This window comes from Lactobacillus sp. B4007 (genome assembly GCF_026535895.1).
In the GTDB taxonomy this organism is placed as follows: Bacteria; Bacillota; Bacilli; order Lactobacillales; family Lactobacillaceae; genus Lactobacillus; species Lactobacillus panisapium.
Genome location: NZ_JAFNPA010000001.1, coordinates 544,407 through 602,077, shown reverse-complemented (window position 1 = coordinate 602,077; position 57,671 = coordinate 544,407). Strand labels below are relative to the sequence as shown.

Here is a 57,671-nt window from a genome sequence, read left to right as displayed (position 1 = left end):
GATAGCTGCCCTCAAGCAAACGTGAATAGAACAGAATATTACCAATTTCAAAGAGTACTTGATTTTCACCCGGACAAACTTTAATTTCCGGATCAGTTTCCCCGATAATACGTGCTAATTCAAGCAGGCTTTTACCAGGAATAATTAAGTCAGTTTTAGCTTGTGGTCCATTTTCTAACGTTAATGCGCGACTCGAAAGCCGATGTGAGTCAGTCGCTACAGCGTGAATCCGCTCAGGACCAAAGTCAAAGTGAACACCTGTTAAAACCAGACGGCTTTCCTGGGTTGCAACTGCAAATTGGGTTTCATTAATGATTTCACGGAAAGTTTTTCCTGAGATGATAAAAGAGGACTCGTCAGGAATTTCCGGTAATCTTGGATAGTTATTGGCATCAAGACCATTGATTGTGAATTCACTATTTTCAGAGATGATTTGTGTTTGGAAACTTTCTTTTACTTCAAGTGAAAATTCCTTACCCGGCAAACGTCTAATAATTTCACTGAAAAACCGGGCTGGTAACACAATTGCACCAGTTGATTCAACAGTTAAATCTTCACTTACCGGAATTCTAATTTCGATTGAAATGTCAGAATCACTACCAGTTAAAAGAAGTTCATCTTCAGTTAAGTTGAGTTTGATTCCGCTTAATATCGGTATCGTAGCGCGAGAAGAAATAGCATGCATTACATTGTTTAGATTATCAACGAACAGATTTCTGTTTACGGTAAATTTCATTTGTTACCTCCTAGATTGGCATTTGTTTTATTTATTAATTATATATTTAATTAAGTAGTATTAGTAGGTCCTGTGATTTCTGTTGAAAAACTTAATTCGCCCTAAAATAACGTAATTATGACGGTTAAGAAAATGTGTACAAGACAAAAAGTTTTCCACACTTAAGCACTTTTTAGCGATCAAGCATCTGTTTCAAATCAAAAACTGCTGTTTTGATATCTGAGTCCGTTTTTATTTCGCGACTAATTTTATCGCAAGCATGCATCACCGTTGTGTGGTCCTTGCCGCCAAATTCTTGACCGATTTTGGGTAAGCTGGAATCAGTTAATTCACGAGACAGGTACATTGCAATTTGGCGCGGTACGACAATCTGCCTTACCCGCTTTTTTCCTTTCAATTCATAAGTTGAAGTTTGGAAATAATTAGCAACGACTTCTTGGATTTTAGAAATTTGTAAGCCTTGATTTTTTTGCACCAGTTTTAGATCTGCTAGGGCTTCGCGAGCTAAATTGACGTTAATGTCTTCATGCTCAATTGTTGCATGTGCCTGGACTTTAACCAAGGCACCCTCAAGCTCCCGAATATTGGTATCAACTTGTGAAGCAATGTAATCGAGTGTGCTGTCATCAATAATGAGATTTTCAGCTTCGGCTTTTTTCCGCAAGATTGCAATTCGCGTTTCCAGATCGGGTGGCGTAATCTCAACTTGCAGCCCCCAGGTAAACCGCGATACCAGTCTTTCGGATAAGTCAGGAATTTCGGTTGGCAGCCGGTCACTCGTCATAACAATCTGTTTTTGATCATTATAGAGCGTTTCAAAAGTATGGAAGAATTCTTCTTGAATACCCTCTTTTTTGGCAAAAAATTGGATATCATCGACTAACAATAAGTCGCAGGTACGATATTTTTCCCGGAATTGATCCTGCGTTTTATTTTTGATGGAATTGATGAAGTCGTTAACGAAGGTTTCACTTTGGATATAAACGACTTTCGCATTCGGTCGTTCTGCCAGCATTTGGTGACCAATCGCTTGCATCAAGTGTGTCTTACCTAGACCCACGCCACCAAAGATAAAAAGCGGATTATAAAAACTACCAGGACTATCGGCAACAGCTAAAGCAGCACCTGCTGCAAGTTTATTTCCTTCACCTTGAACAAAGTTATCGAAAGTATATTTATCATTCAGCTTAAGATTGCGGACAAATGCATTGGTTTCTTGTCTTTGCGTCTTTTCACGTAATGGCTGTGTCTGCGGCTTAGGGGTTACAAGCCGTTCAGTACTGCTATCGCCTTCGATCTGAAAAACAGGAATCACTTCAATATTGGCATATCCGTATGCTGACTGAATGAGCTGCGTAGACAAATTCTTTTCCCAATATCCTTTAGTAACCGGATTTTGGACGGCAATTTTTAGTTCATGAGTTTCCTTATTATAGGAAACGGGTTTAGTATTTTTAAACCAAGCATTGTAGGCAACTTCATTAAAACGTTCACGCATTTCATCGTTAAAATGCTGCCAAAATTTATTGATGTCAAACAAAATAAGTCCCTCCGATAACGTTAAGCAAAACTTATTGTACCATCTAAATAAAATGTTTTCCACAAGTGAATAACATTAATCCAAAATCAACAAGTTGTGGATAGATATTTTAGAAAGATACACAAATTTTGCGATAAATAAATCTTGAAATGAGAAATTTGCATGTAATCCTGTGGATTGTTTTTATTAATTTACCAGTAAAAGAGATGAATAAGGCTGCGAGATATCCACATGCTGTGAATATCTTTTTTAACAGGTTGTGTCTTGTGGATAAACTTGTGTAAACTGCTGTGTTTAATAAATTGTGGATAAAAAATGCCGGTCTTTTGTAAACAAGAGCAATCAAAAATAGGTGTTCAACTTTTTAGCCAAAAATTTTGTTTCTCTTTGTTCTTCCTAAATAAAGGGTAACTAAATACTATAGGTATAAGAGGTGATAATCTTGGACACACACAAATGTATAGACAGTAAAGAAAGAAAATATTACATTTTGGCTCGTCTGATTAATGGTGAGCATCTTAGTTATCAGCATTTAGCAGATGATTATTATGTTTCTCGAAGTAGTATCGCCAATGATATTGCTGTTTTAAAAAAGCGTTTGGCCAAAGACAATGTTGCCCTGAGTTTTAATAATTCTGGATCATACCTTGGAGGAAGTGAACTTGATAAGCAAAAAATAATTAAACGGGTTGTAATTGATTTATTTGAATTAAATAGTTTAGAACTAAAAAATCTAATCAATTTGTTTGTTGATAGTAATTTGATTTTACAGATACTTCAGTTATTCCGTGGAAAATTGCAAGCATGGAAACTTGAACTGCCCGAAAATTGTCTTAATGACATAACAATATCGACCGCTATTTTGGTATTTAGGGGAAAGAAAGGGCATCAAATTAGCTGGGACAAGTCGATGAATATCTTGTTTCAGCAGATTGAACAGTATCCTTTGGTTTATCAGCTGCTTAGAACGATTGAAGAAGCAGAAATTTATCAACTTAATAATACAGAATCTGAGTATCTTTCATATATTGTGATTGGCAATGGTGTAAATTTTTTTATGAAAAATGACCAGGTACCACTTGGCTTTGTAAACGAAGTTAAAAAGCTCATTGTCAATGTCTGTGATGCTTTAGGTATTGATGTAAATAAGGACACTATTTTAGTTAACTCTTTAATTGTACATTTGTATCAAATGAAATTTCGCCTGCAGTCAAAAACAACGGTTATCAATCCATTATTAGGAGAAATAAAAAATAATTATCCTGATTTATATGGTGTAGTTTGGTATGCATTAAGTGAATTTGCTAAAATTAATGATTTACCTATTTCTGATGATGAAGTAGGCTTCGTTACATTGCATTTTCAAGCAGCGGTTGAGCGTAATAAGGCAATAAATCGAATTCTATTCGTATGTCCTAATGGTATTGGCATGAGTTCGCTAATTTGTGCCAAAATTAAAAGAATTTTGCCAGCTGCAGCTTTAACTGAAGTTGTTTCCAAACATAATCTAATGAAAAAAGACTTGACTAATGTTTCATTAATTATCTCTACTGTTCAGTTGACTGAGCAATCTGTACCAGTAGTTTACATTTCACCATTAATGACAGTTTGTGATATGAAAAAGGTTGCTAATACTTATATTGATGTTGTAATGAAGCACAAAGAAACAATTAAGGATGAAACGGAAATAGATAAAAAAGTAATACCCTTACTAAAAGGAAAAATTATTTTTACCGACAGAAAAGGGCCTAAGCAAATTATTGATTTATTGCTAGAAAATGGTAGTTGGCCTAGTGAACAGATTAAAAATAGCTATGAACAAACAATTATAGAGCGCGAAAAATTGCAGTCTACTTATTTAAGTAATGGTTTTGTAATTCCTCATGGCAACCCTGCACTTGTAGAAAAAAGTAGTATTTCGGTGGCAATTCTCGCTAAGCCCATTAACTGGGGAAATAATCGTGTTGATGTTATTGCTTTACTAATGGTTAATCGTAATGACCAGAGAATAGTTGAACCATTTATGAATTTAATTATGCAGGGAATTAACGATAAGAACTGGTTTATTGCAAAAATGATGGAGGCTAAATAACAGTGTCAGAAACTTTATTTAATGAAAAAAATGTTCAAATAATTGATGGTGCGCATGATTGGCGGGATGCATTATGGCAAGCCAGTTTACCCTTGATTAAAGAGGATGCGATTACAACAGACTATGTTTTAAATATGATTGCAAGCGTTGAAAAAAATGGTCCTTATATGGTTTTAACTGATTATTTTGCATTAATGCATGCAAGACCGGGTCAAGGTGTTAATAAATTGGGGATGAGTTTACTTATTTCTCGTAAGGCTATTGACTTAGAAGGTAAACCAGTAAAAATTTTTTTAGTAATGGCAGCAGTAGATAATACTAGTCATTTGCAAAGCTTACAAAAAGTGGTTTCGATTTTGATGGATCCTAAATCTTATCAAATAATTTTAAATGCTAATAAAAAAGCGATTGTTGCAATGTTTGCGAAAGTGAAGGTATAGAAATGAAAATCTTAGCAGTTTGTGGATTTGGAGTTGGTAGTTCAATGGTTTTAAAAATGACACTAGAAAAAGTTGTTATGGAACTAGGACTAAATGCTGATGTGAAAAATACTGATATTGCTTCTGCAAAAGCCGAAGAAGCTGATGTCTATTTTACTAGTGCTGAATTAAAACCTGATATTGAATCTTCAACATCTAAACCAGTGTATGCGATTAAGCGATATATGGATAAAAATGAAGTTTTACAGGCAATGAACGATTTTTTGGCACATAGGGGAGAAAAGTAATTATGGAAATATTAAAATTCATATCAAATGATATTTTACAAGACCCACCTGTTTTGCTTGGCTTAATTGCTATGCTTGGGCTTATTGTTCAGAAAAAACCGATAGCTGAGGTTGTGAAAGGAAGTATGTCAGCAGCATTTGGCATGATCATTCTGACCGAAGGCGTAAACATGCTAACAGGAGTAGTTGCAGCAATTAATACTGCTATTCAGACTAAAATGGGTATTCAAGTAGCTAAAGGAATGACAGATATTACTTTTACTGCAGAATATGGTGGAGCTGTGGGAATGGCAATGTTTTTGGCTTTGGTTATTCATATTTTAATTGCTCGCTTTACACCGATTAAAACAATTTTTTTAACTGGGCATATGCTATGGTGGGTACCTTTTGTCATTGTCGCTGGAGGTGTAGAAGGTGGATTACGTGGCATTAATTTAATTATAATGAGTGCAATTCTTTCAGCCCTATACTTTTCAATTGCACCTTGGATTATGCGGAAATATGTATGGGCCGCAACGGGTGATGACTCATTCTTGATAGGTCATCCGACTACGATTCTTTCGTTAATATCTGGTTTTGTGGCTAAACACGTTGGTAATAAAAAGCACTCAACTGAAGACCTAAAAGTTCCCAAAGGTTTATCTTTTTTCCGTGATATTTCAATAACCGGTGGTATTGTAATGTTCTGTGTTGATATTGTGGTTGGGCTGATTGCCCCAACTTTAGTGCCTAAAGGAGGCAACATATTTACAGTGGCGTTGAATGCAGGTCTTACTTTTGGAGGAGGTTTATTAATACTACTTTATGGGGTTCGTTTACTAGTTAATCAAATCATTCCTGCGTTTCAAGGTATTTCTGAAAAATTAGTTCCTGGTGCAAAACCAGCTTTTGATGTTCCTATTCTGTTTAATTATAAACCAAATGCTGTTATTATTGGCTTTCTTTCGGCGTTCATTACTTCAACAATTTTAGTGTTGATTGCTAATGTGACTAATATATTTGGAATTTTAATTGTTCCATTGATGATAACTAGCTTCTTTGAGTGTGGTGGTGCGGCAGTAATCGGCGAAGGTCAGGGAGGCATTCGTGGAGCAATTATTGGAACTGCTGTAGCTGCAGTTGTAATGGTAGCTTTGGTAGGAATTTCAGCGGTAATGATGGATAGTACTATTAAAAATTGGATTTTAATTTTTGGTGGTAATGATTTGTCGCTTTGGAGCATTATCAGCAAACTGATTGCTAGCTTGCTAGGGGGAATATAATATGTATCGTTATTTTAATAAAATTGAGAATATTATTGATACTGTCGAAAAAGTCGAAAGGGATAATATTGAAAAAGCAATTACACTAATTTTTAACGCTAATATCAGTAAAAACTCAATTTATATATTCGGTGCTAGTCATGCGGGAATTTTGGCTGATGAAATGTACTATCGCGCTGGTGGCATGATTACAATAAATGCTATTTTTGGACGTGAGGTAATGCTCGATAGGAAGCCAATAACTTTTACAAGTAAAATGGAGCGTTTAGAGGGTTATGGTACTGCATTAGCAAGTACTGTTAATTTTAAAAAGGATGATATTCTAATTCTACATTCAGTTTCTGGAAGAAATCCAGTAATTATTGATTTGGGACTTGCAGCTAAAGCAAAAGGAGTAAAAATTATTGGTTTAACCAATCTTGCTTATTCTAGATCTGTTAAAAGTCGTCATTCGTCTGGAAAGCATTTATTTGAAATTGCTGATATTGTAATTGATAACCATGGGGATATTGGGGATGCAGCTTGTCCAATTAAAGGTACAAACCAAAAAGCTGGTCCAACTTCAACCGTCATTGGTGCAGCTATTTTAGATAATATTATTGTTGAAACATGTCAAAGATTAGTAAATCATGGAATTCCAGAGGCACCAATCTTTTATTCAGCCAACCTTGATGACGGAGATAAGAAAAACCAAGAATTAATTGATGAATATAGGGATATGATTCATTATGATTTTTAGAGAAAATGATAAATCACGGGATGTTTCATGTGAAAAATAGTAAAATAGAACTAAATATTTTTAAACAATTTACTGAAAAATAGAGGAGATTTTAGCCAATGAACGATGATTATATCAAAATGGCGTTAAAAGACGATGGTAACCTTAAAGTGATTCTTAAGGTATGCGTTGAAAATGTTGCTCAGGAAAAAGTTGGTGTTGTCAGTGTAGTCTATCTTACTAAGGATCCCAAAAAGGCTGAGCAGAAGTTCACTGAATATAATGCTAATAAAGAAGAAGGGGATTACTACATGGTTTATAGTTGCCCATTAGATACCTTTTTGCCGTCATTAGGTCATTATCCATCAATTGAAATTCATCAAGAAGATTTGAATGGAAAGTAAAAAGATAGCAAGAATTTTTACTAGAGCATAATAAAAGCAACAGTGCTGCTGTATAGTTGCTTTTAAACTCTTATTGCTATTTATTTTGCCCGTTATTTATTTAGATGATCTTTATAAATATAAAACAATCCTACTAATAAAAACAACATTAAAATAATAGTTAAACTTGGAAATATTTGCTTAAATTTAAAATTATTTGCTACTAAAGTTCCCAATAATACTATCACTGAAAATGCCACTAACAGTATTCCACGCTTTTTTCTAATAAATATAAAAAAAGAAGTATCTTTAAATATTTTAGAAAGACAGAAAACAATAACTATTATGGCGCTATACACTATGGTTTCAAACATAACTTACCTATCCCTTTATTTATATCTTTAATAATTTAAAAATATTAGATTTTTAGTTTGTATTGAGAGTAATCTTTATGGCTGCTATTATAATTGATAATTTAGGAGAAGAAGGCAATAGATGCATATTTGAACTTTTAAATCATATATGAAAGTAATGTTTCAAATAGGTAAAAAAATTATCTATTTGTTTTGATTGACAAACTCAGTAAGATTCTTACTATATTCCGTCATACCAATAAATGAAAAAAAATCGATTCCTTTTTGACAGGCTTCAAGATATTCTTTTTGATTTGTGTAATGAAAATTAATCAAATTTTTGAATATTAAAAAAACACTCTTGCAAAAACATAGTTCGGGTTTGATTTTAATAGAATCTGCAACCTTTACAAAAGTCATAACGGCATCATAGCGCTTGTCTTCTATGCATAAAACCATCAAATTAGTAATAATTGCTAAAATTGAATTTTGAATGTCAATATCAGTACTGTTTTGTAATTGCTTTATAATTTTATGTGTAAGCAAAATATTACTATCAATATCATAAAGCCGCATGGACGAACAATAAATTCTTAAAGAATATTTGTCAAATGAGTGAACACTAAATATCCTGTTTTTTATAATCGAGATAGTTTCTTGATCTAAATTTTTACTATTGTTAGTTGCTAATGCAATAACACCAGTAATTATAAGTAATAGATTATTTTTATTAGGTAAATTTCCCTGTTCGATTACCTGTTTTAAGCGCTCAAGCTCTTTAGTAGAATTTTGATAATAGGCATTGCTCATTAATTTGCGTAATTCCTGTTCAAATTCATATTCAAGCTGTCTCTTGGGTCTCAATTCATTAAAAAACTGTTCGGGCAAGATATTGTTATAGTCAAGTAGATCAAGCAAATCATTAGTAACGATGTGATTCGCTCCTTGTTCTACTTTTGAGTAAAATGATGGGCTAATTATGGTTCCAACCCATTCTTTTTGGGTCTTGTTCGCTCTTGTGCGATACTGTTTTAATAATTCACCAATATCCATTTTTACCTCCGATTAAACTTTAGGAGTTTCTTAGTTTTCTACTATAGCATAGTAAAATATAATGTTAAGAACAATTGAGATCTATGCCAATTTATGGGAATTTACTTTGCTTGTTGTTTATTGAGACTAACATCCTAGTTGGATACTTGAGGTTACAAAAAATTGGAGTAATAGAAGTAGCTAAGTTAGTGAGTTACAAAATAATTTATCCAATTATGAAACAAAAGTCTGCTCTAGAGTAGAATTGCTAAAAATAAAGAATATAAAGCTGATCAAGCATTCTAAAGACATGTGTTAGAATCTTTTGGGGCTAAGAACATATATTTAGGTAGTAAATTCGCATTTTTTTCGTTTTCGCTTGGTTTTTTATTTTAATCATGGTATCCTAGATATTAAATTGTGCAGTTAGCATATTAAAAATGGAGGTGTAGTTTAATGACAACTAAAAGAACTTACCAACCTAAAAAGCGTCACCGTTCACGCGTTCATGGCTTTATGAAGCGTATGAGCACATCAAATGGCCGTAAGGTTTTGGCTAGACGCCGTGCAAAGGGTAGAAAAGTCTTATCTGCTTAAACCACTGAATCCCAGTGGTTTTTTTAATATCAAAGAGTGGAATGAAACGTTTTGAGAAAGTCTTATCGAGTTAAAACTGAAAATGATTTTCAGCGAGTTTTTAAATCTGGTAATTCAGTAGCAAATCGGGCGTTTGTCATCTATAAAATAGCTAAACCCGAGAATACTCATTTTCGGGTTGGAATTTCAGTTGGCAAAAAGGTCGGACATACCGCGGTTGTACGTAATCGCCTCAAACGTTATATTCGAGCAGTTCTTACTGAAAATAAGCCTGCAATTGATACACAGATTGATTTTTTGGTAATTGCTAGACCGTATGTACGAAATTTTAGGATGGCAGAAGTCCGGAAGAATTTGCTTCATGCGCTCTTTTTGGCTAATATTATAGAAGAAATACCTGAAAAAGTTGAGGAAGATTAGAGTGAAAGACATTTTAACTAAAAAGAATGTCAAACGTGTACTTGTGCTATTAGCAGTGATGGCGGTTGCCGTTGTACTAACTGGATGTGCTGCTTCAAATGCTAAGCCAGCTCCTGTTTCACATACTAGTGGTAACTGGTGGGATCGTTGGGTAATTTATTACATGTCAACGTTCCTGTTATGGCTTGCGAAGATAATGAACAACAGTTACGGTTGGGCAATTATTGTCTTTACCGTTATTGTACGGTTAATCTTGTATCCACTTAGTGCATTGCAGATTAAGAGTACAACTAAAATGCAAGGGATTCAGCCTGAAATTGATGCATTGCGCAAAAAATATCCAGGTAATGATACAGAATCGCGAACGCTACTTTCACAAGAAACTAATAAGCTCTATAAAGAAGCTGGCATTAATCCGTACGCAGGTTGTTTGCCACTGATTATTCAGCTGCCTGTTATGTATGCTTTGTATGGTGCGATTTGGCAGACGCCACAATTACAGACTGGCCATTTTTTGTGGATGGACTTAGGTGAGCCGGATCCATACTTTATTATGCCGATTTTGTCGATGATCTTAACGTTCTTATCGACTTACATTAGTCAATTATCAACGCCGAAAGAATCACAAAACTTTTCGACTAAGATTATGACTTACGGAATGTCCGTAATGGTCGGTATAATGGGTATCTACTTCCAATCAGCAATTGTTTTGTACTGGGTAATTTCTAACCTCTTCCAAGTGGTTCAAACCTTTATCTTGCAGAATCCGATTAAATATCGGCATGAACAAGAAGCTAAGGCTGAAGCTGAACGTGAACGTAAGCGGCAACTACGGAAGACTTATAAACGATTAAAACGTAAACATTAATCTAAAGTAATTTTTAGATAAAGTAGTCAAAGTGCTTTATCCATCATGATTATTATTCATGGTGGTATAATGCGCTTTTTTTATTGAAAAGGAGAAATCATGGCACAAACTTTGACTGAATTTGATACGATAGCAGCAATTTCAACGCCGATCGGTGAAGGTGGTATTTCAATTGTCAGATTGTCTGGTGAAGATGCAGTTAAAATCGCCAACCGGGTTTTTAAAGGAAAAGACTTAACTAAAGCTCCTAGTCATACTATTCATTATGGGCACATTGTTGACCCCGAAAATAAGCAAATAATTGACGAAGTAATGGTCTCCGTTATGCTGGCGCCAAAGACTTTTACGCGCGAAGACATTGTGGAAATTAATTGTCACGGCGGAATTGTTGTCACCAATCGCATTTTACAGCTTTTGCTAAGAACCGGTGCGCGCATGGCTGAGCCAGGAGAGTTTACTAAACGGGCATTTGTTAATGGGCGAATTGATTTAACCCAAGCTGAAAGCGTAATGGATATTGTTCGCGCTAAAACCGATCGTGCAAGGCAGGTTGCCGAAAATCAGCTTGAAGGTGGATTATTAGCAAAAATTCAGGCAATGCGCCAAGAGATTTTAGATACTCTTGCAAATGTTGAAGTTAATATTGATTATCCTGAATATGATGCTGATAAAGTGACATCTGAGCAAATGACTAGGGTTTCGCAATCAGTTATTGGTAAAATTGATGGTCTGCTTAAGACTGCTGCCGAGGGAACGGCGTTACGTAACGGTCTAGCGACTGCAATTATTGGTCAACCCAACGTTGGTAAGTCATCGCTGCTCAATTATTTAACTAAAAGCGATACAGCAATTGTAACGGATATCGCGGGTACAACGCGAGACACGCTTGAAGAATACGTTTCGGTTGAAGGGGTACCGCTAAAATTGATTGATACAGCTGGTATTCGGCACACTGAAAATAAAGTAGAAAAAATTGGCGTGGAACGATCAAAAAAGGCTTTGGATCAGGCTGATTTGGTTTTACTCTTGTTTGATTCAAGTAAGGAGCTAGATCCAGAAGATCGCGAATTAATTGCGGCAACGGCAAACAAAAAGAGAATTGTTATCTTAAATAAAACCGATTTGGGTCAAAAAGTATCAGCTGCTGAAATGAAAGAGTTAACTAACAGCGAAGTAATTCCGACTTCTATTTTGCAAAAAAAGAATTTGAACCAGTTAAAAGAAGCAATTAAAGATTTATTCTTTAACGGTATTGAAAATTCAAACGATCAAGTAATGGTAACTAATCAAAGACAAGTAGGACTACTTGAAAAGGCCAAAAAGCAGTTGCAGGATGTCATTGCTGCGTTAGAAACTGAGGTGCCAATTGACATTGCACAAATTGATTTCAATGGTGCTTGGGATACTCTAGGCGAAATTACTGGTGAAAGTAGTCCAGATGAACTTGTTAATCAACTATTTAGTCAATTCTGTTTAGGAAAATAGGTGTAAAAGAATGATTAAAAATTATGACTCAAACGATTATGACGTAATCGTCGTTGGTGCAGGTCATGCAGGTAGTGAAGCTGCCTTAGCTAGCGCCAGAATGGGCCAAAAGACGCTGCTATTAACAATTAGTTTAGATATGGTTGCGTTTATGCCTTGTAACCCTTCGGTTGGTGGTCCAGCGAAAGGGACAGTAGTACGTGAAATTGATGCCCTTGGTGGTCAAATGGGTAAAAACATTGATGCAACTTATATTCAAATGAGAATGCTCAATACGGGTAAAGGTCCCGCTGTTCAAGCTCTCCGTGCGCAAGCTGATAAGTGGCAATATCATGAGCAGATGAAGAGCGTAATCGAAGAAACACCTAATTTGACATTGCGTCAGGCAACCGTTGATGAACTAATAGTTGAAGACGGTGTATGTAAAGGGCTAATTACTAATACGGGTGCCAGGTATCATGCCAAAAGTGTTGTGTTAACTACAGGAACTTCGGCTCGTGGTCGCATTTATATTGGTGAATTAAATTATTCTTCAGGCCCTAACAATACTATTCCGGCAATTAAACTTTCTGAGAATCTGGAAAAACTGGGTTTTAAATTACGTCGTTTTAAAACCGGGACGCCGCCACGCGTCAATAGTAATACGATTGACTACTCTAAAACGGAAGAGGAGCCAGGCGATCAGATACCGCGTCATTTTTCCTTTGAAAGTAAAGATGAGGACTATCTAAAAGAGCAAGTTTCTTGCTGGATGACGTACACTAATAAAAGAACACACAAAATTATTAACGAAAATCTAACCCGCTCACCAATGTTTTCAGGTGAGATTAAAGGTGTGGGTCCGCGTTACTGTCCATCAATTGAGACAAAGGTAGTGCGCTTTGCTGATAAGCCGCGCCACCAAATTTTTCTTGAACCGGAAGGTAAAAATACCAAGGAAGTTTATGTTGGCGATTTTTCAACTTCAATGCCCGAAGAAATTCAATTAAAAATGCTACATACGGTTGCAGGATTAGAAGATGCCGAATTGATGCGTCCGGGTTATGCAATTGAGTATGACGTAATTGATCCTTGGCAGTTAAAGCATACCTTGGAGACTAAAAACATTAAGAACCTGTTTACTGCTGGGCAAATGAACGGTACTTCTGGTTACGAAGAAGCTGCGGGACAAGGCCTAATTGCTGGTATTAATGCAGCTTTACGTGCTTCCAATCGACCTGGCTTTACTTTAGGTCGCGATGAGGCATATATTGGCGTTTTAATTGATGATTTAGTAACTAAGGGAACAGAAGAGCCTTATAGATTGCTGACTTCACGGGCGGAATACCGGCTGATTTTACGTCATGACAATGCTGACTTACGTTTAACGGATTATGGTTATCAACTTGGTCTGATTTCGGAAGAGCGCTACTCGAAGTTTTTGGCTAAAAAAGAGCAAATCAAGCAAGCCGAAAATGCTGTAAAGACAATTACTATTCATCCCGATGAAAAAGTGCAGGCATATCTTGCAAGTATTGGTGAAGATAAGCTTAAAGCTGGTGTAAAAGCAGATGTATTCTTACGTCGGCCGCGAGTTAAAGTTGATGATATTGAAAAACTGACGGGCGAAACAATTTCAACTGAGCGCTACGTTAAGGAGCAGATTGAAATTAATGTTAAGTATGCTGGCTATATTAAGAAGGAACAGCAACAAATTAATCGTTTGCACCGCCAAGAAGCCAAAAAAATACCAGCTGATATTGATTACCAAGCAATTGAAGGCTTAGCAACGGAAGCACGGGAAAAATTTGAGAAGATTAGACCAGAGACGATCGCACAAGCTGAACGAATCTCTGGAGTAAATCCAGCCGATATGGCGATTTTGAGTGTTTATGTTCAAAATGGTCGTTATGCTAAAATCAAAAAGTAACTTTTAGAAAAAATTTAAAATTCTTTTTCTGAAAATAAATAATTCAAAAAAGACACAAAATAAACGTTAATGATCAGATAATCACAAATATAATTATTGCTCTTATCTTAAAGTGTTTATTTATTGATATAAGTTTGTGAAAATAATATTTTTACAAAGCGCTTACATATCTGTCCAACCAATAATTTTACTCACTTGAAATTGTGAAATTATATGTTTTAATACAGTATGTAAGTAAATGTATTTAAGGAGATGCACTTTAAAAATGGCAAAAATTAATGGCGCAAATGCTATGCTCCAAGTTTTATTGGACTGGCATATTGATCATATTTATGGTTTCCCAGGTGGTTCATTCGACTCAACAATGAATGCTATCCACGACTTCAAGGGCAAGTTAAAGTATATCGAAGTACGGCACGAAGAGGCCGGTGCTTTGGCTGCTTCAGCTGAATACAAGTTCACTGGTAAAGCTGGTGTATGTTTTGGTTCTGCTGGTCCTGGTGCTGTTCACTTGATGAACGGTTTATACGATGCTAAGTACGACAAGGTTCCAATGGTAGCAATTATTGCTAACGTTCCAACTAGTCGTCAAGATATCGACTTCTTCCAAGCTTTCGATGAAAAGCCTTGGTTTGATGCTGTAGCTGTTTGGAACCACCAAATCAAGCGTGCAGATCAAATTCCTGCAATGATGGATGAAGCTCTTCGTCAAGCTTATGCTAAGAAGGGCCCAGCTGTATTAATTCTTCCTAAAGACTTTGGTTGGGAAAAGATTAACGACAACTTCAGAGTAACTTACAATTCAATGCAAGCTATTCCTAACTATGCAGCTCCTAAGAAAGAAGAAATCGATGCAGCTGTTAAGATTCTTGAGGAAGCTAAGAATCCAGTTGTTTACTTTGGTTTAGGTATGAAGGGTCACGGCGATGTCTTAGAAAAATTCGCTGAAAAATTCAAGACTCCATTGATGTCATCAGTTATGGCTAAGGGTGTTGTTGAAGACAAGTGCCCAGCATACATGGGTTCAATTGGCCGTGTTGCTCCAAAGCCTAGTGATGATATTCAAATGCACGCAGATGCTGTTATCTGGGTTGGTAACGACTCACCATTCTCAGTATTCTTCTTTGACCCTAAGGCCAAGGTTGTTCAAATTGATGTTGATTCAGAAAAATTGGGTAAGCGTCACGCAGTTGATGTTCCAATTTTGGCAGACGGTGCTAAGACTTTGCAAGCAATCATCGATGCCGGTGAAGTTCGTGAAGAATCTCCACTTTACAAGGCTGCTATTGCAGACCGTAAGAACTGGGAAGACTGGGAGAACAGCTTTGTTGACTCAGACGAAATGCCAGTTCGCCGTGAACCAATCTTTGACATCATTAACAAATACGCTGATGACAATGCACAATATGCTATTGATGTTGGTAACATCAACATTGACTTCCAACGTTTAATCAACTTGCACGATGAACAAACTTGGGCAACTTCAGGTTTGTACGCAACTATGGGCTTTGGTTCACCAGCTGCTATCGCTGCTGCTACAGTTCACCCAGACCGTGAAGTTTGGAACTTAGGTGGTGACGGTGGTTTCGCAATGATGAGTCAAGAATTATTGACTGAAGCTCGTTACAACATGCACATTTTGAACGTTGTCTTCACTAATGATACTTTAGGCTACATTGAAGCTGAACAAGTTGATGAATCACACCAACCATTATCAGGTGTTATTTTGCCAAACAACGAATGGGCACAAGTTGCTGAAGGTATGAACGTTAAGGGTGTAACTGTACGTACTAAGAAGGAATTCGAAGACGCAGTTAAGGAATTCAAGCAAATGGATGGACCAATGTTAATCGACATCAAGTTCACTCATGACATGCCTTACTCAACTGAATTGAACTCACTTGATGATCCTGAATTCGTTAAGAAGTATCAAGCTGAAGATTTGAAGCCATTCAGCTACTTTGCTGATAAATATGGTTTAGTTGAAGATGCTGCTTCAGGTGCTTCAGAAGCTGAAGAAGAAGAACCTGAACCAGAAGAAGAAGAGCCTGACACAACTTCGGGTGCTTCAGCACACTAATAAATATTATTAGAAATGGAAAAGCGAAACTTTTTGAAAGTTTCGCTTTTTTGCTACCGTACAAGTATAATAATAGAGTATGAAATTGTACGATGGAGGATTAAATATGCAACAATTCGGAATCATTGGCTTATCCGTAATGGGCAAGAACCTTGCTTTAAATGTTAGAAATAGTGGCTTCTCCGTTTCAGGCTTTAGTATTGATAAAAAAGAAGTCGATGCTTTTGCCAAATATCAGGATGATAAATTAAAACCAACTTATACTTGGGAAGAATTTGTCAATTCTCTAGAGAAACCACGTAAGATTTTGATTCAAATTATGGCCGGCAAGCCAGTTGATGAAACTTTACATAAGCTATTACCATTACTTGATAAAGGCGATATTTTACTTGATGGTGGAAATTCAAACTTCCATGATACTAATCGGCGTTTTCACGAAATGAAAGAGCATGGCATTCATTTTATTGGCATGGGTGTTTCAGGCGGTGAAGAGGGAGCTTTAAATGGTCCAGCATTGATGCCGGGCGGTGATGAAGAAGCTTACAAGGAAGTTGCCCCTATTTTAGAAGCAATTGCTGCTAAAAATGATGATGGCCAGCCATGTGTCAGCTTCATTGGTCCTGAAGGCAGTGGTCATTACGTTAAAATGGTACATAACGGAATTGAGTATGGTATCATGCAAGAGTTTTCCGAAGTTTACGATATCTTACGTAAAGTAGCAGGAAAATCTAATGATGAAATGTCCGCAATTTTTGCTGACTGGAATCAAGGCATAGTTAAGGCCTATCTTAGTGAGATAACCTCCGAAGTATTGAAGCAAAAAGATGATTTGACCCCAGATCATGTAATTGATCATATTTTAAACGTTGCTTCATATAAGGGTACGGGTAACTGGATGCTAGAAGATGGAGTTCATTTAGGTGTTCCAATTAGTGTAATAGCTGAAGCAGTTATCAGTCGGTTTATGTCAACGGCTACTACGCGTGAAGGTAAAGAAATTAATTGGACTGGTGAAGTTCCGGATGATTTAATCGAAAACCTTGGAAAAGCATTGCAGTTAAGCCAGGCTGTTGCATATGCGCAGGGCTTCCAGCAATTAAAAATGGCTGCTGATGCTTACCATTGGGAATTGCGTTATCCTGCAATTGCTCAATCTTGGGAAGCTGGCTGCATTATTCGCTCATCGATGTTAAAAGATATTGAAAAAGCTTTTGCTGATGGCAAGAAGCTTGACAATATGTTCCAAGATCCTTACTTTAAGGACTTGATGGAGAAGAATACCCCAGCATTGCGTAAAGTGCTTGAGCTTGCAACCAAGGCCGGGATTCCTACACCAACTTTAAGTGCCTCACTTAACTATTTGGAGTCAATTTTTAATCCAAGTCTGCCAGCTAATTTAATTCAAGGTCAACGTGATTACTTTGGCGCACATACTTACTTCAGAAATGATCGAGATGGTGTTTACCATACTGAGTGGTACGAAGAAAAATAATTCTGTTACACGTGTAACAAAACAAAAACCAGTTAAAATTAGTTTTTGACTGGTTTTTTGCTGTGATGAAACTAGTTCAAAGTGGGTGCGAAATGAAAAATAATAGAATTCAGATTAAGCTGCTGCTAGAGGCAATGCTAGTCGGCCTCTGCAGTGGAATAGTTGTTGGCTTTTTCCGGTTTGGAATAGAGCAAATGTCTAGCTTATGGCTAATGTTGTTTCATCTGGCTCATCAAAGTTGGTTATGGTTCATACCAATTGTTATTGGCTTAGCTGCAGTTGGCTTAATTGCGGGCTATTTTGTTAAGCAATATCCCCATGTTGGGGGATCTGGGATTCCTGAAGTAAAATTACAGCTTGCAGGTAAATTGCAACTTAGTTGGTGGCCGATTTTGTGGCGGAAAGTGATTGGCGGCATTCTAGTCATTAGTACGGGCCTATTTTTGGGGCCTGAGGGGCCTTCACTTCAGATCGGGTCAACTATCGGTCAAGGGATGGCAAAAGCCTCTAAAGAGGCTAAAACAAACGAGCGCGTATTGCTATCAACGGGTGCCGCAAGTGGACTGGCAGCCGCATTTGGTGCACCACTTAGTGGAGCCTTATTTGTATTAGAAGAAGTTTTTCATAACTTTTCACCTCGTGTAGGACTTAATGCACTAGCTGGGGCCTTGGTTTCGGATTATGTTGTATCGAATTTCTTTGGTCAAAAACCGGCATTATCTTTAGTTTATCGGCATACCTTTCCGGTTCAATTATACGGACACCTATTGGTATTGGGACTGCTCTTAGGTCTCTTAGGGCATCTGTACAAAGCCGGTTTATTTAAGGGAAAAGAATTTTATGCCAAAATCAAAATTCTGCCTAACTGGTTATACGGTCTTATTCCGCTAGTAATTTTAATTCCAATTGCCTATTTTTGGCCACTGATAACTGGACCAGGCAATCGCTTAATTTTGGCGTTACCAAAGATGATTAAAATTAATAATTGGCAGATGGTAAAACTACTTGTGCTTTATTTTGTCATTAGAATAGTATTTTCGATCATTTCATATGACTCTGGCTTGCCAAGTGGAATCTTTTTACCCGTCTTAACCATGGGTGCTTTAATTGGTGCCTGTTATGGTCTAATGATGGTTCAGCTTCATCTTTTGCCCGCCAAGTTAGTAATTAACTTAATAATTTTTGCGATGGCTGGCTATTTTGCTGCGGTAATTCGGGCACCATTTACAGCGATAATGCTGATTACGGAAATGGTAGGATCGCTTCTGCACTTAATGCCGCTTGCAGTCGTTGCGTTTATTGCTTTACTTACAGATGAACTGTTAGGTGGTAAGCCAATATACGGAATATTAGCCCAAAAAATTGCCGAACAAGGCGCATCTGTTACTATTCAAAAATCGGGTAAGGAGGATCAACTAACTGTTCCTGTCTATGAGGACAGTCAACTTGCTGAAAAAACAATTGCCCAAGTTAAGTGGCCAGAAGATACCTTGGTTAAAGCAATCTATCATGATGGTAATTATATCGTTCCTAATGGCCAATCCGTGATCAAGCCGGGAGACTCATTGATCCTGGCACTAGATTCAAACCAACGGGGCCGAGTTTATAGTCAAATGCGGCAACTCCAAGGAATTAAGTATGATGGCTAAAAAAGCACGCTGTTAATTGCGTTGATTTCAATTTCAAAACGATATCAATCAAAGCAAGTGCAGCATGCTTTTTTTATTTGTTCTTTTTTAAATATTTTGGTGCAGTTTCTGGTGCCCAAATTAAGCAGACAAGAAAGGCGGCGAATAATACGCAGGCGCAAACAAGCATTGCCAAATTGACGCCGCCAACATCGGTCAAAACTGGAAGTAAGAAGGTTCCAGCTGCAGCACCAATGCGGCTAATAGTAATGCACGTGCCCACACCACTAGCCTGGACACTATCGTCAAACAACTCGGTTGGATATGGATAATCTAAAACCAAACCCGATGATAAAATAATTGAGAAAATTGAAAATAGTAGAAGCTTAAATGAAGATGGCGCATTTGGCAGCAGTGCTAGCAGGCCGATTAAAAATGTTGATAGCAAAAAGTTACTAATTAAAAATGCGCGTCGACTGAGATGATCGAAAAGAAAGATTCCCAGAAAAATTCCTAGCAGCATACTGATATTGTATAAATTTCCTGAAACACGTGGGTTGCTTATGTTCATGCCATTTAGCAAAATTGGTAAAAATATACTGATACCAAAGAAAGCGAAAGTCTGACAGGCATAAAAGATTCCGCCAACCATAGTTCTTCGTAGATATTTTTTACTGAATAAAATAGTCCAGGAACTTGAACCATTTTCCTTCGGACGCTTAAAATGCCTGGAAATACCCCATTTGTGTCCTAATATTTTACCAATTACTCGATTAGCAATTTTTATTTTACCTTTACTAGCAAGCCAACCTGGTGATGGTGGTAAGGGAAAAATTGTCCGAAATAGTGCAGTAATAGTAGCGGGAACAGCTCCAGCTGCTAAAATGATCTGCCAAGTACGAGCTCCAAAACCGTTTACGAGGGTTCCAGTAAGATATGAAGCAATAAAGCCAAGAACCCAATAAATCAAGAGATGACTCTGCCTTTTACTGTCTTCTCCTTTAGGTAACCATTCGGTCAGTAGGGCATTACCGGCTGTATAGTCGATTGCCATCATTAAACCAATGCCAATTCGAATAAGAAAGGTCCAGGTAAGATTAGTAGTTGTGAGGTGAAGTAATGATAAAATTGCCAACACATACATGTTGCTCATTAACAGTTCACAGCGCCCAATCTTATCGGACAAACGGCCAATAAAAGCACTACTTGATAAGCCAATTAAACCACCTGCACCAATTAGTCCAGTCCATAAATCACTGATTGCGATATAATTACTGGCATTATTCATTGCCATTCCAGTTATTCCAAGTGAAAAGCCACAGGTAAATTGTCCTAAAGCAATTGCCAACATGACGCGCAAATGTACTTTAGAATGCGGTGCTTTTTTATAATCTTGTTTAATTCTATGTTTTTTATTTAACATAATCATAGTCCGAAAGGCTTAAATCGTGGGCTATTTGTTGCATCTCCTTTGTTTACGCCAAAGCTATTATATAATAACATAACAAAGATTTCGGTTTCTTGCAAAACGTCTTAAAATCCTAGGTCCAATTTTTGTATACCCACAGGTTTGCTAGCAAATTATCAAAATAAAAAAATACCACTTGGCTGGAAGTGGTATTTTTTGCTTATAAAAGATTACATATTTGTCACTAAAAAGAAGATGACAAAGACGATAAATAATGCGTACATCATCGGTGAGACTTTTTTGGCTTGTTTAGAAGCGAGCATTGTAATTGGGTAAGCAATCATTCCTAGTGCCAAACCATCAGAAATGCTGTATGTCAGAGGCATACCAATTACAGTGAGAAATGCCGGAAAGGCAATTTCAAATTTGTCCCAGTTAATTTTCTTTAAATTGCCCGCCATTAACACACCAACAATAATTAAAGCGGGAGCGGTAACTGTAGTTGGAATCACTGCAAGTAAAGGACTAAAAATCATACTGATTAAAAAGAAAATACCTACAAACACTGCGGTTAAACCAGTCCGTCCGCCCATAGCAATCCCAGCACTTGATTCCACTGAGGTTCCAAGGGGAGCAGTACCTAAAACCGCTCCTTCAACCATGGCTAGGGAGTCAGAAACAAAGGCTTTACCAATACGAGGTATTTTACCATTTTTATCGACCATTCCAGCTTGTTCGGTCATACCAATCAGTGTGCCAGCGGTATCAAAGAAAGTTACTAATAAAAAGGTTAGAACTACCATAAATAATTGCGGCGTATTAATATCTTTCAAGTGAAAGACGGCTTGACCAAATGTAGGTGCGATACTTGGCGCTGCTGAAACAATAGCTTTTGGTACCGCCACTTGGCCAATAACAATACCAAAAATAGCCGTAACAACCATCCCGATAAAAATTGAGCCGGGAACATTCATTGCCATTAAAATAACTGTTAATGTTAAACCAAAAAGAGTGATCCAAACGGCAGGAGAGTTAAATTTGCCTAAAGTAACGAGGTTTGAGTCGCTATTGACAATTAATTTACCGTTTTGCAAACCAATAAAGGCGATGAAGAGACCGATACCGGCTGAAATAGCATATTTTAAATCTTGCGGAATAGCATCGACCACTTTTTCACGTAGCTTTAAAATCGTAATTAAAATAAATAGGACTGAAGCTACCAAAACAGCAGCTAGTGCAGTTTGCCAATTGATATGCATGCCACCACAAACATTATATGCAAAAAATGCTGCACTTCCGAGTGTGGGAGCTAGTGCAATAGGATAATTAGCAACTAGGCCCATGATAAAACAACCAATTGCAATGGAAACTGCCGTGACAGTAAAGGCAGCCCCCTTGTCAATGCCAGCTGCATGTAAAATATTAGGGTTAACAAAAAGGATGTAGGAGAGACTGACAAAAGTGGTTAATGCAGCAATTAACTCACGTTTGACAGTGGTATGAGCATCGTTTAAATGAAAGACTTTATCTAGTGTCGTCATTTTTCCTCCAAAAAATTAATTATAAATGAACTATCTAAACTAGTGTAGCACACACAGTCCAGTTTGAATTACTATTTCCCGGGAAATAAAAAAGCAAGCCCTTTCAGACTTGCTTTTTTACTTACCACATTCCGATTACTTTCATCCAGCCTAGGCCAATAATGCCATAGACCAAAATATAAAAGATACCGAAAATAAAACTCATTTTCCACCATTCACTTTGTTTAACATAGCCGGTAGAAGCTAAAACAGAGGAAGCAGCACTAGAGTAATGTGTAGTTGATCCCATAATTGCTGAGAATAATGCTAAGAATTGTGCAGCCATTACTTTTGGAGCACCAGCAGCAATTGCAACAGTTAATAATGGCAAGAACATTGCTGAGTTGTGAGCTGTTGCACTAGCAAATAAATAGTGCGTGTAAAACAGTACTAATGCCAAAATAATTAAAGTTGTTAACCAACTAACGCCCTTCATGCTGCTAGAAATACTAGTCGAAATCCAACCGATAAAGCCGAATTGAGTTAGTTTCTCTGCCATAAATACTAAGATAGACAGCCAAATTAAAATATTCCATGCTCCTGTTTCACTTAGAATATCTTTTGGTGTCAATACGCCAGTTAACAATAAGAGAACAACAGAAATAAAGGCAATTAAAGTTGCGTCAATTCCTAAAGTACTTGAAAGCATCCATAGCGCTAACGTGACTACGAAGATAATAGCCATCATTTTCTCAGGCAAGGTTAACTTACCCATCTCAGCAAGTTTACTAGTAGCCCATTCCTTTGCATTAGGTGTTTCCTTAATCTCAGGAGGATAAATTTTGTAAACAAAATAAGGAACTACGAGTAAACAAATCGCTGCGGGAACGATACTTGCAGTAAGCCAAGGCATCCAGCTTAGTGTTACGCCAGCCTTACCCGCTAAAGCAACTGCAATTAAGTTCGGTGCGCAGGCAGTCATAAACAGGGACGAAGTGATGACGTTTACTTGAAATTCAGTAAAAATCAAATACGCGCCCATTTTTCTTCTTGATGGATCGTTAGGTTTAGAGCCATAAGTTTCTGCTAATGACTCAATTAATGGATAAACCACACCACCGGCTCTGGCACCATTAGAAGGAGTTGCCGGCGAAACGATTAAATCAATTGCTCCGATAGCATAGCCTAAGCCTAATGACTTGTGGCCAAACCACTTTACGAAGTAAAAAGCGATTCTTTGACCCAAACCGGTTTTGACGATTCCCCTTGAAATCATAAATGCCATTACAATTAACCAGGCAGAGGTATTGGAGAAGGCGTTAATAGCCCCTTTTTCAACCAATTTGCCGTTAACTACTTTATCTGCAAGTGGTACTAAGCCAAGGCAGATGGTTAATGTGAAGCCGATTAAGGTAACCCCACTGATTGCAATTGGCAATGTAATACAGCCAACAATTGTTGCAATGAAAATTGCTAGCATATGCCAAGCTTGCACTGTCACACCAGCTGGTCGTATTGGTGTTGTGAACCAGAAAACCAGTCCGAACAAAAGCGGAAAGATAAATTTCCGGTAATCTATTTTTTCTAATGTCTTCATGACGCTTCTTTCAATCTATTGCAAAATATAATAAATTAACATATTTATTTTATCATATTTCAAATTTAGAAGTTTAAGACCGCCAGAAAAATAATGAAGACTACGAATAGTACCCACATCATTGGGGTAATTTCCTTACCTCTTTTAGCTGCAAGCATACAAATTGGATAGGTAATTAAGCCTAAGGCTAGCCCATCTGAAATAGAGTAAGTTAATGGCATACCGATTAAGATTAAGAAAGCAGGGACGGCAATTTCCATCTTGTCCCAGTGAATGTGGGCAGTATTTTGTGCCATTAAAACGCCAACGATAATTAGTGCTGGAGCTGTAACATGCGTATTAAACAGACCTAATAGCGGACTAAAAATCATTGAAATTAAGAAGAAGATAGCGACAAAGACAGCCGTTAAACCTGTTCGACCACCAACGGCAATCCCGGCACTTGATTCTACGAACGCACCGACGGGGGAAGTTCCTAAAACAGAACCGGCCATCATTGCAGTGGAATCAGATGCCAAAGCTTTGCCGACACGTGGCATTTTATTATTTTTCATAAAACCAGCTTGTTGAGCCAAACCAATTAATGTACCAGCAGTATCAAAGAAGGTAACTAACAAGAAGGTTAAGACTACGACCCACATTTGAAGTGAGTTGATGTCTTTAACGTGAAAGACAGCTTGACCAAAAGTTGGCGCAATGCTTGGTGCCACTGAAATAATTTTGGTTGGCAGAGCAATTTGCCCTGTGGCTACACCAAACAAAGCAGCTAATACCATTCCGATGAAAATTGCACCAGGAACATTTAAAATCATCAGGATAACTGTTACTAACAGACCAAAAATAGTAATCCAAACTGCAGAATCATGAAGAGAACCTAGACCAACTAATGTGGATTTATTAGCAACAATAATGCCACCGTCTTGCATGCCCAAAAAAGCAATAAAGAGGCCAATTCCGGAAGAAATTGCAAATTTTAAATCTGCTGGGATAGCATTAATGATTTTTTCTCTTAATTTAAACATCGTAATCAGGATAAAGATGATTGAAGCAACGAAAACAGCTGCAAGTGCTGTTTCCCATGAAACATGCATCCCGATACAAACTGTATAGGCAAAGAAAGCATTGATTCCGAGAGCGGGAGCCTCACCAATTGGATAATTGGCAACTATTCCCATTAAGGCTGTTCCCAATGCACTTGCTAACGCAGTCGCAGTGAAAACTGCTCCTTTGTCCATCCCACTAGCTCCTAGGACACTAGGATTAACAAATAAGATGTATGACATACTGATAAAAGTAGTCAAACCGGCTAGAAATTCCACCTTGACACTAGTCTTGTATTTGTCGAGCTGAAAATAGCTCTTGATAAAATTCATCTAATCTCTCCTACAAAAATAATGTTCGTGTTTTTATTATAAACTAACAACTATTATAGTGTAGCACGCGAGTAGATAATTGCAAATGCGAATTATAGTAAGTGAAAATGACAATATAGGAAAGATTTTCGAACAAATTTAGCTTTGGCATAGATTGACCCAGTAATTCAAATACCGGTAAAATTAGTTAAAGTAACTAAGTCAGCTAAATTATAAAGAGGCAAAAAATATGGCAAAACTGCTATTTTCAGATATTGATGGAACATTAATCAATTCTAAATTAGAGGTAACTGCAAAAACTAAAGAAGCAATCCGGCGACAAATTATTAATGGCAATGTTTTTATACCGGTATCGGCTAGAATGCCCCAAGCAATTATGACAGCAGCGGGACAAATTATGAAAACTTGCCCAATGATTGCTTATAATGGTGCACTCGTATTAGACGAAATGGGACGGCCATTATGTTCAAAATATATGACAGCAAAGCAGGCAGCAGAAATCTGCACTTATGTCGAAGAAAAGCAAAATCAAACTACGTGGAGTGTATATAGTGGCTATGATTGGCATTATTTCCCAGGAAATAATAGTGATTTAATAAAGCAAGAAGAACAAATCGTGAAGGTCAAAGCTAAAACAAGCTCAATTACGCAAATTCAAGAGCTTAAAGGTGTTCATAAAGTGCTGTTACTAGGAAATCCTGAACAGCTGACTGAAGAACAAAAGGAGTTAAGCAGTAAGTATCCAGAGCTTGTAATAGTGAAATCTGCACCTAATTTATTAGAAATAATGGTTAAAGACGTTTCTAAAGGTGAGGGCGTTAAAATACTAGCCGAGGAGTTCAATGTTGATTTAAAAAATTGCTGGGCTTTTGGCGATAATTATAATGATGAACCAATGCTAAAAGTTGTTGGTCACCCAATCATAATGGGGAACGCACCTGCGGACTTAAAACGTCATTTTACTGATGTAACATCTGATAACAATCATGATGGGATAGCAGAAGTGCTTGATCAGTTAGAATAGTTATCACTTGGCTTTTAATAAAGGTGATTGTGCTTTGTTGCCAAACCATTTATGGTTGATTCGGTCTAAAGTACCATTTCGTGCGAGCTCTTCTAGACCTGCATTGACTTTTCGGCATAAAGTTGTATCGCTTTTCCGCATTCCAACTGCAAATTCTTCTTTTGGGAAAGGACTGTCGACTTCAGAAAATAATTCTGGTTTTTTCTCGTGTGAAATATAATAATTTGCGTAGGTGCTATCTATTAATAGACCTTGAATACGACCAGCATTTAGATCAATAAAGGCATTGGTGAAGGAATCGTAGAGAATTGGATCGTGTCCTTTAATTCTGTTAATAAAAACACGGGGATAATTCATGACATCGTTGTAACCAGATGATCCGGATTGCACTCCGAGTGTTTGTTGTTTCATATCAGCTGGCTTAAAGATTTTATTCCGGCGTAGTGCAACTAAAACTTGACTACTATATAAATAGGTTTTGCTAAACCTTACTTTTTTCTTTCTTGCCGGTGTTTTACTAAAACCATTCCAAATTAAATCAATTGTACCGTTGCGCAGCTCAGTTGTATTCATTGACCAGTCAATTGTTTGAAAACTGACCTTTAAGCCGTATAACTTAAAGACAGCATTTGCTAAATCGACGTCATAACCCGTTAACCGACCGTTTTTTTGTTGGAAATCCATTGGCACAAATGTATCGTCAACACCGACAATAACATAGCCTCGTTGCTTAATATGAGACCAATTATCGGTCGTGTTAGCTCGTTTGTTGAAAGAAATGCCACTGCACCCAGATAACATTACTAGTGCTAAAACTAAAACTATGAGGGCTGGAAAGCGTTTAGTCTTCATTTTCATAGCCTTCTCCGTTATCCAAAGCCTTGACTGTAAAAATACGATCAGCAACTTGATTGGCAAAATCCATGTCATGAGTAACAATGATCTGAGTCATACCATGATCTTGTTTTAACTGAAGGATTATTTCGCCGACTTTTGTACGTAAAGCAGGGTCTAGAGCAGATGTTGGTTCGTCATAGCATAAAATCCTTGGAGCCATTGCAAGAGCGCGGGCAATAGCAACCCGTTGTTGCTGACCGCCTGAAAGTTGGTAGGGGTAAAGTGAATCTTTACCAATCAGGTCAAGTTGCTCCAACAATTTTTGTGCTTTTTGCTCTGCTAATTTACGGTCTTCTTTGCGGACTAATATAGGTGCCAAAGTAATGTTGTCTTTAACGGTCAAATTAGGAAATAATTCGTAATTTTGAAAGACGACACCAATAATTTGACTCTTTTGGTTAGGAACGGCTGGATCAAATTCATGCTTATTCCAGAGGAAGTGACCGGAGTCAATTTTTTCAAGACCGCTTAAGCAGCGCAATAAGGTTGTTTTTCCTGCACCGGAATGGCCAACAATTGCTAAAATCTGTCCGTCAGGAATAGTCAAGTTTAATTTGTTTAGGATGACACGGGAACCAAATTTTTTGGTAATATCTCTTAATTCAAGCATGATAGTTCCTTTTCTCTATTTCCATTTAGAGTAATTATGTTCAATCTTTTTCAATACAAATGAAGCAATTCCCGTCATTAATAAGTAAATTATGCCTACTAAGACCAATGGAACAAGGGTTACATCACGTGCAGTTGCCACATTCCCAGCTCGTAACAGTTCGCCTAAGCCGATAACGTACACTAATGAGGTATCTTTTACCAGATTAATTACCTCGTTACCAATTGACGGAATAACAATTTTGCTTACTTGCGGAATAATAATATGTCGCAGAGTCTGCCAGTATGTTAATTGCAATACGTGCGCACTCTCATATTGCCCAGCTGGAACAGATTGAAAACCACCCCGAAAAATTTCGGCAAAATACGCGGTATAGTTTAAAACAAATGCAAAAAGGGCAGCATTATATCTCTGAAAAATGATTCCAATAATTGGCAAACCGTAAAAAATAAAAATTAATTGTAATAACAGCGGCGTTCCCCGCATAATCCATATATAAAATTTCAAAACTAGGCGTAATGGTTTAAAGTGTGAGACTAAGCCTAAGCTGACAATGATGCCAAGAGGAATAGAGATAACGAGTGTCCATATAAAGAGGATTAGCGTCATTTTTGCGCCAGAAAATAGAGAAGGCATGATTGAGATAATATAGTTCATTGTGTTCTCCTTTGTAGCAGCCGTACAATTCAGCTGAGTTAGTTGAATTCTAGGTGAAATTAAAATTACCTGAAAAAGTTACATAGAACAAGCATACCACAGTTTTTTTCTGATAAAGCATATGACTGTAGACTTTTTAAATGATATCGCTTAATTAAGCACTATCATTGCAAAATGGCAAAAAAAATCGCTTCTCTAACTTTTAAGTAGAAAAGCGATTAGATCTTTAGGCATCAATTTCAATTTTCGTTGACTTATCCCATGATTCAGGCAACTTGCCCATTTCCTTTAATTTAGCAACAATTTGCTCTAAAACAACTTCGCGAGCGTGCTCATCCGTCATAAAGTCAAGTTCATCGCCATTTATTTCCATTTTTGGCGAGTAGTCATAGTTTTCGTACCATGGCTTGTAATAACGTAAGAGCCGTTTGTAATAATCTTCAAGCGTTGCGTCATAACTGAGCTGTTCGTACGGTCGACCACGCTTTTGAATTCGTTTGAGCATTGTGTCATAAGAAACATTAATGTGAACAAGCAAGTCAGGATTTTTCTTTGGCATATGCTTTAGCTCATTCATCATATTATTCAAAAGCTCATAATAGGTGTCAACTTCTTCAGTAGTTGCGCGGCCAATGTCTGCATTCATTTGGAAAAAGAGTGCATCTTCATAGATGGAACGATCAAGCACATTGTTATCATCGGTTAGCGCATCTTTGATACTACGAAAGCGTGTATTTAGGAAAAAGACTTGCAGTAAAAATGCATATTTCTTAGGGTCAGCATAAAAAAGTGGCAAGACAGGATTGTCGTCAACACTTTCATAGAAAGGCTTAGTTCCTAAATATTTAGCTAAAATACTGGTTAGACTGGATTTACCGGCTCCAATTGGGCCACTTAAAACAATAACTGTCATCACGTTCCTTCTTTATTTCAAATTGCCGATTTCACGCAATTTATTATCAATCTGGTTCAAAACTTCTTTTTTAGCGTCTTCGTTACCGATGAAATCATACCGATCACCGTCAATTGCTATTTTGGCAGATGCATCATAGTTTTCATACCATGGTTCATAGTAGCGAATCAAACGTGCGTAGTAATCTTTCAGACTAGGATCAGTACTGATTTGCTCATAAGAACGGCCACGTTTTTCAATGCGTTTTAACATTGTGTCTAAAGATACGCGAATGTAAATTAATAAGTCAGGCTTTTTGCTTGGATTTCCAGGAGTATCCTCCATCATATTTTCAAGCAGACTGTCATAAATTTTAAATTCAGTAGGGTCGGCAACCTTACTTTCAGCGTTCATCTGGAAAAAGAGTGCATCTTCATAAATTGAACGATCGGAAACGCTATTTTTTTCTCTGACTGCCTGATTAATTTGAGCTAACCGATGGTTGAGCAAGTAGATATTAAGTAAAAAAGTGTACCGCTTCATGTCCTTGTAATATAAAGGAAGAACTGGATTATTATCAACTCCCTCATAAAAGGCCTGAGTACCTAAATGTTCGGCTAAAATACTGGTTAAACTGGATTTACCGGCTCCAATTGGCCCGCTTAAAACAATAACTTGAATCACGTTCTTTCTTAAATACAATATATAGATTCTTATCTAGTTTAATACGAGATATAGTGGCATACAAGTAAAAAGTTAATTGAAATTGCCACTAAAAAGTCAAGTGATTTTGTATAAAATAGTTAAAAAATTTACTGAGTACAACCAAATATTTTTCAATATTTAGATCAATAGTTATTGTTTCACGTGAAACCAAGTAACTGAGCAGTGCTAAAAAAACAGTCGTCAATTTTTGGTATATTATTTTGTTTTTAAACAGTAATAAGCTGGCAATATTTTTATGCAATAACTGGTATAAAATTTAAGAGGTTATCTTAGTTGTTAATGGCGGTAGATTTAGTTATTGCTACATAAAAAATCCAGCTAAATTAGACGGCTTTTGTGCTATTTTGCTTTGATAAAAAGTACTTCGTTTCACGTGAAACCAAAAAAGTGACGTAGCATTTAAGTGTACTACTTCACTTTTTAAAACTTATCCTGCTAAAGGGTGATTATTTAACGCGGTCTTCTTTTTTATCTTCGACTTTGTCTTCAACCTTATCTTTTTGTTCGCCAATCTTATCCTTGGCATCTTGTGTTGCACCGGTAATCCGATCTTGCAGACTGACTGAATCTTTTTCGTGTTCTTCTTTAGTCTTAATATCAACAACGGTGACATTAACTTCAACCGTGTCTAAGCCCGTCATTTCCTTAACCTTGTCGTAAATCTTTTGTCTGATTTCATCATAAAGTTTAGGAATTTCAACACCGTATTCAGCAATAATTTCGATATCAACTGCTACTTGCTTTTTACCAACTTCAACATTAACACCATTGGTAACATCATCGTTGTTAACAATCTTGTCAGCTAAGTTTGAGAAAAAGCCGCCGTTAACATCCAATAAGCCTTTAACATCGGAGAGGGCAATACCAATAATCTTTTGAATGACTTTTTCGTCATACTTTAAGTCGCCCTTAATTTCTTGCTTTGAGCTGCTTGAGTTGTTTGCACTACTTTGATTATTATTTTGTACCATATTAAGTTCCTTTCAATTATTGTTTACTTACAAGACTTTTCAGCAGGGGCCAATAGTGTCCGACTAAAAAACCAACTACTAACATTACGACTACAAAAATAGTTTTAAAAAATCCTAGTCCCAAAAAACAAAATGCTAGTAACAAGCCGATTACAGCACCGCATATTTCTGGGAGGTGTTTTTGTAAAATTTCGTTCATTTCAGCCTCCTTTATTGAACGCGCGTCTCTGGTTTATCGGGGTTTTGATAATTAACAAATTTGATTTTGATCTTTGGCTTCTGTTCAATTCCCAATAACCGGTTAAGGTTGTTCTTTAACTCTTCTAAGTAATTTTCGAGAAGGGCACTAACATTTTCACCGCGCCCAAGATTACCACTAATTTTGATGTTGATCTTATGATTAGTGAGTTTTGAATCAACCTTGACTTTATTAATAAAAGGCAAATCTGCCAATGAATTCATGACGTAGCCATTAATTGCTTTGCTAGTAACTTTGACTTGTCCGTCATGCTTGTGAATCAAAATAAAGTACCTTTGAACAGGCCAAAATAGGACAACTAATAAACTAATAATTAAAACTAAAAGGACAACAGCGCTGACAACGATTAAATACCATTCTAGTACTGGATTTAGTGTCCCCATACTGGGTAGTTTAATCTTTAAATACTTTTGCCAAAAACCACTAGTTTCCCATAGAAAGTAAATTGGCAAGGGTAATAATAAAATCATTAACACTACCAGTAACCACTTTTTACTTCGCTTCAACTTATCACCATCCTCTCATGATTCAACTTAATCATAATACGGATTATTTTGTTAGCCTAGCGATATGCACCAATTTATATCTGCTTAGGATTTACTGTTTTAGGACACAAAAAAAGATGCATGAATGCATCTTTTTTCTATCTTTGTTATTTTATTATTTAATTCTTTGCACTAGCACTAAGCTTACTTGCAGCAGCATTATCAACAATAAGTGTTACATTATCATGTTTTTGCAAAATTGAAGCAGGTACATCTTCGGTTACAGGGCCTTCAACCATCTTCTTAACAGCATCCGCTTTGTTTTCACCAAAGGCCATAATGACAATCTCTTTTGCTGCCATGATATTTGCAATACCCATACAAATTGCAGATTTTGGCACATCTTCAATCTTACTGAAGAAACGTGAATTGGCTTGAATGGTATTTTCAGTCAATTTAACTTCATGAGTTACCGAATCAAAAGGTGTTCCTGGTTCGTTAAAAGCAATATGACCGTTTTGACCTAAACCTAGAAGCTGAATGTCGATTGGATTTTCAGCGATAATTTGGTTGTAATCATCAGATGCACCTTGTGGATCATTAATTGCTTTTATTCCATCAGGAATGTATGACTTTTTAAAAGGCTTCTTTGCAAACAAGTTTTTTTGCATGAAGTAATGATAGCTTTGATCATTGTCAGAAGTTAAGCCAACATATTCGTCAAGGTTAATACTGATCAAATCAGAGTTATCAAGATCACTTTCAGTCCATTCTTGATATAGACCTACTGGGGTAGAGCCAGTTGCTAAGCCGATTACCTTAGCACCATTGTTAATGCTTTTTTCAAAAAGCTTGAAACCTTCAGTGCTGCCATTTTCTTTACTATCTGTAACGATGATTTTCATAATTATGCCTCCAAAATATCTTAATGCTAATTATAAATTGGCATATACCAATCTGTCAACTAGCTAAAAAAAGAAACATAACTTTTATTCAAAAATTTTTGGCAAACAAAAAACAATTATTATGGAAGCATGTTTCACATGTAACATAATAATTGTTTTTAACGATTTTATTCACTTCTTAAAGCAATCGCTGCGTCTTTCTTAGCTGCCATTCGTGCAGGTAAGTGTCCACCTAGTACGGTTAAAATAGTAGAAATAACTATTAAGATTAGCGCGTGAACTGGATTAAGTTGTGCGACATTTGCAAGATCGGTCATAGAATATAAGACGCTATTAATCGGGAAAATAAGCAATTGGGCAATGACGATACCTAATACACCTGAAAAAATTCCTAAGATAAATGTTTCGGCATCAAACACACGGGTAATGTCTTTCTTTCTTGCTCCAAGAGCCTTTAAAATACCGATTTCTTTGGTTCGTTCTAGTACTGATGTGTAAGTTAAAATACCAATCATAATCATCGAAGTTACAAGCGAAATTGCTGCAAAGGCGACTAGTACAGTTGTAATTCCGCTGAGTAAACCACCAGTCATGGAAGTAACTGCGCTCGACATATCAGTGTACAGAATCTGATCTTTCTTCTTTTTACCCTTATTCCACTTATCAAGGTAATCTAAAACCTTGTCTTTGGAATCAAAATCATTAGGGTAGATCATAATCCCTGCAGGAAGAGCAGAGCCCCCGATGGATTGCATCATTTGCTTCTTAACAGTGGCATTCATATTTTGCCCAGTCATGACGTTGCGAGAAGTCTTTTTCTGAGCTTTGACGATAGCAGAGTTTTGATTCTCATCAATAATTTTAACAGCTAATTTATCGCTGTAGACAATACCTTCAGAAAGTAGGGCCATTGAATCTTCATTCTTTGGTCGAATCACGCTGACAAGATGTAATTTGATTTTGCTATTATCATACATTGTCTTATCAGGCTTTTTAGGAACAAACATGCCAGTTGGCAATTCCTGATAATAATTATTGTTAGAAACTACCTTGAATTCCTTGCCGATTAGCTTGTGATAGTCTAGTTTTTCACCGGACTTAATTTTAATGCCAAGATTCTTCAAGACATTAAGATTAAGCGAATTTTTATTATCCACTACCATAACTAAATCGGTTGCCTTGCTAGGCCATGTACCCGAGAGAAGTTGGTAGTTATCTTTAAGGAAGTTTCCTTTGCTTTGGTCAAGCGAAGTTGGGAAAACTGATGATCCCATAAAGGATACACTAGCAGCTTGGGATTGCATCTGTTCGTATGCTTGTGAAGCAGCTGTTCCAGCTGGAAGGGGTGAAAACTGAACGGGTTTGATCTGCCCATTATTATTACCAATCAGATTAAGGCTGACACCAACTTGATAAGAAATATTATTGGCATATTTGGGGTTGATTTTTTTCACATAATTAATGTATTCGCGCGTAATTTTGTTTTCATGGGAAGATTTTTGTAGTCTGTCCTGTTTAGCGGTGATATAACCCCGATTTTTAACATTTTTGTTAGCAGTGTCACGATCTCTAATACTATTAAGATCAGTTGCAGTCTTCGTAATTGTTACCGGATACTTGGCCAAAGCCTTGCTCATTGTGGTATCAATTTGTTTTTGAAAACCATTGGACAGCGCCAAGACGATAGCAATTGAGATGATTCCAATACTAGAGGCAAACGCAGTTAAAGTAGTTCGCCCTTTTTTAGTCATGATGTTGGTAAAGCTTAGTTTGATAGCATTCCAATAAGACATTTTTGTCCGTTTTAAATTAAACGTGTCTTTCTCATTGTCAGGTGTAAATGGATTGGAGTCATTTAGAATTTTGCCATCTTGAAAATTAACGATTCGCGAAGCATACTCTTTAGCTAGGTCAGAATTGTGAGTAACCATGACAACAAGTCGGTCTTTCGACAATTTCTTGATTAGCTTCATGATTTGCACCGAGGTTTCAGTATCTAAAGCACCGGTGGGCTCGTCACACAAAAGAATATCAGGATCGTTGGCAAGTGCACGTGCAATTGCGACCCGTTGCATTTGACCACCAGATAACTGGTTAGGATTTTTTGAGATGTGATCTTTTAATCCAACTTCTGTTAAGGCGTCAATCGCACGTTTGCGTCTTTCAGATGCAGGAACGCCAGATAGGTTCATTCCCAACTCAACGTTTGCGATAATTGATAAGTGTGAAATTAAATTATAATTCTGAAAAACAAAGCCGACGGAATTGTTACGATATGCGTCCCAATCGGTTTCCTTAAAATTTTTAGTTGATTTGCCGTTAATAATCAAGTCGCCACTGTCATAGCGGTCAAGGCCACCAATAACGTTTAGCATCGTCGTTTTACCCGATCCACTAGGGCCAAGTATTGCCACAAATTCCTGGTTTCGAAATGAAATGGACACATCATCCAAGGCATGCGTCACAGAGTCGCCAACATGATAAGACTTGCGTAAGTTCTTTAATTGAAGCATTTGCTGTTTTCCTTTTCCTTTTGATTATTTGATTAAATAATTATAAAGAGCAGTTTAACATTTATAAGTAAGTAAATCTAAAGTTAGTTACTAATGTTTAGAATATATTAACTTTGTTGCAATAAAATAGCTAATTAAAAATTGTTTTTATAAAACAAAAAGCATATTTCTTAGAAATATGCTTTGGACTTAAAGTTGAATTCGAGATTAATGTGCGAGCCCGGTTAATTGCAAAAGGGCATAAATAATAAAGAAAACAATAATTAACAAAGTAATAATAAGATGACGCTTTTTGTTAAGCACAAGGATAGCTGCGAATTCTCTTACTATGGCGTTGGGAAGAAAGTAAAATCTGGTATAGGCTCCCACACCATTGGCATTAAGCCCAGCTTTTTTAGCGAATAATGCTGCCCGAAAGATGTGATAGTTATTACTGAAAAATTTAGCACGATAATTTTTACTACCGAAGTCATTAAAAGCAGCTGCTGCGGAATACTTCATATTTTGAAAAGTGTTTTTAGATTGGGTCTCTAAAATAATGTAATCGGATTTGATTCCACGGCCAACAGCATATTGGGACATTGCTTCGGCTTCAGAAATTTGTTCGTCGCCACCTTTGCCCCCTGACATAATTAATTTAGGCATTTTGCGCCCTTTAGCAACTTGCTTTTGCGCATACTGGATAGCACGATTGATACGACTTGCTAATAAAGGAGTAACAGTATTACCCTTGGCTAAACCAGCACCGAGAACAATTAGGTAATCCTGATTATATTGTCGCGGAACAATTTGGTAAAGCGTTAAATTAACCAAAAAATTATAAGCCACAAACAATAGATAATCAATGATAGCTATTGGTGTGTATAGCAGTGTTTTTGCCCAGGAAGGAAAGTTATTAAACGGACCAACTAAAGCTACAATCCAGGAGACCAGAATGGCAATACCGATAAATAGGGTTAAGAGATTTGACAGAGTGTGCGTCTCTCGTTTCCAAACAAAATAGGCATTCCATAGAAAGAATAGCCAAGAAAAAGTGACAATAAGGGTAATTGCACCAATGAAAAGAACTAGTAGTATTTCATAGGACAGAATTAGCGGCCTTAAACTAGTAGATAAAATTGCTACGGTTAGCCAGATGCCAAACATTAACAGAAAAACTGTAAAAAGAATCCCGTTTAGCAATCTACGTGGTTCCTTTAGCCAAGAAATTAAGAAAACAAGAAAAGACGCCAACATTATTAGTGACAAATAAATAAATGGCCTATTTTGGCTGAAAAATTGAAAAAGATTGTTCATAATTTCCTCCGTCAGTAAAAAGACTAATTCTATTATAGTAGAAAGAAGAGAAAAGTAATAGCAAATAAAGCCTGCACAGATTAAATGGAATTAGCGTTATAAAAGTGGTTATCTTTGATAAAGCTAATTATTTCCTAGGGAATAATTAGCGCCGACGGGTAATTACCACTTGAAACTTGCACGTGGAGATAATAACGTCCATAATAAATAAATCATCTAACTTATTGGCTGTTACTTTAAAGGAAAAGTCAAAATGAAAAAAACCATTTATTTCCTAGGAAATATAATTGTCATCATTTTAGCCTTTGTCATGTACGGAGTGGTTGAACAATTTTATTTTTTTCCGAATAAAATAATTAAAAATTATCATCTGAATACTGGTATTTATTTAGCATTAACACTCATAGTAACCTTAGTAATCCTTTTTATTTTATTGCAATATTACCGTGGGCAGCTGAATAGAAAAAATGACTGGCAGTTTAACGAAAAACCGCATTGGTCAACTAATAGATTATTGCTCGCTGTAGTAGCTGCATTTGTAATGCTTCTATCAGAAATCGCATTGATACTAATCCTTCATATTGGGGTTAATACTACTTCAACTAATCAGGCTGATCTTAATGCCATTTCAAAACACGCCGGTAGCTTTTTTATCCCGATGATTACGGTTATTGCACCAGTTTTTGAAGAAACTATCTTTCGTGGGCTATTTTTTAATATGTTTTTCTCTGATAATACTAATTTCAATAAATGGGTCGGGATATTGGCCAGCGGTTTTGTTTTTGGCTTTGCACATGATCCTGGCTTAACTAAATTTATTTTGATCTATTGGCTTTTGGGGTGCATTTTGGCCTGGGTTTATATTCAAACAAAGGATTTGCGGTATTCGGTTATTACTCATGTGCTGTTTAACTCGCTAGGCTTTATATAAGTTGCTTTTGATTAGGGTAGATGACTAAAGAATAGCAAGATGGTTTCATGTGTAACAACACCACTTTGTAATAGAAAAAAAGAACCTTGAACACCAAATGGTTTACAAGGTTCTTTTTGTAGGTAAATTATTTTTGTGGTTCTGCGATACCTGTTTGGGCTGGATTTTTCGGGGTAGTTTTGGCTAAAAGAGCCAAGCTGATGGAAATCATATCAACAACTTCTTGTAAAATTGCCCCCCAGAAAGCTGGAATAACTCCGGTAAAGGCGATTAATTCGATGATAACCACGATTGTAATAGCAGTTAAAACATCAACATTTGCCACCTTCATTGTATGCTTAGAAATTGCTACAGCATCATTAATTTTAGATAAATCATTAACCATGATGATTGCATCAGCACTTTCACTAGCGGCAGAAGCCCCCTTAGCACCCATGGCGATACCAACATCAGCAGCAGTCAAACTTGGCGCATCATTGATGCCGTCACCAGTCATGACAACTGGACGCTTTTCTTTTGGCACTTGTTTAATTGCTTCAATTTTTTGTGCGGGTAATAAATTATAACGAATATCGTTCACGCCAACTGTTTTACCAATTTTTTCAGCTACATCCTGGTGGTCACCCGTTAACATCATGATGTGAGCCCCACTTTGCCGCTTTAACCGAGCAATAGTTTGCTGGCTTTCTGGTCGTACCTGATCTTTAAAAGTAATGTAACCAGCGTACTGGTTATCAACTGAAATATAAATTGCCGTTGAGTTAACTGATGAAGCTGCTTTTTCTTCAGTCACAAAGCTCATTTTGCCCACTTTAACTAAGTGATTTTCAACGATCCCACTGATTCCCTGGCTAGTTGTTTCCTTAATATCGGTAGCAGGTTTCAATAATTTTTTATCAGTCACATCAACTAGAGAGTTGGCAATAATATGGCTGGATTGTTGTTCAACACTTGTAGCATAGCTTAATAGTAGTTCTTGGCTAAAAGAAGTTCCTTTGGCAGGCACAATCTCATCGATTACCAATTGGTTTTCAGTCAAAGTACCAGTTTTATCAAAAGCAAAGGTCTTGGCCGTAGCCAATTTTTCAAGTGTTGGACCGGATTTAACAATAATATGATGTTTTGACATTGAACTCATGCCCGAAACAAGAGCCACCGGTGCAGCAATTAAAAGCGGGCAAGGGGAAGCGACTACCATAACTTCAGCGAAATTAATTGGATTACCTGAATGAATCCAGGCAGCAATTCCGATTACTAGGGAAATGATAGTAAAGGGAACAGCGTAGCGATCAGCCATTTTAACAAATTTTGCCGGTTTGGCTTGTGATGATTCAACTAATGAAACAATAGTTTGGTACTCAGAATCGCTCGCCTTCTTTGTGACAACCATTTCCACCGCTACGCTACCGTTAATCGAGCCAGACATTAATTCATCACCAATATTTTTGTGCACTGGCACTGATTCGCCAGTTAATGAGGACTGGTCGAAACTTGATTCTCCACTGACCACTTTTCCGTCTACCGGAACCTGTTCGCCCGGTTTAATCAAAACGTGATCGTTAATGTTTAAATCTTCTACTTTAACTGACACTAATTCGCTGTTAACTATTTTATTAGCGATTGTGGGTGAATTGCTGAGAAGAGATCTTAATTCTTTGTCGGCTTGGCCGGTGGCATAATCTTCCAATGTTTGTCCACCCGTCATCATGACTAGAATCATCCATTCTGCCCAGATATCTCCAATTAAAATAGTTGAAATAACTGCGATAACTGCCAAGATGTCAACGCCGTAACGGCCAGATTTAAAATCACTGACAATTTCACCTAATAATGAAATTGTCATCATGATGCCCACAACATCAATTAATATTGCTTGAATCGGGAACTGCAAGTTACCGATTTGAAACAAGCTTTTGGTGTGAAAGCCAAATTGGCAAATAAGGCCAATTGCACCAATTACCAGTACAAGAATAAACTTCCATTGCCGTCTTAAACTCATTGTCTGTTTCCTCCAGTGACTAAAATAAAATTATTTGCTTCCAATTTTAACACTAAATTACTTATTTTAATTAGAATAAGTCTAAATTAGATCAAAAATTTTAGTCAAGCTAAAAAATGCAAAAAAAGAAAGTTAAATCTAACATACTCTGCTCTGGTGAAAGCTACCGTCCAAATAAATTTGAATGGAAACAGAGCTAACAGTATTAAATGACTTAACTTTCGTTTTCTTCAATAATCTTTTAAATTAATAATATTGCCTGTGTGACCTTTGGGTTCGCTTACATCCGCATCAATATTAATTTGCGTCTTTTCCGATACCGGTGTTTTAGTATCACTATCTTTTTTAGCGGTATGATCAACTTGAAATGTCTTAGCACGGCTTATTGAATCAATGACATCTGACGAAGACAAAGTAATAAAGTTGTCGTTGTCGCCGTGATCAGATGATTCCGCAAAATAATGATTAATTTTTTTAATTCCTTCATCTGAAAAATGTTCTTCACGAGCTAAATCTAGTAGCAACTTTTGCAACCGACTCGCCGAAACTAATTCATGTTGTATAATTTCAAAAATCCATGAAAAGTTTGTATCCATCGACCTGAAATGCTTAACGACTTTATCTTTATAAAAAGCATCAGTAATTACTCTAGCTTCATTTAAATCATCTGAATCATGGGCAATCTTTTTTAATTGAGCAACTAAATCTTGCCGCTGCTTTAAAGTTAATTCCTGTCCCCCAGGATATGTCCAATCCTTAATAATCGCTTGGACTAAAAATTCTAATTGCTCAGAAATTGTTTTATTTGTCATCTTAGTATCTTCCATTCTGACTAATAAAAAGGAAAAAATCCTGCTTTCTTTTTTGTTCCAATCAAATTTATTTAATTATTAAACGCTAAGCGCCAACTTTTTGCTGCAACTAATTATGTTTTAGTATATATTTAAAAATGCATATCAAGAGATATGACGATAAACAGTATACTAATATGCATAAAATATAGACAAGCGGTAGTAATACTATATCCCCATTAAGGTCATTATAGTACATATTTCAGCTAATCGTTAAAAAATGCTCTTAAAAAAAGTGGTAAAAAAGTAATAACGGATGTTATTTTTTATTTATTGTTATTTTTTTTGGCAGAACTTCGTACTTTTGCTCAAAATTATGAGCCACGTAGTTAAATGCTTTGATCCACTCACGTCTTGTTAGTAACCCTTGGAAGACACCATAATCATCGATTACTGGTAAAAACGCGTTATCAACTAGTAAATGCAGCTGAGTTTCCAAAGTCGTCTGCGCAAAGTTGATTTTATCAAACTCGGTTTGCATAACGTCGCGCACTTTTAGTTGATTTAATGGCTCAAGTGTAATGCTATCAGTTGTCATCATTTTATCAGTAATCATGGCTAGACTAAGTAGACCAACGACACGACTTTTGCGGTCAAGTACAGGAATTTTCGAATATTTGACTTTCGTCAAAATTAAAAAGGCATGGTAAAGGGGATTATCATCTTCAACAAATGCTATTCTTGTAGCCGGAATGATAAATGAACCAGATTTTTCTTCTAATAAGTGTTGAATGGAGGGGGAAAACATCTAATAGACCTTTCATTTGTAAGTGTATACATCAATATGCTTATCCTATAACAAAGGAAAAAGGCTCGCAACATTTGCGAGCCTTGTTAGTTTTCATCTACTTTGAAGGAGTAAGAATGAATGAAATAAAAAGTGGGAGTATGTAGCAAGCTTTTTCGCTTACTACAGTTAGTAATAATAAACGTTAATTCTGAAGTAAAGTTAGAAAATCCCTTATAAAAGTGTAAAGAATTCCTTTAGAAGTTTTAAAGGCATAGAAAAACCCACGTAATACACGTGAGTCGAAAGGGATAGATATGAAAATGACCCTTAAAGTCATTTCGGTTTTTTCATTATTTATACTTGGAGGAGTATGAATGAAAAACAAAAAGTTGAGTGTGACATGATATAAGACTGTCTCATATCATGTCACAACCTTAGTATACAAAGTAAATGTGAAAAAAGTATGACGAAAGCTAAAATAAAGTAAATTTTTGAATAATGAAAAAATTGTCTGTTAAAGACTACATTGATATAATTAGAGATATTGTTTTTATATCAAGGTTTTTTGAATGTAAGGAGAAAAATGGAACAAGAAAAATTTCGGAAAAAAATAACTTTTTGGCTTCGTTTTTCTGGGTGGTTTTGTTTATTGCCAGCATCAATGTGGCTATTTGTTTATCGAATGGTAGGCGCAAAAGATTTAGCAATCATCTGTTTATTGGAAATAGCTACTATAGTTATCTTTGCTGTTTTTGTTTTAACAACCGCTGAAAGTGAAATGTGGCATAAGCCGGAAAAAATTTTAATACTGATGGTATTTTCGTTTCTTTTTATGCCATTTATTATTTTGATACCGCTTTATTTCGCTTATAGTGCCAGCCGTAAGCTGGAGAAACTTTGAAATTGTTAATAAAATATTTAAATTTGGTAAAAGAATAGCAAAAAATCTTTGGTTAATCAGGAACAGTAGTACTATGTTCGATAGTATATTTGTTGATATTGAAAGAGATATGAAGAATATGGTTAAAAAAGATCAAACTCCTTCACGTGCTAAACGTGTTGGCAAGTTTATGCTCACGACAATTATTTATTGCGCTATTTTAATAGCATTAATCTATTTGTATCAATATAGCGGCCTAACCTCGGTTCACTTTATTTACAATGAATTTTAAGGTGGTACAACAATGATTAAAAATATTATCAAGAAAATTGATCAGATTGCGCTGGCTGAGCCAGACCGGATTGCCTATGACTTTCTGGGCCAAACTAACACTTACGGCGACTTGAAAAAGCGTTCCGATGCTTGGGCTAGCTACATTATGGGCCTTAATCTCAGTCCGGGCAGCCCGATTATGATTTGGGGCGGGCAGACTTTTGACATGATTGCCAGCTTTCTCGGCTGTGTTAAAGCTGGTCACGCTTATATCCCGATTGCCAGCTATTCGAATGCCGAAAGAATTGTGCTGATTCAAGAAGTAGCTGCAGCCGAAGCAATCATTGCGATTGAAGAGCTGCCGGCAATTGCTTTACCTGACTTGCAGATTATCCGCCCTGAAGAGGTGGGCACTGCGACTAGTGCAGTTGATCCGGCCAATTTTGTACAGGGCGATGATAATTTCTACATTATCTTTACTTCGGGCACCAGCGGCAAGCCCAAGGGCGTGCAGATCAGTCACAACAACCTCTTGAGTTTTGTCAACTGGGAGATGAGCGACTTTGCTTTGCCAGCACACCCTAGTTTTCTGGCCCAAGCGCCGTATTCGTTTGACCTGTCGGTCATGAGCTTGTACCCGGCTTTAGTGGGAGCAGGCAAGCTGGTCGTTCTGCCACACGAAGTGACGGAAAACTTTGCGCAGCTTTTCCAAACGCTGCCGCAATTGCAGTTTAACGTTTGGGTGTCGACGCCGTCATTTGCCCAGATGTGCTTTTTGGACAAGACCTTTAAGGGCGAGCATCATCCTGACCTGACGCACTTTCTCTTTTGCGGCGAAGAATTGCCGCATAACGAGGCGGAGCTGCTCCAAAAGAAGTTCCCGCAGGCCAAGATTTTCAACACCTATGGCCCCACCGAAACCACGGTGGCGGTGACGCAGGTGGAAATTACGCCGGAAGTCTTAGCTAACTATGACCGTCTGCCAATCGGGCGGGTAAAAGAAGATACCCAAATCACGATTGACAAAACTAAGGGCGATCAGCCGGGGCAAGGCGAGATTATCATTACCGGGCCCAGCACTTCCAAGGGCTACCTCAATAACCCGGAAAAAACGGCGAAGGCTTTCTTCCAAGCGCCGTCCGAGCAGTACCCGAGCCATCGCTCCGGCGATGAAGGGTTCTTTGCTGGCGACTTGCTCTTTTACCGGGGCCGGATTGATTTCCAAATCAAATTCAACGGCTACCGGATCGAATTAGAAGAAATCAACTATTATTTAGGTAAAAATAAGTTTGTTGCCCACGGCGTGGCTGCGCCTAAATATGGCAGCGACCACACGGTCAAGCAAATTGTGGCGGAAATCGAACTAAAAGACGGCGTCAAAAAGCGCTATAGCGAAGACGAAATTACGCAGCTGATTCGGGCTGATCTGGCCCAGAACCTGATGCCGTACATGATTCCGCAGCGATTTGTCTACCGGGACCAATTACCGATTTCGCAAAACGGCAAGGTTGACATCAAGGCCGTTATTAAGGAGGTTAACGAGTAGTGCATTTTAATTTGATTAATCTGCAGCCTTATGGGAATCCACACTACTTTGTTTTCCTAATGATTGGCTTAATACCAATTATTTTGGGTCTGTATTATGGCCACCGCTTTAAGTTATATGAAATAGCTTTTTCGCTGGTCTTTCTCTTCCTAATTTTTGACGGGGATAAGTGGCAGCAGGGCGTCAGCCTACTAATATACTTATTGCTTGAGCTGCTGCTGACTTATTGTTACCTGTATTATCGTAAAAACCGGGCCAACAAAACGTGGGTCTTTTACCTAGCAGTTTTCCTAGCGATTGTGCCCCTGATTTTGGTAAAAGTCCAAACGGCCTTTCCCCAGGCTAAAATACCGGGAGTCTTGGCCTTTCTGGGGATTTCGTACATCACTTTCAAAACCGTGCAGGTCATCATGGAAGTCCGCGATGGGGCGATTAAGGAAATTGATTTGGTCACTTACTTGCGCTTTTTGCTGTTTTTCCCGACGATTTCTTCGGGGCCCATCGACCGTTACCGGCGCTTTGCCAAAGAATGCGACGCTGCCCCTAAACGGACAGCTTATCTGACGGATTTAGGCTTAGCCACGCGTTACTTGTTCCAAGGTTTTTTGTATAAATTTATCTTGGGCTGGTTCTTTGGCACTTACTGGCTGCCTAAAATTGAGCGGGCAGCTTTAATTGCCGGTACCGCTAACGGCGGCCTGAAATTATCGTGGTGGCTGCTGGCTTACATGTACTGTTACAGCATGTACCTGTTCTTTGATTTTGCGGGCTATTCATTGTTTGCCGTGGCAATTTCCTACTTCATGGGCATTCACACGCCAATGAACTTTAACAAGCCGTTTATTTCGCAGAATATCAAGGAATTCTGGAACCGGTGGCACATGACGCTGTCGTTTTGGTTTAGGGATTACATCTACATGCGGTTTACCTTCTTCGCAATGAAGAAAAAGCTGTTTAAAAACCCGGTGCGCCTGTCGCAGGCAGCCTACCTGCTCTTGTTTTTAGTGATGGGCTTTTGGCACGGGCTAAGCTGGTATTACATTGTTTACGGCTTGTTCCATGCCTGCGCCATCATTGTTAATGACTGCTGGCTCAGGTTTAAAAAGAAGCATCAGGACAAGCTGCCGGCTAACAAGTACACCAAGTGGCTGGCAATTTTCGTCACCTTTAACGTCGTTTGTTTCAGTTTCCTGATTTTTTCAGGTTTTCTCAGCCAGCTCTGGTTTGGCTGGAAGTAGCTTAAACAGGCAATAGAATTATTTAAGAGGTTTAATCATGGATATTAAAGAAGAAGTTTTAGCAATTTTACAAGATTTAACCGGAGAAGACTTAGCCGGTAAGATGGATGAAGATATTTTTGCCAACGGGCTAATGGACTCCATGGCCAGCGTGCAGATGTTATTGAACCTGCAGGAAAAATTTGCGATCGATGTGCCGGTTTCCGAATTTGACCGGAACGAATGGAATACGCCCAGCAAGATTGTGGCAAAGGTGGAAAGTTTAAAAAATGAGTAACAAACGCCGGCTGTGGCAAATTTTTGGCCCAGTTCTTTGCGCTTTTATCTTATTGCTGGTAATTTTTTTGTTGCCTTGGGAGCGGACCTTTTCGCAGGACGCTATTTATCAGGCGGCCAATTCGCAGACGACCACGGTTTTTAAGGGTTCCTTGATGAAGCAGGATGCCTTTAAGGACGACTACGTGCCCTTTTACGGCTCTAGCGAGTTGTCCCGGCTTGATCCGCTGCACCCTAGCGTGTTGGCCCAAAAATATCACCGCAATTACCGGCCGTTTTTACTAGGCGGGCCGGGCAGCCAGTCGCTAGCCCAATTTTTGGGCATGCAGGGAACGGCCAAGCAGCTAAAAAATAAAAAAGCCGTCGTGATTGTGTCACCGCAATGGTTTACGAAAATGGGGCAAAACCCGGATGCGTTTGCGCTGTATTATTCACCGCTGCAGGCCTGCAACTTCTTGTTAGACCTCAAGAAAAGCAACCGCGCCAGCCGCTACGCTGCCCAGCGCTTCTTGGCAATGCCGGAAGTCAAGGGCATGGTCAAAGCCGGCATGAAAAAAGCAGCCAGCGGCCAGCCCTTGTCAAGCGTGCAGCGTTTCTACCTCGAAAATCAGCGGCGCATGCTTAATAATGAAGACAAGTTTTTCAGTACCTTCCAATTGCGCGACCGCCTGCCCAAAATAAATGGTCAGGCCAAGCTGCTGCCAGCAACTGACTCGGCCAAGGCACTGGACCGAGTTGCCAGCCAGCAAGCGGCAATTCATACTAATTCCAATGAGTTTGGGATTAACAACCGTTTCTTTAAGATGCGGCTGAATAAGCGTAACCTGGCTAAATTAAAGGACAGTCAGAAAAACTTTGATTATACCAGGTCGGTCGAATACAGCGATTTTGAGCTGATGTTGCACCAGTTTGCCAAGCAGCACACCAATGTCTTGTTCATCATTCCGCCAATTAACCAAAAGTGGGCGGACTATACCGGCTTATCGCAGACGATGTACCAGCAGGCAGTCGCTAAAATTAAGTACCAGCTGCGCAGCCAAGGCTTTGACCAGGTTACCGACTTGTCAAAGCGGGGCGGCGAGCAGTACTTCATGGAAGATACGATTCACTTGGGCTGGCGCGGCTGGGTGGCAGTCGACCAGGCGGTTAAGCCGTTCATGGCGCAGCCCGATAACCGCTACAACTACAACATCCATAACTACTTCTATACCAAGAAGTGGCAAAAAGCCCGCTATGAGGTCGCAGCTAAGCAAAAGCCGCAAAACAATCGTTTAAAAGTAAAATAGTGCGCCAGCGAATTGATGCCTTAGGGATCAAGGGTTCAGTTTTAGTTATTAGCAAAGGCAAAGTTTTGCTTGATTATGCTAGCAATAATACTACTGACACTAGTTATTTAATTAATTCCGTCCAAAAGTCAATGACCGCCGCCATGGTCATGAAGCTAGTGCAGGAGGGCAAGCTGAGCTTGCATGAGCGCTTAGCGCGGTTCTATCCGGCAATACCGGGTGCGAAAAAGATTACGATTGAAAATTTATTGGCAATGACGGCCGGGCTGCAGTTAAAGCCAGGTGCTCGGTTAGGCCGGCGGCACTTTGTCTCTGACCAGGATAATCTAGCCTGCGATGTGAAAAAGACGGTGTTTAAGCCGAAGATGTTGGGCAAATGGTATTACAGCTCGCTTAATTATGTATACTTGTGCGGAATAATGACGCAGGTAACCGGTCAAAGCTATGAGCAGCTTTTCCGGGCAACATACGTTGAGCCGCTGCAGTTAAAACAGACGGAGTTTTTATGGTCCAAGCCGGGTAAGATTATTGCCAGCCGCTTGGTACCGGGCATGATTTACCGCGGCGGGCGCTATGATGTGGTCAAGCACAAAAAGGCGCTGCAAGCCGCGCATGATGAATTGGGTGCCGGGTCAGTCGTGATGTCAAATCATGATTTAGCCAAGGTAATGAATTATATTCTGGCCGGCAGCCTGCTCAGTAAAAAGAGCCGGCGAGAACTCTACCGGGCGCGTCCACCATATTATTATAATGGTGGTTTTTATAACGACGCCAGTTTAGGGCTAAAGACGGCTAATGGGGCAGGAGAAGGCTACTACACCTTCATGCGCAGCACGAAGACGGCGAAGACCATGATTATTATTCAGGCCAATAAGACGCGGAAGGGCGAATTTGTGGTTTTGAAAGATCGAATTGATAAAATTATGTTGCAGTTATTGAAGAAACACGGTAAGTAGTGAAAATATAATTGGTTGTACCTTGTTTTTTAGTAAATTGCATGCTAAAATTTTGTTGTGCCGCCATAGGGAAAGAACTCATTTTCTCCGGTAGCGAAAATGTAAATTTCTATATGTGGTCAGTAATGGTGGCACAAACACTGTGTGAGCTTAGTTCCGATTGTTGGTGGGACTAGGCTTTTTGTATTTTCTTTGCATTTATGTACTTTAAAATAGTAGTATGTATTTAAATAGGAGTATATAAAGGAGATCAATATGACAAGAGCTGAATTAAAAGCTGAAGCTAAAAGTCAGCTGCATGGTAATTGGGTCTGGGCGGCTTGCGTTAGCCTAGTGCTTGTAATAATAAATGCTATTTTATTTGGGCCAAGTATTAATGCTACACTTAAAACAGTGAATGATATGAATGAGGTAATGGGAAGTAGCCACCCAGAATCAGTGTTTAATCCGGGAATTTGGGCTGGAAGACTACTTGGCAATAGCGGAACTGGATTTCTTAGCGGTTTCTTTATGCTGAGTATGGTTATTACCTTTTTAGCTTTTACTGAAGGTCGCAAGTTTAATTTTTGGCGCTCTATTTTTTCGGTTTTTACCGATAATCGGTTTATTCCGGAACTAATTAATTATCTTTTAAGCAATATTTTTCAATTTTTGTGGTCATTACTGTTAGTCATTCCCGGCCTCATTAAGTCTTATTCTTATGCAATGACGCCTTATATTGTTAGTGATCTGGTTGATAGTGGTCATGAAGTTCATGCAACTACCGGTATTACAGAAAGTAGGCGGCTGATGAACGGACACAAGTGGGAATTATTTGTACTTGATCTCAGTTTCATTGGCTGGGCAATTCTTGCATCGCTTACTCTAGGAATCGGCTTTATTTGGCTTATTCCATATGAGCAAACGACCAAGGCAAACTTCTACCGTAATCTGGCCGGTGATCAATTTAGACAATAATTTAATAAATAAACAAAATAAAGGACAGGTTCATTAATCAGCCTGTCCTTTTTAGTTTGTTTAAATGCTTAGCTAAAATTTGTTTAAATCATCAATATTAAACAATTTTCCGGTATATTCGGAGCTTATGTCATCAGTATCTTTTAGCGCTTCTTTAATTTGGTTGGAATTTAAATGATCAATAAGATAAGCCTTTAAAGCAGTATTGGTTAGGTCATCTAAATCAGTTCTAGTTAGTTGGAGATACTTTTCTGCCAGTTTTTCTACTTTTTCATTCAGTTCAATTTTTTTCCTGCTCATTTTCCCACCTTCCAATAACCGCTTCTATTATAACATTTTCACGTATCAGGGCGGCCAGAAAGGAATAAATTTATATTTCAAATAAAAAAATTGCTGGTAGTGAATAATTGGAGTAGTATTTTATTCCAAATACTGTATAAAGTAAGGGCTTGAACAATGTTAAATATACTTACAAAGTCTGTTTTGCGAATTAGGCAATGGACTTTTTTGCGAGCAGCGCAAAGAACCTTAGTGATGCTAATGCCAATTGCTGTTATTGGTGCTTTTTTCAATCTGTTAAATGATTTGGTCTTTTCTCCAGATGGCCTGATTTATAACATTTTTAGTCTTGATAAAATCATGTCTGATCATATTTGGTATGCGGGTTCATTTGTTTGTCGCGGCATGATTGAAATAACGTTTGGGGTATTTGGCGTTTATGCCAGCTATTTTATGGCGCGTTATACCGCTAGAATCTACCATAAAGATTCAACAATGTCAGGAATGACTTCCGTTTTAATTATGCTCTTTTGTTCATATGCCTCTAACAGTGGCCACGGCAATCAAGTATCATTCACAATCAGCCTGTTGCAAATTAATGCCGTATTTAGTGCGTTAATTGTTGGTTTTTGTGTTGGACAGGTGTTTCATTTACTAGGAAAAAATTATGTGCCAGTAGAAAATGAAAGCACAAAGTGGATTCAGCATCGTGCTTGGGACGCAGTGTTGCCCTTTTTTGTTTCACTCGCTTTGGGAGTGGTGCTCGGGATTATTATTTATGAATTACAAATCAAATTACTCAATTCTGCTAGTTTTAACGAATTGGTCAGCCGGCTGCAAACCACGAACAACCTGTTAGAAGTCTTATTCTTATCATTAATAGTAACTTTTCTAAACTGGTTGGGGATCGGCTACCCCTTACATGCTTTTGCTGGCACGGTAAATAATGCTTACACCGCTGAAAATCTGACATATGCGTTTCAGCACGGTAGTTCGTGGAATGTGCCCTACAAGTACTTAGGTAGCTCGTTAATTAAGGCTTACGGTACGATGGGCGGTGCGAGTGTCATTTTAGCGGTGATTGTTTTACTGCTACTGCGGCACGGAAACAAGGAAATCGGCGCAATTGCACGGCTGAATTTAATCCCAGCAGCTTTTGGGTCAAGTTTAGGCTTTGCGGCTGGCCTGCCAATTATTCTTAATCCTGTTTTTATTTTACCAAGTATTTTAATTCCATTAATTAACATGACTTTAGCCGCAGGTGCAATCACATTGCGGATTATTCCTGTGTGTGTATATCCTATTTTAAAGGGAACTCCGGGACTATTAATTTCATTTTTTGGCACTAACGGCAACTGGACGGCTCTTTTGTTTGTGATGGTGCTTTTCGCCCTAGACTTATGCTTAATGTGGCCGTTTATCAGGATAAATGAAAGAGTAGAATTAAAACTAAAGTTGAGTAAAGGGGGCAGCAGCAATGCGTTTGCACAAAAATCCTAATTTAAAATGGTTGATTTTGTTAATTACACTCATGGTTGTCCTCGCCATCCCCAGTTATTTTTGGATGAAAAGGGATAATAAAGCCCGAGCCGAACGCAGTCGCTCACTGCTTTCACCGGTAATCATGGTGCCGGGATCGAGTGCAACGACCGAGCGCTTTAATGATTTGATTGACCAACTGAATAAAACAACCATGAATCAGCATAGTGTGCTCAAAGTTACTGTTTCACGTGAAGCAAAACTGTCATACAGTGGTTCAATTGGGAAAAATGATTTAGAACCGATCATCATTATTGGTTTTGCTAATAATAAGGATGGTTATGCCAATATCAAGAAACAAGCCTATTGGTTGGATATTGCGTTTGACTCATTAATGCAAAATTACAAGTTTAATAATTTTAAGGCCTTTGGTCATTCAAACGGTGGGCTGATTTGGACATATTGGCTGGAGCATTATTATGCACAGTATGCAAGTGACACAAAAATGAAGCGGCTAATGACATTGGGGACGCCGTATAATTTTACTGAGAGCAATATCAAGAATCGCACACAAATGTTAGCTGATTTTATTAAAAAGCGTTCCGCTTTGCCTAAAAACCTTAAGGTTTATTCATTATCTGGTGGTAAAAGCTACGAATCAGACGGCATTGTACCAGAAACAAGCGTTGCTGCGGGTAAGTTTATTTTTCAAAATCAGGTAAAGTCTTATACAGCGATGACCGTAACCGGCGAGAAAGCCGACCACTCGGATTTACCGCAAAATAAGCAGGTTATCCAGGCAATTCGGGAATACTTACTGAGAAAACCAGATCGACCAGTTAAGCCGGGAAAACAGCTGAAACCAAGAAGAAAGGATCGTAATACATGAAATATCAAGAACAGCCGACTAAAATCGAAGTTATTGGTGGCAGGGTCAACAATTTAAAAAATATCAATGTGGCCATTCCATTGCACCGATTTGTGGCAATATCAGGTTTAAGTGGTTCGGGTAAATCTAGTTTAGCAATGGGTATTCTGTATTCTGAAGGTGCCCGGCGCTACCTTGATTCGCTGGCGGCTTACACTAAAAGGCGAATAAGTCAGGTCGGGCGGGCACAAGTCGATGAGGTAAAGCACATCCCTTCGGCATTAGCCTTGCGCCAGCGGCCGAGTATTCCGGGCGTCCGGTCAACCGTTGGCACGGTAACAGAAGTTTTCAATGTTTTACGGCTAATTTTTTCCCGGTTAGGTTCGCCAGTTTGTCCCAATGGCCACCGGATGGCGCCAACAATCAAGATTGCTGAAGCGATGGATTTAACCGGTGAGGCAATGGGGCGCCTCACTTGCCCAACTTGTGGCGAACAATTCTATGCTTTTAGTGCAGAAGATTTTGCCTTTAATTCCGATGGCGCATGTAAAAAATGCCAAGGTTTAGGAACAGTAGAACAAATTGATGATAGTAAGATTATTGCTAACGAAGAACTGACTCTAGAAAATGGTGCCGTGGCGACCTGGCAGATTCCGGGTCGCAATTGGATGTGGCGAATCGCCCGTGAACTTGGTGTCCGGACAGACGTACCGTACAAGGACTTGACTAAAGCAGAAAAGGAAATTGTTTTACACGGCAAGGAACGTAAGGTGCCGGTGGATTTGCCTACTTCAACGGGCCGAGTTTATCATCTCGATGCCTTATATGAAAATGCCTATAATGCTGTGGCTAATTCACGCAAAACTACGAAATCAGAGCGTGGACTGGAACGGATTAATTCTTTTTACCGTTTTAAAACCTGTCCGCGCTGTCATGGGCACCGGATTGACCCAAGTCGCTGGAGTCAATTGGTAGCTGGAAAAAATATTGTTGAAGCAGAACAACTTACGCTTGGTGAACTTGACGATTATATGAAAGAAATCGCAGCCTGGCTGCCAGATGATATGCAAGCTTTAGCGCAAAATCTGACGGGTGAATTGCTGCATCAGGTTAAGCCCCTACTAAAATTAGGGTTAGATTACTTGAGCTTAGCTCGTCAGGCTAATAGTCTTTCAACTGGTGAATTGCAGCGAATTCAATTGGGGCGCACCTTGCGGACAGAAACTACAGGAGTACTTTATGTGCTGGATGAACCATCTGTGGGACTGCACCCAGATAATGTTGCTGGGTTAATTGAGGTTTTTCACGAACTGGTCAATCAAGGCAATTCATTAGTCGTCGTTGATCATGAAACTTCAATTATAAGTGCTGCTGACTGGATTATTGAAATTGGTCCGGGATCAGGTTCGCAGGGCGGTCAAATAATTGCTGAAGGTTCGCCAAAAGAAATTGCGCAGAAGCCAGAATCTCTAATTGGTCCGTATTTAAAAGGAACAGCTCCGCTCTATGTGCGGCCGCAGGTGGATGCAAAGAAGATTTTTAGTGAAGGCACAATTAAGTTTACTGTCAAAGGCCGCTTTAATTTACAAAATGTTCACACGCAAATTCCGGTTGGGCGGTTGACTGCAGTTACGGGTTTTTCTGGAGCAGGCAAAACAACGTTAATTCTTGATTCGCTCATTCCCGCATTAAAGGCGCAAGAAAAACAGGTAGATGGTCCAAGCTGGGTAAAAGATTTGACTAGCGGCGGAATCAAAAACGTTATTAGCGTTGATTCCTCGCCGGTTGGCAAAAATCAGCGTTCTACGGTTGCTACTTATACTGATATTATGGATAATTTGCGCAAATTATTTGCCCGCCAGCCGTTAGCTCAAAAGCTAAAGTATAAGGCAGGGCATTTTTCCTACAATAATAAAGAAGGTGCGTGTCCGGCATGTGGTGGTACCGGAGCGATTTCACTTGATATTCAGTATTTGCCCGATATGGTTGAGACTTGTTCGGTTTGTGGCGGTCACCGGTTTAACCAAGACGTCTTGCGTGTAAAATGGCATGGACTGAGTATTGCAGACGTGCTTGATTATTCGGTTGACGATGCTTTGAAAGAACAGTTATTCAGGGATGAGCCTAAGATTGAAAAAACAATTACTACTTTGCATGATATGGGGCTAGGATACCTGCATTTAGGTGAATCAACACCTGCGTTGTCAGGCGGAGAAGCACAGCGGCTAAAATTGACTAGTCATCTCCACCGGCGGCAAAAAGGCAGTCTCTTTGTCTTTGATGAGCCAACAGTTGGTCTTCATCCACACGATGTTAGAACCTTGCTAGCTGTTTTTCAAAAATTACTGAAGCAGAAGGCAACGATTATCACGATTACTCATGATCTGGATATTATGGCTAATAGTGATTATATGATTGACATGGGTCCACGCGGTGGATTGCAGGGAGGAAAAATTGTTGCATGTGGGCAGCCTGTGGATATATCGCACAAAAAGGATAGTTTAACCGCCAAATATTTGGCTGAACACATGAATTTATATCAAAAATAGCATAATTATTAAACCTTGATAACAACAATAAAGTTGATTTATCAAGGTTTTTTAGTTAAAAAAGGAATAATTCACAAGTTAAGCAAAAAAATGTGGAAAAGTAAGCAAAAAGGGTTGCATTCTGTGGATAACCTGCTACAATATTATATGTAAGCAGTTAGCAGTCGACAACGTCGAGTGCTAATTACAAAATTTAAACCTATTAAAGGGGTGTATATGTATGGCATATTTTGATAACGAATTTGACAATCTATTTAGCGAATTAAATAATTCTTTCTTTAACAATGATGATAATGGCTCGATTCCAGTTCACTATTCGAGCATGAATATTTCTCCACAAGGCATGAACCAGAACGGTCAAATGCCTGGTCAACCAAAAAAGGAAAAACCAATTGGCGTTGACTTAGTTGAGCAAGCTAAAAACAATAAATACGATCCTGTAATTGGTCGTGATGAACAAATCCAAGAAGTAATTGAAATTTTAAGCAGACGTAAAAAGAATAATCCGGTTTTAGTCGGACCTGCAGGTGTTGGTAAAACCGCGATTGTTGAGGGCTTAGCACAAAAGATTGCTTCAGGTGATGTTCCTGACAAGATGAAAGATAAGCATATTATTGCAATTAACATTAATGATATGGTTGCGGGTTCTAGCCTTCGTGGTAGTTTCGAAGAGCGCCTGAAGAAGGTAATTGACGAAGCTAAAAAGAATCCAAACATCATCTTATTCATTGATGAAATTCATAACATTGTTGGTGCAGGTTCAACTGATTCTGAAAATAATAGTGGCGATGCTGCTAACATTTTGAAACCAGCTCTGGCTAGTGGTGACTTGAACTTAATCGGTGCAACGACAACAGGAGAATACCGTCGAATTGAAAATGATGCTGCTTTGGCACGTCGTTTCCAACCAGTACAAGTTCCAGAGCCATCCGCTGATGTAACGGTTAAAATTTTAGAGGGTCTAAAGAAAAAGTATGAAGACTATCACCACGTTAAATACAGTGACAGTGCTTTACGCTTAGCCGTTGAATTATCACAACGCTACATTCAGGGCCGCTATTTGCCAGATAAGGCAATTGACTTAATGGACGAAGCTGGTGCTAAGAAGGGTCTTGACACTATTCCTAGTGATGAAGCATCAATTAAAAAGAGAATTGCTAGTCTTGAAAAGGAAAAAGAAGAGGCCGCTAAAAATGAGGACTACAATAAAGCTAGTGATTTGAAGAAGAAGATTGAGGAGTTACGTGAAAAAGCCGATCACGTTGATGATGCTGCAACTCCACGCGTAACCGACCAAGACATCTATGCTTTAATTGAAGCAAAAACTAAGATTCCAATGAGCGAACTTCATGCCAGTGAGGGACAAAAGAACCTTGATTTAGCTGCTAAATTAAAGAAGGCCGTTATTGATCAGGATAATGCAATTGACGTGATTACTGATGCAATTGCCCGTAAGCAAGTATTCAAGGATAACAATCGTCCAACTGGGTCATTCCTACTGACTGGTCCAACTGGTGTTGGTAAAACTGAGCTGGCTAAACAATTGGCAATTCAATTGTTCGGCGGTGAAAATCACCTAATTAGACTTGATATGTCCGAATACCAAGACCAAATGGCAGTTAATAAACTAATTGGTTCAGCACCTGGCTATGTTGGCTACGGTGAAGGTGGACAATTAACCGAAAAAGTACGGCATCAACCATATAGCTTAATTTTGTTTGACGAAATTGAAAAAGCTAATCCACAAGTCTTTAACGCATTATTACAAATTATGGATGATGGTCGCTTAACCGATGCCCAAGGTAGAACTGTTTCATTTAAAGATACAATATTGATCATGACTTCAAATGCTGGGTATTCTGATAACTTACTCAAGGATGGCAAGGTCGACCATGATAAAATGATCAAAGCCTTAGAAGCTTACTTCAGACCAGAGTTTTTGAACCGGCTTGATGCAATCGTACCGTTCAATTCACTGACCGAAGAAGATATGACTAAGATCATCGATATTTACTTAAAGAAGATGTCACATGTCTTAGCTAAGAGGGATGTGAAAGTAGAAATTTCCCCTGAAGCAAAAGCTTACTTGGCAGAAAAAGGTTACGATAAGAAATTTGGTGCACGGCCACTACGTCGGGTAGTTGAGCAAGATCTGGAAACTCCAATTGCAAAATTGCTAATGAAGGAGCCTGACACCAAAGAAGTTAAGTTTACTGCAGATGACCAGCATGTTTACTTAAATGGTGATGCAGTTTTAACTATCACACCAAAAGCTGATAAGACCGATAAAACTAAATCTGAAACTAAAGAAAATAAGGACTAATTGCTAAACAATAATTGAGGACTAGTTTCCGCTACTTCGCGGGAGCTAGTCTTTTTTTGTCTAAATTTTTTCCTGCCCAATGGTTATTTGCCTTTTATCCTAATATAACTACTGATTGAGCTACTTGTTTCACGTGTGACACTCAAGCAGAGTTAACTATTTTTTTGCCAAAAAGATATTTTGGTAATTTGTGCAATAAAGGATTGACATCATTAAATTTATGGTCTAAATTAGTTAACAATTAACTATTAATTAAAAAGCTAATAATTTATTATTAGTTTATGTAACATAAGGAGTAATAAAGGGTGGATTGTTATGAAACAACGAGTAGAAGATCTTGATTGGGAAAATTTAGGCTTCGTTTATCGCGATTTACCATATCGCTATGAAGCTAAATATAAAGACGGCGAATGGCAAGAAGGAAAGTTGGTTGAGGATTCAACCGTTACCCTTTCCGAAGGGGCAGAAGTACTGCACTATGGCCAAGAGATTTTTGAAGGTTTGAAAGCCTACCGGCGTGAGGACGGTAAAATCAACTTGTTTCGCCCAGATCAAAACGCTCATCGTTTTACTTTGTCAGCTCAGCGCTTGGCAATGCCACCATTTCCTGAAGACCGTTTTGTAGAGGCAGTAAAGCAAGTGGTGCATGCGAATGAAGAATTTGTGCCACCATATGATAGTGGCGCAACTCTTTATTTACGTCCATTCATGGTTGGTACCTCAAATGTTTTGGGTGTTCAAGCTGCAGATGAATACGTTTTTCGCATTTTTGCCGTTCCGGTAGGGGCTTATATCAAGGGCTTGAACCCAGCCGACTATATTGTCAGCGATTATGACCGTGCTGCTTATGCGGGAACTGGTCAAGCTAAAACGTCAGGTAACTATGCCAGCAGTTTATTGCCGTCGGTTGAGGCGCATAAGAATGGCTATGCCGATTGTTTGTACCTTGATCCACGTGAACATAAATATGTTGATGAGTTTGGTGGCGCTAACTTTTATGGCATTACCCAAGAAGGGCAATTTGTTACCCCTAAGTCAAAATCGATTTTAATTTCAATTACCAAACGGTCCTTGTTAGAGCTTGCTAAGGAGCAGGGATTAAATCCGGTTGAGCGCCAGATCACCTTGGAAGAAGCTTTTAAGATGAAAGAAGCTGGTGCGATGGGCACAGCCGCTGTTATTTCGCCGGTGGGCTCCATTACCTATAATGGTAAAAAACATGTTATTTACAGTGAAACAGAAACCGGCCCGGTGACAACTAAACTGTACAATGAGTTAGTTGATATTCAATACGGTAAAAAGAAGGGCCCAGAGGGCTGGGTACAAACACTGGATTAAAAAAGTAAACATTTGAAAGCTTGATTTTTAAATTTAATGTATGATAAGAAACAGTAAATAAAAGCATGGTTCCAATTTAGCTAAGAAATTTTCAAATTCTGGAAGTGTATAAATCGAGCCATGTCTCAATATAATCTTCCCAAGATTATCAGCAATTAATGAGAAATACTGTAAACATAGTCATTTTAAATCCAAATTCTATACCACAGGAAATTGCAGTTATAAGTCATATTTTTAGTTTAATGAAAAAAGTAAAAGTAATGATATTTCGAATAATATAAAAGAATTTATTAACTAAATACTAAAAAATCTGCACAATACCAAACATAGAGTATTTAAAAATATGAATACAAAGATAAGCATAACTATCAGCAAAGACTATTTTAACTATAAGATATATAATGCGAAAAAGCTGTATTAATACAGAAATATCTGGAACTCAAAATGACTAGCAAAA

51 protein-coding genes (1 of these 51 only partly in view) are annotated in these 57,671 nt (G+C 38.1%); 29 read left to right on the top strand and 22 right to left on the bottom strand.

What is annotated here, in order from left to right:
- Both dnaN and dnaA read right to left on the bottom strand, forming a co-directional pair.
- Positions 1 to 736: the 5' portion of a DNA polymerase III subunit beta gene (gene dnaN / locus J3U54_RS02865; RefSeq protein ID WP_267384987.1), read on the bottom strand. 395 nt of this gene lie to the left of the window's left edge; 736 of the gene's 1,131 nt are visible here — the first part of the coding sequence; its start codon is at positions 734 to 736; the stop codon falls past the left edge of the window.
- Between the two features lie 172 nt (positions 737 to 908).
- Positions 909 to 2,276, bottom strand: a complete 1,368-nt coding sequence (gene dnaA, locus J3U54_RS02860; RefSeq protein ID WP_220220416.1) for a chromosomal replication initiator protein DnaA — start codon at positions 2,274 to 2,276, stop codon at positions 909 to 911.
- Between the two features lie 442 nt (positions 2,277 to 2,718).
- Between dnaA and J3U54_RS02855 the strand changes: the two genes are divergently transcribed.
- The 6 genes from J3U54_RS02855 (at position 2,719) to J3U54_RS02830 (ending at position 7,479) form a co-directional block, all read left to right on the top strand.
- Complete coding sequence (locus tag J3U54_RS02855) at positions 2,719 to 4,368, top strand: BglG family transcription antiterminator (RefSeq protein ID WP_267384986.1); 1,650 nt, start codon at positions 2,719 to 2,721, stop codon at positions 4,366 to 4,368.
- 2 nt (positions 4,369 to 4,370) lie between these two features.
- Positions 4,371 to 4,808 (top strand): PTS sugar transporter subunit IIA, encoded by a 438-nt coding sequence (locus tag J3U54_RS02850; protein ID WP_258562407.1) that lies wholly within the window; start codon positions 4,371 to 4,373, stop codon positions 4,806 to 4,808.
- A 2-nt stretch (positions 4,809 to 4,810) separates the two neighbouring features.
- A complete protein-coding gene (locus J3U54_RS02845; RefSeq protein ID WP_220234984.1) occupies positions 4,811 to 5,095 on the top strand; it encodes a PTS sugar transporter subunit IIB in 285 nt (94 codons plus the stop codon).
- A gap of 2 nt (positions 5,096 to 5,097) precedes the next feature.
- Positions 5,098 to 6,357, top strand: a complete 1,260-nt coding sequence (locus J3U54_RS02840) for a PTS ascorbate transporter subunit IIC (RefSeq protein WP_103752633.1) — start codon at positions 5,098 to 5,100, stop codon at positions 6,355 to 6,357.
- 1 nt (position 6,358) lies between these two features.
- On the top strand, positions 6,359 to 7,096 hold the full coding sequence (locus J3U54_RS02835; protein ID WP_103752632.1) for a sugar isomerase domain-containing protein: 738 nt from the start codon (positions 6,359 to 6,361) through the stop codon (positions 7,094 to 7,096).
- Between the two features lie 98 nt (positions 7,097 to 7,194).
- Positions 7,195 to 7,479 carry a hypothetical protein gene (locus J3U54_RS02830; protein ID WP_267384985.1) on the top strand — a complete coding sequence of 95 codons (285 nt, stop codon included), beginning with the start codon at positions 7,195 to 7,197 and terminating at the stop codon, positions 7,477 to 7,479.
- 536 nt (positions 7,480 to 8,015) lie between these two features.
- Here the strand turns inward: J3U54_RS02830 and J3U54_RS02825 are convergent.
- On the bottom strand, positions 8,016 to 8,864 hold the full coding sequence (locus tag J3U54_RS02825; RefSeq protein ID WP_103752629.1) for a helix-turn-helix domain-containing protein: 849 nt from the start codon (positions 8,862 to 8,864) through the stop codon (positions 8,016 to 8,018).
- A 435-nt stretch (positions 8,865 to 9,299) separates the two neighbouring features.
- On the opposite strand from J3U54_RS02825, the gene rpmH reads away from it, so the two are divergent.
- The 8 genes from rpmH (at position 9,300) to J3U54_RS02785 (ending at position 19,343) form a co-directional block, all read left to right on the top strand.
- On the top strand, positions 9,300 to 9,440 hold the full coding sequence (rpmH, locus tag J3U54_RS02820) for a 50S ribosomal protein L34 (protein WP_003549412.1): 141 nt from the start codon (positions 9,300 to 9,302) through the stop codon (positions 9,438 to 9,440).
- A 51-nt stretch (positions 9,441 to 9,491) separates the two neighbouring features.
- Positions 9,492 to 9,860: a ribonuclease P protein component gene (rnpA, locus tag J3U54_RS02815; RefSeq protein WP_103752628.1), complete on the top strand. Its 369-nt coding sequence runs from the start codon at positions 9,492 to 9,494 to the stop codon at positions 9,858 to 9,860.
- A 1-nt stretch (position 9,861) separates the two neighbouring features.
- Complete coding sequence (locus tag J3U54_RS02810; protein ID WP_220220409.1) at positions 9,862 to 10,728, top strand: membrane protein insertase YidC; 867 nt, start codon at positions 9,862 to 9,864, stop codon at positions 10,726 to 10,728.
- Between the two features lie 99 nt (positions 10,729 to 10,827).
- A complete protein-coding gene (gene mnmE, locus J3U54_RS02805) occupies positions 10,828 to 12,213 on the top strand; it encodes a tRNA uridine-5-carboxymethylaminomethyl(34) synthesis GTPase MnmE (RefSeq protein ID WP_267384982.1) in 1,386 nt (461 codons plus the stop codon).
- A 10-nt stretch (positions 12,214 to 12,223) separates the two neighbouring features.
- Positions 12,224 to 14,122 (top strand): tRNA uridine-5-carboxymethylaminomethyl(34) synthesis enzyme MnmG, encoded by a 1,899-nt coding sequence (gene mnmG, locus J3U54_RS02800; protein WP_103752625.1) that lies wholly within the window; start codon positions 12,224 to 12,226, stop codon positions 14,120 to 14,122.
- 265 nt (positions 14,123 to 14,387) lie between these two features.
- A complete protein-coding gene (gene spxB, locus J3U54_RS02795; RefSeq protein WP_103752624.1) occupies positions 14,388 to 16,202 on the top strand; it encodes a pyruvate oxidase in 1,815 nt (604 codons plus the stop codon).
- A gap of 106 nt (positions 16,203 to 16,308) precedes the next feature.
- Entirely contained in the window at positions 16,309 to 17,694 is a 1,386-nt protein-coding gene (gene gndA, locus J3U54_RS02790) for an NADP-dependent phosphogluconate dehydrogenase (RefSeq protein WP_103752623.1), read from the top strand.
- A 92-nt stretch (positions 17,695 to 17,786) separates the two neighbouring features.
- A complete protein-coding gene (locus J3U54_RS02785) occupies positions 17,787 to 19,343 on the top strand; it encodes a ClC family H(+)/Cl(-) exchange transporter (RefSeq protein WP_103752622.1) in 1,557 nt (518 codons plus the stop codon).
- 73 nt (positions 19,344 to 19,416) lie between these two features.
- Here the strand turns inward: J3U54_RS02785 and J3U54_RS02780 are convergent, their stop codons facing one another.
- From J3U54_RS02780 to J3U54_RS02765, 4 genes are all read right to left on the bottom strand, one after another.
- Positions 19,417 to 20,751 (bottom strand): MFS transporter, encoded by a 1,335-nt coding sequence (locus J3U54_RS02780; protein ID WP_267384981.1) that lies wholly within the window; start codon positions 20,749 to 20,751, stop codon positions 19,417 to 19,419.
- Between the two features lie 209 nt (positions 20,752 to 20,960).
- On the bottom strand, positions 20,961 to 22,271 hold the full coding sequence (locus J3U54_RS02775) for an NCS2 family permease (RefSeq protein WP_103752620.1): 1,311 nt from the start codon (positions 22,269 to 22,271) through the stop codon (positions 20,961 to 20,963).
- Between the two features lie 121 nt (positions 22,272 to 22,392).
- The gene (locus J3U54_RS02770; protein ID WP_103752619.1) at positions 22,393 to 23,847 is read right to left on the bottom strand and encodes a DASS family sodium-coupled anion symporter; all 1,455 of its coding nucleotides are present in this window, start codon (positions 23,845 to 23,847) and stop codon (positions 22,393 to 22,395) included.
- 65 nt (positions 23,848 to 23,912) lie between these two features.
- Positions 23,913 to 25,220: an NCS2 family permease gene (locus tag J3U54_RS02765; protein WP_103752618.1), complete on the bottom strand. Its 1,308-nt coding sequence runs from the start codon at positions 25,218 to 25,220 to the stop codon at positions 23,913 to 23,915.
- Between the two features lie 229 nt (positions 25,221 to 25,449).
- Between J3U54_RS02765 and J3U54_RS02760 the strand changes: the two genes are divergently transcribed.
- A complete protein-coding gene (locus J3U54_RS02760) occupies positions 25,450 to 26,244 on the top strand; it encodes a Cof-type HAD-IIB family hydrolase (protein ID WP_103752617.1) in 795 nt (264 codons plus the stop codon).
- Between the two features lie 3 nt (positions 26,245 to 26,247).
- Here J3U54_RS02760 and J3U54_RS02755 read toward each other — a convergent pair whose 3' ends face one another.
- From J3U54_RS02755 to J3U54_RS02705, 11 genes are all read right to left on the bottom strand, one after another.
- Positions 26,248 to 27,096: an amino acid ABC transporter substrate-binding protein gene (locus J3U54_RS02755; RefSeq protein WP_103752616.1), complete on the bottom strand. Its 849-nt coding sequence runs from the start codon at positions 27,094 to 27,096 to the stop codon at positions 26,248 to 26,250.
- On the bottom strand, positions 27,086 to 27,751 hold the full coding sequence (locus tag J3U54_RS02750; protein ID WP_103752615.1) for an amino acid ABC transporter ATP-binding protein: 666 nt from the start codon (positions 27,749 to 27,751) through the stop codon (positions 27,086 to 27,088). The genes J3U54_RS02755 and J3U54_RS02750 overlap by 11 nt, the downstream gene beginning before the upstream one ends.
- A gap of 15 nt (positions 27,752 to 27,766) precedes the next feature.
- Entirely contained in the window at positions 27,767 to 28,408 is a 642-nt protein-coding gene (locus tag J3U54_RS02745) for an amino acid ABC transporter permease (protein ID WP_103752614.1), read from the bottom strand.
- 226 nt (positions 28,409 to 28,634) lie between these two features.
- Positions 28,635 to 29,321 carry a deoxynucleoside kinase gene (locus J3U54_RS02740; RefSeq protein ID WP_103752613.1) on the bottom strand — a complete coding sequence of 229 codons (687 nt, stop codon included), beginning with the start codon at positions 29,319 to 29,321 and terminating at the stop codon, positions 28,635 to 28,637.
- A gap of 12 nt (positions 29,322 to 29,333) precedes the next feature.
- A complete protein-coding gene (locus tag J3U54_RS02735; protein WP_103752612.1) occupies positions 29,334 to 29,984 on the bottom strand; it encodes a deoxynucleoside kinase in 651 nt (216 codons plus the stop codon).
- A 488-nt stretch (positions 29,985 to 30,472) separates the two neighbouring features.
- Positions 30,473 to 30,997 (bottom strand): Asp23/Gls24 family envelope stress response protein, encoded by a 525-nt coding sequence (locus tag J3U54_RS02730; RefSeq protein WP_103752611.1) that lies wholly within the window; start codon positions 30,995 to 30,997, stop codon positions 30,473 to 30,475.
- Between the two features lie 16 nt (positions 30,998 to 31,013).
- The gene (locus J3U54_RS02725; RefSeq protein ID WP_103752610.1) at positions 31,014 to 31,196 is read right to left on the bottom strand and encodes a DUF2273 domain-containing protein; all 183 of its coding nucleotides are present in this window, start codon (positions 31,194 to 31,196) and stop codon (positions 31,014 to 31,016) included.
- A gap of 11 nt (positions 31,197 to 31,207) precedes the next feature.
- Positions 31,208 to 31,762: an alkaline shock response membrane anchor protein AmaP gene (gene amaP / locus J3U54_RS02720; RefSeq protein WP_103752609.1), complete on the bottom strand. Its 555-nt coding sequence runs from the start codon at positions 31,760 to 31,762 to the stop codon at positions 31,208 to 31,210.
- Positions 31,763 to 31,920: 158 nt separating this feature from the next.
- Positions 31,921 to 32,646: a glucosamine-6-phosphate deaminase gene (locus tag J3U54_RS02715; RefSeq protein WP_103752608.1), complete on the bottom strand. Its 726-nt coding sequence runs from the start codon at positions 32,644 to 32,646 to the stop codon at positions 31,921 to 31,923.
- A 167-nt stretch (positions 32,647 to 32,813) separates the two neighbouring features.
- Entirely contained in the window at positions 32,814 to 35,159 is a 2,346-nt protein-coding gene (locus J3U54_RS02710) for an ABC transporter ATP-binding protein/permease (protein WP_103752607.1), read from the bottom strand.
- 207 nt (positions 35,160 to 35,366) lie between these two features.
- Positions 35,367 to 36,458 carry a YdcF family protein gene (locus J3U54_RS02705; RefSeq protein WP_374106542.1) on the bottom strand — a complete coding sequence of 364 codons (1,092 nt, stop codon included), beginning with the start codon at positions 36,456 to 36,458 and terminating at the stop codon, positions 35,367 to 35,369.
- Between the two features lie 250 nt (positions 36,459 to 36,708).
- On the opposite strand from J3U54_RS02705, the gene J3U54_RS02700 reads away from it, so the two are divergent.
- On the top strand, positions 36,709 to 37,386 hold the full coding sequence (locus tag J3U54_RS02700; protein WP_267384977.1) for a CPBP family intramembrane glutamic endopeptidase: 678 nt from the start codon (positions 36,709 to 36,711) through the stop codon (positions 37,384 to 37,386).
- 127 nt (positions 37,387 to 37,513) lie between these two features.
- Here J3U54_RS02700 and J3U54_RS02695 read toward each other — a convergent pair whose 3' ends face one another.
- The 3 genes from J3U54_RS02695 to cbpB all read right to left on the bottom strand — a co-directional run bounded on the left by J3U54_RS02695 (position 37,514) and on the right by cbpB (position 40,984).
- Complete coding sequence (locus J3U54_RS02695) at positions 37,514 to 39,385, bottom strand: heavy metal translocating P-type ATPase (RefSeq protein WP_267384975.1); 1,872 nt, start codon at positions 39,383 to 39,385, stop codon at positions 37,514 to 37,516.
- 230 nt (positions 39,386 to 39,615) lie between these two features.
- Positions 39,616 to 40,197 carry a hypothetical protein gene (locus tag J3U54_RS02690; protein ID WP_267384973.1) on the bottom strand — a complete coding sequence of 194 codons (582 nt, stop codon included), beginning with the start codon at positions 40,195 to 40,197 and terminating at the stop codon, positions 39,616 to 39,618.
- Between the two features lie 298 nt (positions 40,198 to 40,495).
- Entirely contained in the window at positions 40,496 to 40,984 is a 489-nt protein-coding gene (gene cbpB / locus J3U54_RS02685; RefSeq protein ID WP_220220392.1) for a cyclic-di-AMP-binding protein CbpB, read from the bottom strand.
- A gap of 565 nt (positions 40,985 to 41,549) precedes the next feature.
- On the opposite strand from cbpB, the gene J3U54_RS02680 reads away from it, so the two are divergent.
- From J3U54_RS02680 to J3U54_RS02645, 8 genes are all read left to right on the top strand, one after another.
- Entirely contained in the window at positions 41,550 to 41,867 is a 318-nt protein-coding gene (locus J3U54_RS02680; RefSeq protein ID WP_103752601.1) for a hypothetical protein, read from the top strand.
- Between the two features lie 118 nt (positions 41,868 to 41,985).
- Entirely contained in the window at positions 41,986 to 42,138 is a 153-nt protein-coding gene (locus tag J3U54_RS02675; RefSeq protein ID WP_103752600.1) for a teichoic acid D-Ala incorporation-associated protein DltX, read from the top strand.
- 12 nt (positions 42,139 to 42,150) lie between these two features.
- Positions 42,151 to 43,665, top strand: a complete 1,515-nt coding sequence (dltA, locus tag J3U54_RS02670; protein WP_267384971.1) for a D-alanine--poly(phosphoribitol) ligase subunit DltA — start codon at positions 42,151 to 42,153, stop codon at positions 43,663 to 43,665.
- Positions 43,665 to 44,903: a D-alanyl-lipoteichoic acid biosynthesis protein DltB gene (gene dltB, locus J3U54_RS02665; RefSeq protein ID WP_267384970.1), complete on the top strand. Its 1,239-nt coding sequence runs from the start codon at positions 43,665 to 43,667 to the stop codon at positions 44,901 to 44,903. Before dltA ends, dltB begins: the two co-directional genes overlap by 1 nt.
- Before the next feature lie 37 nt (positions 44,904 to 44,940).
- Complete coding sequence (gene dltC, locus J3U54_RS02660; protein ID WP_103752597.1) at positions 44,941 to 45,180, top strand: D-alanine--poly(phosphoribitol) ligase subunit DltC; 240 nt, start codon at positions 44,941 to 44,943, stop codon at positions 45,178 to 45,180.
- The gene (gene dltD, locus J3U54_RS02655; RefSeq protein WP_103752596.1) at positions 45,173 to 46,465 is read left to right on the top strand and encodes a D-alanyl-lipoteichoic acid biosynthesis protein DltD; all 1,293 of its coding nucleotides are present in this window, start codon (positions 45,173 to 45,175) and stop codon (positions 46,463 to 46,465) included. Before dltC ends, dltD begins: the two co-directional genes overlap by 8 nt.
- Entirely contained in the window at positions 46,465 to 47,421 is a 957-nt protein-coding gene (locus J3U54_RS02650; RefSeq protein ID WP_267384968.1) for a serine hydrolase domain-containing protein, read from the top strand. Before dltD ends, J3U54_RS02650 begins: the two co-directional genes overlap by 1 nt.
- Before the next feature lie 255 nt (positions 47,422 to 47,676).
- Positions 47,677 to 48,378, top strand: a complete 702-nt coding sequence (locus J3U54_RS02645) for a DUF975 family protein (RefSeq protein WP_267384966.1) — start codon at positions 47,677 to 47,679, stop codon at positions 48,376 to 48,378.
- Between the two features lie 72 nt (positions 48,379 to 48,450).
- Here the strand turns inward: J3U54_RS02645 and J3U54_RS02640 are convergent, their stop codons facing one another.
- The gene (locus J3U54_RS02640; protein WP_103752593.1) at positions 48,451 to 48,678 is read right to left on the bottom strand and encodes a hypothetical protein; all 228 of its coding nucleotides are present in this window, start codon (positions 48,676 to 48,678) and stop codon (positions 48,451 to 48,453) included.
- Between the two features lie 156 nt (positions 48,679 to 48,834).
- Here J3U54_RS02640 and J3U54_RS02635 point away from each other — a divergent pair, with 156 nt between their 5' ends.
- From J3U54_RS02635 to J3U54_RS02615, 5 genes are all read left to right on the top strand, one after another.
- Positions 48,835 to 50,157 carry a PTS sugar transporter subunit IIC gene (locus tag J3U54_RS02635; RefSeq protein WP_103752592.1) on the top strand — a complete coding sequence of 441 codons (1,323 nt, stop codon included), beginning with the start codon at positions 48,835 to 48,837 and terminating at the stop codon, positions 50,155 to 50,157.
- Positions 50,135 to 51,025 carry an alpha/beta hydrolase gene (locus J3U54_RS02630; protein ID WP_103752591.1) on the top strand — a complete coding sequence of 297 codons (891 nt, stop codon included), beginning with the start codon at positions 50,135 to 50,137 and terminating at the stop codon, positions 51,023 to 51,025. Before J3U54_RS02635 ends, J3U54_RS02630 begins: the two co-directional genes overlap by 23 nt.
- Positions 51,022 to 53,553, top strand: a complete 2,532-nt coding sequence (locus tag J3U54_RS02625) for an ATP-binding cassette domain-containing protein (RefSeq protein ID WP_267384961.1) — start codon at positions 51,022 to 51,024, stop codon at positions 53,551 to 53,553. The genes J3U54_RS02630 and J3U54_RS02625 overlap by 4 nt, the downstream gene beginning before the upstream one ends.
- A 220-nt stretch (positions 53,554 to 53,773) precedes the next feature.
- Positions 53,774 to 55,876 carry an ATP-dependent Clp protease ATP-binding subunit gene (locus tag J3U54_RS02620; protein WP_103752589.1) on the top strand — a complete coding sequence of 701 codons (2,103 nt, stop codon included), beginning with the start codon at positions 53,774 to 53,776 and terminating at the stop codon, positions 55,874 to 55,876.
- A gap of 315 nt (positions 55,877 to 56,191) precedes the next feature.
- The gene (locus tag J3U54_RS02615; RefSeq protein ID WP_103752588.1) at positions 56,192 to 57,214 is read left to right on the top strand and encodes a branched-chain amino acid aminotransferase; all 1,023 of its coding nucleotides are present in this window, start codon (positions 56,192 to 56,194) and stop codon (positions 57,212 to 57,214) included.
- Positions 57,215 to 57,671: the final 457 nt, after the last annotated feature.

What these genes read in the sequence shown, in the direction of transcription:
- J3U54_RS02835 (WP_103752632.1), top strand. Translation starts at nt 6,359, where the DNA reads ATGTATCGTTATTTTAATAAAATTGAGAATATTATTGATACTGTCGAA.
- J3U54_RS02675 (WP_103752600.1), top strand. Translation starts at nt 41,986, where the DNA reads ATGGTTAAAAAAGATCAAACTCCTTCACGTGCTAAACGTGTTGGCAAG.
- J3U54_RS02740 (WP_103752613.1), bottom strand. Translation starts at nt 29,321, where the DNA reads ATGACAGTTATTGTTTTAAGTGGCCCAATTGGAGCCGGTAAATCCAGT.
- J3U54_RS02680 (WP_103752601.1), top strand. Translation starts at nt 41,550, where the DNA reads ATGGAACAAGAAAAATTTCGGAAAAAAATAACTTTTTGGCTTCGTTTT.
- J3U54_RS02620 (WP_103752589.1), top strand. Translation starts at nt 53,774, where the DNA reads ATGGCATATTTTGATAACGAATTTGACAATCTATTTAGCGAATTAAAT.
- J3U54_RS02640 (WP_103752593.1), bottom strand. Translation starts at nt 48,678, where the DNA reads ATGAGCAGGAAAAAAATTGAACTGAATGAAAAAGTAGAAAAACTGGCA.
- J3U54_RS02775 (WP_103752620.1), bottom strand. Translation starts at nt 22,271, where the DNA reads ATGACGACACTAGATAAAGTCTTTCATTTAAACGATGCTCATACCACT.
- J3U54_RS02710 (WP_103752607.1), bottom strand. Translation starts at nt 35,159, where the DNA reads ATGCTTCAATTAAAGAACTTACGCAAGTCTTATCATGTTGGCGACTCT.
- J3U54_RS02830 (WP_267384985.1), top strand. Translation starts at nt 7,195, where the DNA reads ATGAACGATGATTATATCAAAATGGCGTTAAAAGACGATGGTAACCTT.
- dltD (WP_103752596.1), top strand. Translation starts at nt 45,173, where the DNA reads ATGAGTAACAAACGCCGGCTGTGGCAAATTTTTGGCCCAGTTCTTTGC.
- rpmH (WP_003549412.1), top strand. Translation starts at nt 9,300, where the DNA reads ATGACAACTAAAAGAACTTACCAACCTAAAAAGCGTCACCGTTCACGC.
- J3U54_RS02725 (WP_103752610.1), bottom strand. Translation starts at nt 31,196, where the DNA reads ATGAACGAAATTTTACAAAAACACCTCCCAGAAATATGCGGTGCTGTA.
- mnmE (WP_267384982.1), top strand. Translation starts at nt 10,828, where the DNA reads ATGGCACAAACTTTGACTGAATTTGATACGATAGCAGCAATTTCAACG.
- J3U54_RS02825 (WP_103752629.1), bottom strand. Translation starts at nt 8,864, where the DNA reads ATGGATATTGGTGAATTATTAAAACAGTATCGCACAAGAGCGAACAAG.
- J3U54_RS02715 (WP_103752608.1), bottom strand. Translation starts at nt 32,646, where the DNA reads ATGAAAATCATCGTTACAGATAGTAAAGAAAATGGCAGCACTGAAGGT.
- J3U54_RS02635 (WP_103752592.1), top strand. Translation starts at nt 48,835, where the DNA reads ATGTTAAATATACTTACAAAGTCTGTTTTGCGAATTAGGCAATGGACT.
- J3U54_RS02760 (WP_103752617.1), top strand. Translation starts at nt 25,450, where the DNA reads ATGGCAAAACTGCTATTTTCAGATATTGATGGAACATTAATCAATTCT.
- J3U54_RS02750 (WP_103752615.1), bottom strand. Translation starts at nt 27,751, where the DNA reads ATGCTTGAATTAAGAGATATTACCAAAAAATTTGGTTCCCGTGTCATC.
- dltA (WP_267384971.1), top strand. Translation starts at nt 42,151, where the DNA reads ATGATTAAAAATATTATCAAGAAAATTGATCAGATTGCGCTGGCTGAG.
- gndA (WP_103752623.1), top strand. Translation starts at nt 16,309, where the DNA reads ATGCAACAATTCGGAATCATTGGCTTATCCGTAATGGGCAAGAACCTT.
- J3U54_RS02770 (WP_103752619.1), bottom strand. Translation starts at nt 23,847, where the DNA reads ATGAAGACATTAGAAAAAATAGATTACCGGAAATTTATCTTTCCGCTT.
- J3U54_RS02695 (WP_267384975.1), bottom strand. Translation starts at nt 39,385, where the DNA reads ATGAGTTTAAGACGGCAATGGAAGTTTATTCTTGTACTGGTAATTGGT.
- J3U54_RS02645 (WP_267384966.1), top strand. Translation starts at nt 47,677, where the DNA reads ATGACAAGAGCTGAATTAAAAGCTGAAGCTAAAAGTCAGCTGCATGGT.
- spxB (WP_103752624.1), top strand. Translation starts at nt 14,388, where the DNA reads ATGGCAAAAATTAATGGCGCAAATGCTATGCTCCAAGTTTTATTGGAC.
- J3U54_RS02630 (WP_103752591.1), top strand. Translation starts at nt 50,135, where the DNA reads ATGCGTTTGCACAAAAATCCTAATTTAAAATGGTTGATTTTGTTAATT.
- J3U54_RS02615 (WP_103752588.1), top strand. Translation starts at nt 56,192, where the DNA reads ATGAAACAACGAGTAGAAGATCTTGATTGGGAAAATTTAGGCTTCGTT.
- J3U54_RS02690 (WP_267384973.1), bottom strand. Translation starts at nt 40,197, where the DNA reads ATGACAAATAAAACAATTTCTGAGCAATTAGAATTTTTAGTCCAAGCG.
- J3U54_RS02700 (WP_267384977.1), top strand. Translation starts at nt 36,709, where the DNA reads ATGAAAAAAACCATTTATTTCCTAGGAAATATAATTGTCATCATTTTA.
- mnmG (WP_103752625.1), top strand. Translation starts at nt 12,224, where the DNA reads ATGATTAAAAATTATGACTCAAACGATTATGACGTAATCGTCGTTGGT.
- J3U54_RS02745 (WP_103752614.1), bottom strand. Translation starts at nt 28,408, where the DNA reads ATGAACTATATTATCTCAATCATGCCTTCTCTATTTTCTGGCGCAAAA.
- J3U54_RS02755 (WP_103752616.1), bottom strand. Translation starts at nt 27,096, where the DNA reads ATGAAGACTAAACGCTTTCCAGCCCTCATAGTTTTAGTTTTAGCACTA.
- J3U54_RS02785 (WP_103752622.1), top strand. Translation starts at nt 17,787, where the DNA reads ATGAAAAATAATAGAATTCAGATTAAGCTGCTGCTAGAGGCAATGCTA.
- cbpB (WP_220220392.1), bottom strand. Translation starts at nt 40,984, where the DNA reads ATGTTTTCCCCCTCCATTCAACACTTATTAGAAGAAAAATCTGGTTCA.
- dltC (WP_103752597.1), top strand. Translation starts at nt 44,941, where the DNA reads ATGGATATTAAAGAAGAAGTTTTAGCAATTTTACAAGATTTAACCGGA.
- J3U54_RS02625 (WP_267384961.1), top strand. Translation starts at nt 51,022, where the DNA reads ATGAAATATCAAGAACAGCCGACTAAAATCGAAGTTATTGGTGGCAGG.
- J3U54_RS02765 (WP_103752618.1), bottom strand. Translation starts at nt 25,220, where the DNA reads ATGAATTTTATCAAGAGCTATTTTCAGCTCGACAAATACAAGACTAGT.
- J3U54_RS02730 (WP_103752611.1), bottom strand. Translation starts at nt 30,997, where the DNA reads ATGGTACAAAATAATAATCAAAGTAGTGCAAACAACTCAAGCAGCTCA.
- J3U54_RS02840 (WP_103752633.1), top strand. Translation starts at nt 5,098, where the DNA reads ATGGAAATATTAAAATTCATATCAAATGATATTTTACAAGACCCACCT.
- J3U54_RS02780 (WP_267384981.1), bottom strand. Translation starts at nt 20,751, where the DNA reads ATGATTATGTTAAATAAAAAACATAGAATTAAACAAGATTATAAAAAA.
- J3U54_RS02845 (WP_220234984.1), top strand. Translation starts at nt 4,811, where the DNA reads ATGAAAATCTTAGCAGTTTGTGGATTTGGAGTTGGTAGTTCAATGGTT.